The organism is Trichothermofontia sp. (assembly GCF_053493415.1).
Map to the genome: position 1 here is coordinate 57,672 of NZ_JBRCAD010000010.1, position 54,363 is coordinate 112,034.

Below are 54,363 nucleotides of genomic sequence, written 5' to 3' on the forward strand. Positions count from 1 at the left end.
CAATTTTCTTGAGTTTTTGTATGATGTTCTTCATGGCTTCACCCAGGCTCTAATTCTTAGGTAATTAATCAGGAGAATTAGAATCAGACAAGCGGTAAGTTGACTTAGGAAGGTAGCCGTAATAACTGTGCCGGTGAGATCAGGTAGTACAGGCCCCGCCTGCTGACGGTTTTGGACTTGTTTTTTGTAGGATAAATAGATTTTACTAGGGGATGGGCCGATAGTACGATCGACGGCTGCTTCAGGCAGGGATAATAGGTTTTGCAATAAGCCTAATCCGATTCGTTTGATAATGGCATTACCTAAAAATATAGCGAGATAAATCAAGACAAACATCACATGATTGATTAAAATAGGTTCTTGTAATTCCTTGTCAAAAAGGCTAAAACGCGTGAGGAGTTTTTGAACCTGATCTGATAAGAAAGGCTCGATCGAAAAGAATACTAACCAACCAATGGCAGTAGCAAATAAATTGCTGATGGTTCCATACTGCACGCTGGTCCGCTGACTCCACTTTTGTTTACGATGCAGCACCCAACTTTCGATCGTAATCGTGATCAACAACAAGAGGACCTGAATTAATAGCAAGCGTACCCACAATCCAATCGCGGTCACGCCATCTGCTCCTGTTAACCCGTTGTCCCTAGCCTAGCGGTTGACGGCTAAATTGGGTAGAGGGCAAGAGGAAATAAGGAAGTAGAAGAGGGGCAAGAGGCGCGTTTATGCACAGATAACAGATAGTGGGCAGCCGGGCTTGCCTAGGCCAATGGGTGACTGAGAATCGGGAAGGTCGAAATAGAACGATTGTTCTGTAATAAGAGCAAGGAGGATGAGAATGATGGACAACGCAGAACCCAAACTCAGGGACATTACCAGCAAGCGGGATCGGCTAGAGGCGGAGTCAACTCAGTTTACCAAGCGATTCAGCGTTGAGTATCCTCAAGAATCCATAGCTGGCGATCGATGATTCTCTGGGAGAGGCTAGGGATAAGGCCCTGTAGTCGTGAAATAGGGTGTTCTTTATCTTGTTGATTGGTTCGTAGGACAATCTTAAACTTCATACACGGGCTGTAGTTGAATGGGTTGCTTGGTTGCTTGATGGATGGTGGGGATGGGAAGGGTGAGGGCAACGATGTCGTAGGGTTTGATGGGCATGGTGCAGTTCCCTAATAAGGGTAGGGGCGGGTTCGCCGTTATGTTTGCCTACCTACGGACAATCTTAATAAACCCGCCCGGTGGTATCTGGGCATATTCAAGATCACGTATATCTACAGTAATTCTAATTTTTTCAGATGGGAGACTCATGGGTTCTATCTTGTTCTTAAGCAAACAATAACCGTCCCTTTGGCTCTGGAATTGAGCGTCCTAATAATTGGGCGGTTTCAATCCATTCTTGAATAATGATTTCAGCATTTTTGACGGCTTCTTGATAGGTCGCACCATCGGCGGCACAGCCAGGGAGTTCGGGAACTTCAACGATAAAGGCTTGATCGACTTCACTCCAGTAAATGATGAGGGCATAGCGGGGTGTCATGTTATTAGGCGTTGATTAGTTGGGGTTCATGGAGAAGCAGGAGCAGTTGGTGGGCGGGGATGGTTTCCATTGCGTAGGTATGGCCCTGGTTGTCGGCGAAGTCGATGAGGAAGGCTTGGCCGTCAAAGGGCATGGTGCAGTTCCATAATAATGGTAGGGGCGGGTTTGCCGTGATTTTTGACTGCCTACGGACAACCTTAATAAACCCGCCTGGTGGCATCTAAGCTGACTGCATGTCGTCTTCTCTTCATGCCAGTTGCAGGGATTGGCCAAAGAGTTGCGGTTTGGGTAGGGGATTACCCTCATCTAGGGTGGATTCGGTGAGCAGTTCGAGGACTTCTTGGGCGTTCTGGAGGGCTTCTTCGTAGGTGTCGCCGTGGGTGTGGCAATATTCACCCCATTCTGGCAGACTCACGACATAACACTGATCTGCTTCTGACCATTGGATGATAATGGTGTATTGGCTATTCATGATTTTCTTGCTCATCGGGTAAGGTTAGGATTTCGTCTTCGATCAGTTCTGGTAGGTTTTCTGTATGCACATGGAGATGGCAAACTGAACCCGTCAGTTCGGCAAGAATGTCACCTTTTTGGTCATCTGTCAGGTTGGTGAGTTTGAGTTGGCTGAGTAGGAAGACAACTTTTTCGCATTCCTCACCAAGTTCTGCCAGGAGGGTTGACAGTGTAGGGTTTACTTGTAGGGGTTTTTGAATACTGGAGATCATTGGCCTCGCCTCAGTCGTTTTTCTGCTCTAGCTAGACTTTTCTGTAAACCGGCAATTTCTTTTTGCCAATAGTGAATCAGGTTTTCATCGGGTATAGGCTTCTGTTGTTCGTTCGCAATTTTTTCATAGTGGATTTCAATTTGTCGTCGAATGCTGTCAACAGATTTACGAAACTGCTTCTTAGACAATCACACCTCCATTGAGATAGCTAATTGCCGATCCTTCGGGTTAAATAATTGACGTTTAGTGGCATTGAGAAATTCGATACTAAGCAACTCCTCGTTTTCATCATAGCTAACAATGATGCCGCCTGGTTCGGAGATGCCATTGACGGGAAATCCTTCACGGAGAATAAAAATCAGGATGTCGGCTTCAGCATTATATTTAACGTTCATCATTGTTTTAGGCGTTGGTTAGTTGGGGTTCATGGAGGAGCAGGAGCAGTTGGTGGGCAGGGACGGTTTCCATTGCGTAGGTGTGGCCCTGGTTGTCGGCGAAGTCAATGAGAAAGGCTTGGCCGTCAAAGTCCATGAGGACGGTGCCAACTTGACCGGGTTGTAGCTGGATGGGTTGCTTGGTTTCTTGATGGATGGTGGGGATGGGGAGGGTGAGGGCAACGATGTCGTAGGGTTTGATGGACATGGCACAGTTTCATAATAATGGTAGGGGCGGGTTTGCCGTGATTTTTGCCTGCCTACGGACAACCTTAATAAACCCGCCCGGTGATATCCATGCTGACTGCATGGCGTCTTCTCCTCATGCCGGTTGCAGGGATTGGCCAAAGAGTTGCGGGGTGGGTAGGGGCTTACCCTCATCTAGGGTGGATTCGGTGAGCAGTTCGAGGACTTCTTGGGCATTTTGGAGCGCTTCTTCGTAGGTGTCGCCGTGGGTATGACAATATTCACCCCATTCTGGCAGACTCACGACATAACACTAGTCTGCTTCTGACCATTGGATGATAATGGTGTATTTCATGGTAAGTCTCGATAGACATCGCGACGATGACGAATATAGTGAATCAAGATGCAGGCAGCATCAGTATCAACTTCGTAGATGATGCGATAGTCACCTACGCGAATGCGATAAAGCCCTTCCGTTCCTTTAAGTTTGATCGCTTGGACGGGGAATGGCTCATTAGCTAATGCCTCGATGCGAGTCAAGATCCTATCGCAGTTTTCGGCGGATAATTTGCGTAGGTCTTTCTCGATGGATGGCTGCAAGCTGATCTCATAGGGTGACATCGCGTTTTAGCCTCTGCTTTAGTTCAGCTAGACTAATGGGTTGTTCGCTGCGACGTTCGGCAACGATGGCGAGATCGTGCAGGTCTTCCAGGAGTTGCTCATATTGTTCGATGGGTAGGATGACGGCGGTTTTGGTGCCATCAGGGGTGACAATATACTGTTCTAGCGCTGGTTTCATGGTGTCTTGTCCTCAGAGGTAGTTCGGATTGATACCCAATTTTGAATTTTGAATTCTCAATTGTTATTGATTTTTTCCATTGCTCACGTTGAGATCGTTAATTGCAGGTCTTGAGGGTTAAATAGCTGGCGTTTGGAGGCGTTGAGAAATTCGATACTAATGGGTTCTTCGTTTTCGTCATAACTAACTATGACACCGCCCGGTTCGGAGATGGCATTAAAGGGAAAGCCCTCACGAAGAATGAAAATAAGGATGTCGGCTTCGGCATCATATTTAATGTTCATGAAAGTTTTTTTCGCTTGTTCTTAAGCAAACAATAACCGTCCCTTTGGCTCTGGAATTGAGCGTCCTAATAATTGGGCGGTTTCAATCCATTCTTGAATAATGATTTCAGCATTTTTGACGGCTTCTTGATAGGTCACACCATCGGCGACGCAGCCAGGGAGTTCGGGAACTTCAACGATAAAGGCTTGATCGACTTCACTCCAGTAAATGATTAATTCATATTTAATCTGCATCTTTCCCTCCGAGTTGATATTTCAGAATAAGGTTACGAATTTGTTTGACTTGGTAGGCTTTGGCTTTGCCTTGCTGGGGTTGAATGTTGAGAATTTCGGTGACTCCTTCTTTGTAGAAAATGTGGTGGCTGCTTTGTATCCGTTCGTCAAAACCGAGGGTTCTTAAGAGTTGACATAGTGACTCAAAGGGAATGTTGGCATCAGCACGCCCCAGTAAGATCTTGACTAGCAGTTTATCGCGCTGACTCATTGCCTTCACCCGGACGATCGCCGATTTCACTCTCGCGGATCATTGCAAAGACGAGGTTGAGTTCAGCTTGTGCGGCTTCTGGGGGGTTCCCCACGCGTGACAACCTGCGATCGCGGGAACGTAGGCAACGAAGGTCCCGTTGTCATCTGGACGCAGGCTAACCGTGTAGTCTTGGAGCGATCGCATGTTGATAGAAACCAGTAACGACGTGGTCATGCTATCTTAACAGGCTATCCATGTTAAAGACGGGTTGCATGACGGTTTTGAATTCGGGGAGGGAAACCACGAAACAGTTGTCATTTGGCTGCCAGCTAATCTCATAGGGTGGCATCGCGTTTTAGCCTCTACTTTAGCAGCTAGACTAAGGGGTTGCTCACTATGGCGTTCCGACCCCAGTCCGCGATTGTCCAGATATGTCAGCGATGCTAAAGCTATGGATGCCATATAGGACCCTCGCTTGTGGGGTAGGCATCCTGCCTGTCCCGATGTTCAAAGAAACTGCTTTTGGTAAACTGAAAGCAGGGATTGGGCTAAGTTCATCTATGGCGATCGCGATCGAACCCGCAATTCAACCGAAACCCCTTAGCGTTGACGAGTTTCTCGATCGTTATGGGGGGGATAACCGCTACGAACTGATCGATGGCGAGGTATTTGATTTGGAACCCACCGGGCTACATGAAGAAGTTGCCGCCTTCATTACCGCAAAAATCTGTGTCCAGATTGACGCAATGGGTTTACCTTGGTTTGTCCTCCAGCGGGGACTCTTGCGCCCTGCTAACAGTACGATGACCGCAATGCGACCCGATGTTGCTGTTGTCGATCGTGATGAACTCATTAAAGAACCCCTTTGGTCTGAGCAATCCATCCTAACTCTAGGCAGTTCGCTGAAATTTATTGCAGAAGTCGTTAGTAGCAATTGGCAAAATGATTATGCACGTAAAGTTGAAGACTATGCCGCTTTAGGCATTGTCGAATATTGGATCGCTGACTATGCGGGATTAGGGGGCATTCGACACATTGGCAAACCCAAACAACCTACCCTTTCTGTCTGTCAGCTAGTGGATGAAGAGTATACCATTCAGCAATTTCGCGGTGATCAGACGATTATTTCTGCAACCTTCCCACACTTAAAACTAACGGCAGCACAGGTGTTAAACGCTGGTCGATCGCAACCCCACGATACCGCCCAAGGTTAACCTGACCTTTTCGGCAGGATAGTTAGCGTGAGTCACGACCAGCTTATAGCCAGAGGCAGGATTGAAGATCCGACAGGTGCCGTCTCGATCGCCAACTAACATCAGCACCTTGGGAGGAAAAAACACGGGATCAACCCAGAGTTCAAGGAACTTCCAATGGCTAGCCTGTGCTGCGAGGGTCGGTACGTGGGATTGCATAATACTCACCAGCGTTCATACTCATTTATTCTGGTCGGCTTTCTGTAAATCCCTCAATCGCTAGAAGCATTCCTTGCGAAGCAGGTTCTAAAACTGTTGCAGCAACTTGCAAATCCGCTAAGGCTTGGCTAAATTCTTCTGAATCGGGATCGGTAGATTCAAGGATTTTGATCGCATTCTGAGCTTTCTCTAAATAGGGTAGATAGTCAGCAATGTGGCGTTTTAGACTCATTAATGCGCGATCGAATAATTCAGTAGTCATCGATTAAATGACCGGGGCTAGCCCCGGTGTTTGTACCATTGATTACAATGTGACTCTTCTGCCCTACCCAAAAATCTCGCCAAAAAAGTCGATCGCGTCTTTTAACGCCACAATAAAGCGATCGATTTCCTCATGGGTATTGTAGAAATAGAGACTCGCACGGGCGGTTGATTGAAGCCCCAGATACCGGTGCAAGGGTTGCGTGCAATGATGCCCTGCCCGAATCGCAATCCCGGCTTGATCCAAAATCGTCGAAAGGTCATGGGGATGCACTTCACCCGTCGTAAACGACGCCAACGCCGCCCGACCCGATCCATCCGCTGCTGGCAACGGACCATAGACTTTCACCGAAGGCAACGTTTGCAACTGGCGGAACAGATAGGCCGTCAACTCATGCTCATAGGCTTCAATCTGATCCATGCCAATTTGGGTGAGGTAATCCACCGCTGCACCGAGGGCGATCGCTTCCCCGATCGCGGGCGTCCCCGCCTCGAACTTGTGGGGCACATCAGCATAGGTGGCATGATCCAAAAACACGTCCGCAATCATTTCGCCCCCTCCCAAAAACGGTGGCATCGATCGCAATACCTCCCGCTTGCCATAGAGGAAACCAATTCCCGTTGGCGCACACATTTTATGACCTGATGCGACGAGCCAATCGCAATCCATCGCCTGCACATCGATCGCGAGATGGGGCATACTTTGGCAGGCATCAATCAACACCTTCGCCCCCACTGCATGGGCCAGCGTCGTAATTTCCGTCACTGGATTAATGCAACCCAAGGTATTCGACACATGGACCACTGCAACCAGCTTTGTGCGATCGTTCAACAGGGATTGATACTGCTCTAAATCAAACTCACCCGTCGGCGTCAATTCCACATAGCGCAATACGGCCCCCGTCTTCTGGGCCACCAACTGCCAGGGAATAATATTACTGTGGTGTTCCATCACCGACAGCACAATCTCATCGCCTGCTTGCAGCGTATTCAAGCCCCAGCTATAGGCCACCAAATTAATCGCCTCACTGGCATTGCGGGTAAAGACAATTTCCTGATGCGATCGCGCCTTCACAAATCGGGCTACCTTCTCCCGTGCCCCCTCATAGGCATCGGTAGCTTTGGCACTTAGGGTGTGTACCCCTCGATGCACATTCGAGTTGTATTGCTCATAGTAATCCCGCAGGACATTGAGGACGACTAATGGCTTTTGCGACGTGGCCGCATTATCCAAATAGGCCAAGGGTTGGCCGTGCACGTCCTGATGCAGGATGGGGAAATCAGCCCGAACTTTGGCCGCTAGTGTTTTTTCTTGGATGAGAGTCATGGGATTAGGAAGAAGGAAAAAGGAAAAAGGAAAAAGTTGGTTTGAAAGTTAGGCGTTGATTAGGCTAGGTTGGTAAAAGTCGAGGATCGTTTGTAAGCAGCCGAGGATTAGGGGGATTTCGTTGATGAAATAGAGGCGGTTGTCGATATGGAAGTTGCGATCGCGGAGGCGCAGAAATTGCCACATCTCACCTGTGGTTACGCAACCAAAGATCGTCTCTAGCTCAGGATGCCGCCGTTGATTAAACTGCTGAGCAGCCACCATTTGTGCAGAACACTGATTAATGCCGCTCTCTAGATCCTGTTTCTCAGCCTCAACCAGACAACAGATTGGCCGCACGATGATATCGGTCATCTCTCCTAGGGCCAGGATGAAGTCACATTCGCCAACCAAACCCCGATCGCGATCGACCTCTAGATTTTTGCCAGAGTAGATCGCTAGCTTACCGGGATTTCGATTCGCTATTTCCAGCAAAAGGGGCATGACCACTAACTCCGATCGGGCCTTCTCACTGGCGGAAGCCGACATAAATTGACGACTGATGGCAAGGGTCTGTTCTAACCAGTGACTCATGACCAAAGGTGTAACTTCTGGAAATAACGACGATCGTCGTATTTCCAGATCAAATTCGTTTGCCACCCGCTCTAGGGTAAAGTCACTGTAGGCCATTGCCGCTTACCCTCCTGCATCAGAGATTCACCTCAGCTTTCACCGCCCGCGTGAGTTGCTGTCGTAATGAGGCCACCGGTAATTGCTCAATGACTTCTGCTGCAAAAGCATCCACTAAGAGCTTTTGGGCCATGTTGCGATCGAGACCGCGACTTTGGAGATAAAAAATCTCATCGGCTTCTAGCTGACTGACCGTGGCCCCGTGGGTGCATTTCACGTTATCGGCAATAATCTCCAACTGGGGTTTGGTGTCCACCCGTGCCTTGGGCGATAACAACAGATTACGGCTCAACTGTCCGGCATCAGTTTGCTGGGCCTTTTGTCCGACAATGATGGCCCCATTGAACACTGCATGGGCGCGATCGGCGACGATACATTTCTGCAACTGCCGCACCCGACTGTAGGGGAATGCGAGATCGACTGCCGTATGGGTGTCTAAGCATTCTTCTCCTGCTGCGATCGTTAACCCGTTCAGTGTTGTTTCGGTTTGTTCCCCGGCTTGGGCAACTTCCAGGGTATGACGACCAATCTGGGCTTCTAGGTTAATCGCGTGGTTAATATAGCGACTATCCTTAGCCTGGGAAACCGCCGTTTTACCAATATGAAAAGCGGTCGTACCCTGCCACTGAATTCGGCTATGATTCACCTGGGCATTTTCCCCTAGCCAGATCTCGGTGACACTATTGGTTAAGGTAGGTATCTCACCAGCAACTTGCCGATAGGATTCCAGGAGGGTAAGTGAACTACCGGCTTCAGCAATCACTAAACACCGAGGTTGCATGAACTGCGGTTGGCTCTGGGGGGCAGTGACAAACAGCAAATGAATTGGGGTTGCTACAGCACAATTTTTCGGCACCCAAACGATCGCGGCTTCTGCCAATCCGATCGCATTCAACGCCGCAAATACGTCCCGTAACCCGGCCATGCCACCCAAATAGTTAGGAAGTTTTCCAGCTAATTCCGGTTGTGCCAAGGCTGCTGCGAGATTGCCCACAAAAATACCTGCCGGGAGACCCGTTAGGTTAGACAACTCTGCTTGATAGTGGCCGTTGACAAAGACCAATTGACTGGTTTGGGTTTCCGGTAGCACGAAAGGCGCGATCGCCTCAGCCGATAAGGGTTGGGTCAGTTCACCGGTCCCCGCGATCGTCACCTGAAGCAGGGCCGACAAATCCGTAAACCGCCAATCCTCATCGTGGGTCGTGGGAAAACTCAGTTCCGATAAATGGGCGGTGGCCTGTTCCCGTAATTGTTGTAGCCATTGTACCGTCGGGCCTTCGGTAGCTGCTGCTTCAGCTAACCGTTTCAGGTTCGCCAAGTAGGCAGCGCGATAGGTCGCTGGGGAGGTCACGCTATCATCCGGCGATCGCGATCCGCCTAAACCGGCCAAAGCTGGCGAGACTTGAATCGTCATCAGGCCACCCCCGCTGCTTCTGCTTCCAGCACCCAGTCGTACCCCTTGGCTTCCAATTCCAGGGCCAATTCCTTGGTGCCAGTTTTGATAATCCGTCCCGCACTCATCACGTGCACATAGTCTGGCACAATGTAATCCAGCAAGCGCTGATAGTGAGTGATCAACAAAATGGCATTATCAGGTCGGGTGAGTTGATTGACGCCATTAGCGACAATTTTGAGCGCATCAATATCGAGGCCAGAATCCGTTTCATCCAGGATCGCCAGCGTCGGTTCCAGGAGCGCCATTTGTAGGATTTCATTGCGCTTTTTCTCCCCCCCGGAGAAGCCCTCATTCACACTGCGGCTCAGGAAGTTAGGATTCATTTTCACCACTTCCAAGCGTTCCTGGATCAGGTCATCAAAATCCAGGGCATCTAGTTCTTCCAGCCCCTTGTGCTTGCGATGGGCATTGTAGGCCACCCGCAGGAAATCAAGATTGGTCACACCAGGAATTTCCAGGGGATATTGGAAGGCCAGAAACACCCCCTCTCGTGCCCGTTCTTCCGGTTCCAAGTCCAGGAGATTTTTGCCCTGGTAGAGGACCTCTCCACCCGTCACCTCGTAATCGGGATGGCCGGCAAGGATTTTCGAGAACGTACTTTTCCCCGATCCATTGGGTCCCATAATGGCGTGGATTTCCCCAGCGCGAATTTCCAAATTTAAGCCCTTGAGAATGGGGGTATCCTCTACGTTCGCGGTCAGATTGCGAACTGATAAAATGACCTCACCGTTTGCGTTAATCACACCTAAACCTCTTCAACCTCTTCACTATGTCTTGTCATCTAACCCCTCTAAGGGGCAACTGCGATCGCTGAAAACTAACGCTGTGCCAGCGCCTTCATAATGGCCAACACCGAATAGAGTTCATTCGTTTGGCTTTCCAGATCAAACTGGTCCGAAAGGGCATACTGGGGCGAGTTTCCCGGCAAGAGTTTAACGAACATAAAACTGGCTCCATTTGTGAGCATCCCAAAGCAGGGTTTATTGCCATTGGAATGGGCCAGCATATAGGAGAGTAATTGGGCCAATCCAGATTGCAACGAGTAGGAAATTTCCTTCGTTTCAATCACCAGCACCCAAAACCCTTCCTTCAACGCTATAGGACCTAGCCGACACTGCCCTCTAGTTTCAGACTCAGCAAGCGATCGGCTTCTACCGCAAACTCCATCGGCAGTTGATTAAAGACTTCCTTACAGAAGCCACTAATCATCATCGAGATCGCATCTTCGGCTGCAATCCCCCGCTGGGCAAAGTAGAACAATTGGTCCTCGCCAATCTTGGAAGTCGAAGCTTCATGTTCTACCCGTGCCGCCTGGTTTTGCACCTGAATATAGGGGAATGTATTCGCCTGGGCGCGATCGCCGATCAACATCGAGTCACACTGGGAATAATTCCGTGCCCCTTCCGCCTTGGGACCGACTTTGACCAACCCACGATAGCTATTCTTGGAATGGCCTGCCGAGATGCCCTTAGAGACGATCGTGCTGCGGGTATTGCGACCCACATGGACCATCTTGGTGCCCGTATCGGCTTGCTGATAGTTATTCGTCAGCGCCACAGAATAAAATTCGCCGACGGAATTATCGCCCACCAGCACACAACTGGGATACTTCCAGGTAATTGCTGAACCCGTTTCCACCTGCGTCCAGGAAATCTTGGAATTTACCCCCTGGCAGAGGCCCCGCTTGGTGACAAAGTTGTAAATGCCGCCCTTGCCGTTTTCATCCCCGGCGTACCAGTTTTGTACCGTTGAGTACTTGATTTCAGCATTGTCCAGTGCCACCAATTCCACTACTGCCGCATGGAGTTGATTGGTGTCGAACATGGGGGCCGTGCAGCCTTCTAGATAGCTAACGTAGCTCCCTTCTTCGGCAATGATCAGCGTCCGTTCAAACTGTCCCGATTCCCCATTGTTAATCCGGAAATAGGTAGACAGTTCCATCGGACAATGCACGCCCTTGGGAATATAGACAAAGGAGCCATCGCTGAATACGGCTGAGTTCAACGCTGCAAAGTAATTATCCCCGGTCGGTACAACACTGCCGAGGTATTTCTGCACCAGTTCCGGATACTCCCGCACCGCTTCCGCGATCGAGCAGAAAATCACCCCTTCCTTGGCCAATTTCTCCCGGAAGGTCGTCGCCACGGAAACACTGTCAAACACAGCATCCACCGCCACATTCGCCAGCCGCTTTTGCTCCGAGAGGGGAATCCCCAACTTCTCGAAGGTTTCCAACAGAACCGGATCGACTTCCTCCAGGCTTTGCTTTTTGGCCTGTACCTTGGGAGCCGAATAATAAATGATATTTTGATAATCGATCGCAGGATAACTCACCGCTGGCCAAGTCGGTTCTTTTAACTTCTGCCATTGGCGAAATGCCTTGAGCCGAAACGCCAGCATAAAGTCCGGTTCCTGTTTCTTTGCCGAAATCAGCCGCACTGTCTCTTCCGTTAGCCCACGGGGAATCGTGTCTGACTCAATCTCGGTGACAAAGCCATACTTGTAGGGTTGATTAACCAGATCCAAATTTTTAACTGCTGCTGTCATGGGGGTGCCTCCGACTAGTGGGCCGATACGCTGTTGGTGGTGCTGCGAATTTCTTCAAAGGTAATTTCCTGTTTGGTGCCGGCAAAGGGGTTATCCGGCATCAGGAACAACATGCAGTGACATTCCCGCCGCTCTCGCATGGGCACACAGGGACAGTTCCAATAGCTGGCATGGACCTCGGCTTCCTTGTCTTCGTAGTGGCGACAGGGGCACAGGGGCGACCCATACTCATCCTTGTGCTTCGCCAACCCCTCAATCACCACTGCCGTAACACTGGGGTCGCTACAAAAGTAGGTGCAGGTCCGCTTGGCATAGGTCTCAGAGAAATGCCGCATGGCTTCTAGGCTTTTGTCAGAGGCTTGTTGGGGCTGGGTGCTTTGCATAGTGGTTAATGTGACAGAACGAACCGAGACCAGTTAGTATGGATAAAACAACGACTGTGTTGCTTAACTCGTCTCTGAGGTTAGTTTAGCAACTTTTGTGTTGTTAAAGTCAACTGACTCAGATGAATCGGTCATTTATCTGGGACTACAACCTCGCCCCGCCTCTGTTGCCCTGTTGCGCCATGCCGTCGATCGCACTGCAAATGACGACTACCCAGCACACCTCCACCAAGCAAGATATCCTCCAGTTCTTGCTCAAACACGGGCAGGCCACGGCCCACACCCTGGCGGAAGCCCTCGACATCAGTCCCCAAGCGGTACGACGCCACCTGAAGGATTTGGAGGCTGATGACCTGATCCTGCACCATGCCGTTCAGGAGGGTCCCGGACGCCCCAACCATTTGTATGAACTCAGCCAGATGGGGCGGGCGCAGTTTCCCGCCAATTACGATCGCTTTGCCCTGTCGCTGCTGGATACGCTGGCGGAAACCGTGGGGGAAGAAGGGGTCGGATCTATTTTACGCAAACAATGGCAACGCAAAGCCCTGGAATACCGCCAACAGTTGGGCAAGGGCAGTCTGCGCGATCGCGTCGAACGCTTGGCCAACCTGCGACGGGCGGAGGGCTATATGGCCGAGTGGTATCCGGTGGAGGCCAGTCAGGTGGGCACAGGCCCGATCACCCAATTTATGTTGACGGAACACCACTGTGCGATTTCCAGTGTGGCAGAGTCGTTTCCCAGTGTTTGCGGCCATGAGTTGGAAATGTTTGCTGCGGCGCTGCCGGATTGCGTGGTAGAGCGCACCCATTGGATTAATGATGGGGAGCATCGCTGTGGGTATCTGATTCAAGCTAAGTTGGACGGGCGTGAGGCGGGCTGAGCCAATGCCTCTGGTTTGGGGGGTAAAAGGCACCACAGCACCCAGATCCCGCACCAAGATCCCTGGGAGAGCATCATCGCTAGTAACGCTCCTCACCCTGGGTAACCGCGAGGGCGACAATCCCCAGAACGTCAACTCCGGATTGTCGCAGGGTATCTGTCGCTGCTTGGGTGGTGGCTCCGGTCGTGTAGATGTCATCAAACAAAAGCACTAAGGGGGCTGATTTCCCTCGCAACCCCGATCCCACCGTAAACGCATTGGCGACATTTTGACTCCGGGCCGTGGGGGATAACCCAAACTGGGCTTTGGTAGCCCGAATCCGCTGTAGGCCCTGGGGACAGCAGGCTAGCCCCGTATAATCACAAAAACTGCGGGCGAGCAATTCAGCTTGATTAAAGCCTCGTTGTTTTAACTTACTGGCATGGAGTGGGATCGGTACCACGAGGGGCCGCGATCGCAACCGGGATATGCCCATTGGTCGGTTTTGCTGCCACGATTGGGCAATCCATTGGCCCAGGGGTCGGGCTAACTCTGGGTGATCGTCATACTTGAGTGCCGCGATCGCCCGTTTCAGCTTACCGCCATATACGCCCCAGCCAAAGAGGGGGAGTTCACCTCGCCAGTACTTGCCGGGTTGGGCCAACCGACAGGCTTGCAACTGACGCTCACAGTCGAGACAGAAATCCCCTGCGGTAGACCGTTGACACAGCGGACAGGTCGCTTCCAGAAACAGGTCAAGCAGAGGTTGAACAATGCCCCGTTGGAGACGCTGCGCGATCGCCGCCCATTTGACCATGACATCGCCTACCGGAACCCTGCTCCTCCATTATCGATCGTGGTTCCCTAAAAATCTTGTGGGGTAGGCATCTTGCCTGCCCCGATCATCAGATATCTCTACGAACAACCGGACAGCCGAGACGGCTATCCCACAAGATTCCTGGAGGCTGGCCTGCTACGTTAACAGTCCGACAGCCGAGACGGCCATCCCACAAGATTCCTGGATCTGGCCTGCTACGCTAACAACCTGACAGCCGAGACGGCCATCCCACAAGATTGCTGGATGTTGGCTTGCTATGTTAGCAGCCCTGACAGTCGAGACGGCTATCCCACAAGATTCCTGGATCTGGCCTGCTACGTTAACAGTCCGACAGCCGAGACGGCCATCCCACAAGATTGATGATCATTGGGGTTGGAATGCTGGACTTTAACCAAACCGACCGCTCACGTACTCCTGGGTTTTCTCGTTCGCGGGATTTTGGAAGATTTTCTCCGTGCGATCGTACTCTACTAGGTAGCCAATCTTACCGCCGCGATCGGTGGCTTCGGCGTTATAAAAAGCCGTGAAATCTGACACCCGTGACGCTTGCTGCATATTGTGGGTGACGATGATGATCGTGTACTGCTCCTTCAACTCCTGTAGCAGTTCCTCAATCCGTAGCGTCGAAATCGGGTCGAGGGCGGAACAGGGTTCGTCCATTAGGATCACTTCTGGCTGAATGGCGATCGCCCGCGCAATGCACAACCGCTGTTGTTGCCCCCCGGACAAAGCCAAACCGCTCTTCTTGAGCATGTCCTTCACCTCGTCCCAAAGTGCTGCCGCCCGCAGGGATTGTTCCACCAGATCATCCATATTGCCGCGATAGCCATTGATTCGCGCCCCAAAAGCAATATTTTCGTAGATCGATTTGGGGAAGGGGTTGGGCTTTTGGAATACCATCCCGATGCGGCGACGCAACTCCACCGGGTCAACTTTGGGGGAATAAATATCTTCACCGTGGAAGGTAATCCGACCCTTGACCCTGGCACTCTCCACCAGATCATTCATCCGGTTAAAGCAGCGCAGGATGGTACTTTTCCCACAGCCAGACGGGCCAATAAAGGCAATAACCTTATGCTTGGGGATATCTAGAAAAACATCACGGACGGCGAGATTGGAGCCATAGTAAACCGAAACATTTTCGGCCCGGAGGGCGGGTTCTGGCATCTGATGCGAGTTATTAGCGTTGGGCTGGGAGGGATCTTGCAGCATATATTTAGTCAGTATTGACAGTCAGTATTGACGGGGAACACAACAAGCAATGGCCATGCGGTGATAGCCATGAGTGCCTAGGAACCTAGCGGATCTTTTGCTGGAATTTGTTCCGCAGGAAGATAGCAGTGGCATTCATAAACAACAGCACCACCATCAGCACAATAATCCCAGCCGCCGCGTTGACATGGAAGGCGGGTTGGGGGCGGCTAACCCAGTTATAGATTTGAATCGGGAGAACCGTGAAGGGACTTTGGAGACTGTCGGGCAGGAAGGAAATAAAGGTCAACGCCCCGATCGTAATTAGGGGTGCGGTTTCCCCGATCGCCCGCGATAGGCCCAAAATCGTCCCGGTTAAAATCCCCGGCATGGCGACCGGGAGGACATGGCTCCAGATCACCTGCCAGCGGGTGGCCCCCAGGGCAAACCCCGCCTGTCGGAGACTATCGGGGACCGCCCGCAAGGCTTCCCGCGTCGCCACAATGATCACGGGCAAAATCAATAGGGACAGGGTGAGCGCCCCCGTGATCAGGCTTCTGCCCCCGGTAACGGGAGCCATAAATCTTACAAAGGCTGCTAAACCCAACAGCCCGTAGATGATCGAGGGCACCCCGGCGAGGTTACTGATATTGATTTCGATCGCCCGTGTCCACCAATTGTCGGTGGCAAACTCTTCCAGGAAAATACCGGCTCCCACGCCCACAGGGAACGCGATCGCGGCAATCAACAGCATCACATACACCGTCCCGATCAGGGCCGATAGCAGACCGGCTTCCTCCGGTCGCCGGGAGGGAAAGTCCATAATAAAGGGCCACTTCAGACAGGCCGCACCGGTAAATTCACTCGGATGGGTGACCAGGAACGGTGGGGTTAAGCGTAGACAAGGGGCATCCTTAACATCCGTGCCAATAAAGGGCCAACTGAAGCGCGGCAAACCATCGATCAATACATCGATCAGCAAGGCCGCCAACACCGCGATCGAGATAGCAACGGCTAACCAGGTCAAGGAGACAAAAATCTTGTCAATCAGGTAGCGGCGACTAATGTTTGGCTCAAAGTTATTGGCCGGTTCAATACTATCTTCCTGAACCGGCGGGGCGACGGGGTGGGTCATTCGTATTTCTCCCGGAAACGACGGACAAACCAATAACTAAAAATGTTGAGACCCAGCGTAATGACGAAGAGGGTCATCCCCACCGCGAAGATGGTCTTGTAGGCCAGAGAGCCAGCGGGGGTATCCCCCAAACTCACCTGGACGATGTAGGCCGTCATGGTCATCACGGGGACAAACGGATTCAGACCCAACCGGGGGTTTTGCCCTGCCGCCAGGGTCACGATCATCGTTTCCCCGATCGCCCGTGAAATCGCCAAAATTAACGAGGCCACAATCCCCGACAGGGCCGCCGGCAGGACTACCGAGATAATCGTTTCTCGCTTCGTTGCCCCCAGGGCATAGGAGCCATCCCGTAAACTTTGGGGCACGGCATAGATCGCGTCTTCACTCAGGGAGGCCACCAGTGGCGTAATCGAAACCCCCAGGATTAAACCCGCACTCAGGGCATTAAACCCCTGGAGGTTAGGGATGAATTTCTGTAAGAGCGGGGTCACAAACAGGAGGGCAAAGTACCCAAAGACCACCGTCGGCACCCCAGCCAGAATTTCCAGAATCGGCTTGAGGAAACTGCGCAGTTTGGACGGGGCATATTCGCTCAGGTAGACCGCTGATAATAAGCCCAAGGGCAAGGCCACGGTAATCGCGATCGCTGAGGTCATCACCGTGGCGCTGATCAGCACGAAAATCCCAAACTGGGCACTGGCAAACAGGGGTGTCCACTTGGTATCCGTGAGGAATTGCCAGAGGGAAACTTCCTGGAAAAACTCAAACGTTTCAAAGATCAGGGACAGAACAATCCCGATCGTTGTGGCCACGGAGACAAAGGCAAACAGGGCAAAAAGCGACTTAACCCCCAGTTCGATCCATCGGTTAAGTTGACGATTGGGTCGCCATAGGTCCGTCAGGGGTGGCGGTGAAGGAGAGATCTCTGAAGTCATTACGACAAAGTCATTACGGTAAGTTAAATAAATCTATAGACTCAAATCAATAGTTGCTGTCGATGCCAGAACCCAGCCCAATTCTTGCGGCTAGCGTCAGATGAGCGGCGGGATTTCCCAGGGGGTGACATCACGCAGCGAGGGTTGTATCGTTACAGTTCTGTGATCGACTCTTGGGCGTTACGTTACCCCTAAGGATCGCGAAGGGACCCAGGAGCGGGAGCAACCCAGATGTCCCGGCCCCAGGGAACCCCTCCGCAATCGGTCAAGTGGATTTAGAAATGGAAATGGCGGGATGGGCATGTTGGCAGAAGCCTGTACCCTGCTACGCAGGGGGGAAACCCCACCTTGTTGGCTAATTTACATCTTATCAGCCAGCTTCGTACCCACAGCAGATCCCCCCTCAAAGATCGTGCCTGTCTTGGCATTTGCAATCCGTGCTTGGGCCTTAGGCACCAGATCTTGGGGCAGGGGCACATAGCCCACTTCTTCAATCAAGCCTTGGTTAGCCGGATCAATCTGGAAGTCAGCAAACGCCCGCACGGCTGGATTTTCCAGCGAGGTCTTCTTGACGTAGAAAAATTCCGGACGCGAGAGGGGCACATAGGTTCCGTCAGCGATCGTTTCTGCACTGGGGGACACACAACCATTACCCCCATCGATCGCGACTAGATTCAGCCGAGCAGAGTTTTCCGCATAGTAGGCAAAGCCAAAGAAACCTAACCCGCCTTCGTCCGCTTCTACCCCTTGCACGATCACGTTATCGTCTTCACTTGCCGTAAAGTCACCCCGGCTTTCATCTGCTCCGACGATCGCTTCCATGAAGTAATCATAGGTCCCGGAGTCGGTCCCCGCACCATACAATCCCAGAGCCTTGTCGGGGAAACCATCACGGATTTGGTTCCAGTTGGTGATCTTGCCTTCCGCTGCTGGTTCCCAGATGGTCTTGAGTTCAGCCACGGTCAGACAGGCGGCAAAGTCGTTCGCCTTGTTCACCACCACTGAGAGACCATCAAAGGCGACCGGCACTTCCACGTACTCAATGCCATTCTTCTCGCAGAGTTCCATTTCTTCTTTCTTGATCGGGCGCGATGCATTGGAGATATCCGTTTCACCCGCGCAGAATTTCTTGAAGCCACCGCCCGTGCCAGAGACACCCACGGTAACCCGCACGCCAGGGTTGACTTTCATAAACTCTTCCGCCATTGCTTCCGAGATGGGGAAAACGGTACTGGAACCATCCACCAGAACATTGCCGCTCAGGGTGGAGCCGCTTCCCCCCGTGCTGGCGGTTTCGGTAGCACCATTGCCACCAGCGGCTGGAGAACTAGTGGTCGTTGTACCACCGCCACAGGCAGCCACACCTAGGGAAAGCACACCTAGGATCGCCAGCAGTTTCAAACTGGCAGGACGCATCTGCACACGCATAAGCTGTTTTAATTATTCCGATAGGGTCCTCAGCAGGATACCGCCTCTGCGTAAAGGCCAGGTTAAGAAGCGTTGTTGCTTTCATTAAAGTTAACCCCTAACACTGAACTGGCGAAGTGTAGTGTGCGAGTAGCGTTAGGGTTGATAAGAATTGGGAATAGCTAATCTAGATTAGGCGATCGTCCCCGAAAGGGGTGTGTCGCACAATACCGTTTGGGGAGTAGGGAGTAGGGAGTGGGGAGTGGGGAGTGGGGAGAAAGATCGAGTTAGGGGTTGGGGTAAAGGGCGCACTGTTGGACAAATTGGTGGGCGAGGTGGGGGCGGGTTCCCCAGTGGATATGGAGGTAGGAGGCGTGGAGGTTATGGCAATGCCAGCCTTCGGTTTGGGCGATCGCGGGAGCGCTCAGGGAATAGAGGTGCCAGAGGGGGGAGGCTTGCGGGTGTCTCCCGTCCGTTGGACCAATCGCGTCGTTTTCCGGCCCCATATTCATCCCTTTACTCTCGACATGATCAATCCCAACAATCCACGAGCGATGAAATTCATGGCCCCAAACCTGAGTCCCCGCTGCCATAAAGGCCGTGTCGTGTAATGCCTCCGCCCGTCGGTAGCCCAAGACGAGGCGATCGCCCATTTGGACCGTCAAGGGCAATACCCCAACCATTTCCCAGGACCGTTGGTCAAAATCGACCAATTGCTCGCCTAAATACATGAGACCGCCACATTCGGCATAGGTCGGCATCCCCGCCGTGATCGCCGCCTTGACAGCTAGTCGCACTGCCCGATTCGCTGCCAGTTCCCCCGCAAACATCTCCGGAAAACCACCACCGAAGTAGAGTCCTTGAATACCCGCAGGTAGGGCCAAGTCTTGCAGCGGACTCCAAAAGCAGAGGTCGGCCCCCAGTTGCCGGAGCCGATCGAAATTGTCGGCGTAATAAAAACTGAAGGCCCGATCATAGGCGACGGCGATCGCCACAGAACGGATGGCGGGGTAGGCGACTGGAGAGTCGGCAGTTGTAGGGGCGGGTTGCTCTAGCAAACGATGGGCATAGACATTACGCTCTCGAAACCCGTCCGTGTGGAAGTCGGGGTTGCAGCATAGGTGTTCGAGTGCGGGGTTCGCGTTGCTAGGTTTTCGTTCCTCACCGGGAGCAGCCTCCACTTTGAAGAGGGGTAGAAGGGCATCCCAGTCAAAACACTGCTCGGCTAAATCGGCGAGGCGATCGCAGAATTGGGGTAGGTCATCCAGTTCAGCGGTGGGAACGAGGCCCAAGTGGCGATCGGGAATGGTTAGGTCAGCTTGGCGATGGATCACACCTAAAATCGGCGGTGCATCGTGATGACGGGTTTGTAGATGTTCTAAGGCTTGGGTGAGCAGTTGCCGGTGGCGATCGCTGCCTACCCGATTTAACACCACCCCAGCGATTCGGATCTGGGGATCAAAGTGTTGGTAACCGTGGACAATAGCGGCGATCGATCCTGAAATATGGCGACAATCCAGAACTAATAGAACTGGCAGATTAAGCAATTGGGCAATGTGGGCTGTGCTTGCAAAGGCAACGGTTGGCAAGGGCAAGTCAGGAATGCTTTGCCGGTTGAATTTTGAATTTTGAATTTTGAATTTTGAATTTTGAACGCCGTGGGGAACTTCAACCCCATCAAAGAGACCCATCACCCCTTCGATGAGGGCATAGTCTACGGATTGGGTGTGGCTCTGGAAGCACTGTTGAACATAGGTCGGGGAGGTGAGGACCGGATCAAGGTTGCGGCAGGGCCGCCCCGTTGCCGCTTGGTGGAACATGGGGTCGATGTAGTCGGGGCCAACCTTGAAGGATTGCACGGTTAGTCCCCGCCGCCGTAGGGCCGCCAGGAGGGCTAGGGTAATCGTGGTTTTGCCGACGCCGCTGCGTTCTCCGGCAATCACTAAGGACATGGGCGCTAGTTATTGTTAAAGTTTGGGGTCAAGGGCTGCTTTGGATATCTGTTCTACTTCTGCCTGTTCTGCTTTTACAGTATGCGCTGACGTAGGCGCGATCGTTGGCTATGACCTTCCTTTCCTTAATTTATGGTGTTTTTCTCCTGAGTGTGCTGGGGATTTACTGGTCTGCCCAGACCCAGCACCAGCGCTTGTGGGCCTTAGTGGTTACCAGTTTGATTTTTTATGCGGCATTGCCCACCCCAGGAGGCCCTAGCCCGGTCTATAGCCTACTGCTGCCAATTTTTTCGATTTTCCTACTCATGACCAGTGCCGTCATCAATTTCTGGTTAGGCCGAGCGCTTAGTCCACGATCGGCCCTGGCCCTCCACGGTGATCCCAACCTTTCTGATGAGGAGTGGCAGTTTGCCCAGGAGGAGTGGAACTATCGCCGTACCTGGATTTTGGCCTCTGGCATTGTGTTTAACGTTGCCCTGCTGCTGAGTTTTAAGTACACACCCTTTTTCCTCCGCACGATCGGCACCTTAATGGGGTCCAGTGTGGTGCTGACCACGGCGGACGCGATCGCGGCCACGATTATCCCGCCCCTGGGGTTAAGCTTCTTCAGCTTTGAGTGCATCGCCTACTTGATCGATATCTATCGCGGTGCCCCAGCGACCCCCCATTTCTTGAAATTCGCCGCCTATAAGTTTTTCTTCCCCAAGCTCATTTCCGGCCCGATTACCCGCTATCACCATCTGGCGATTCAGTTTAAGTCGGTGACCATGCCCACGCCCGATCGGGTTGCCGAAGGACTCTGGTTAATCGCCTGCGGGGCGCTGAAAAAGGGACTGGTGGCTGATAACTTGGGACGGTACGTGGATTTAGTCTTTAACCCCGATACGGGTAACTTAATGCGGGCGGGCAGTGAGGATTTGTGGTTGGCTACCGCTGCCTATGGGTTGCAACTGTATCTCGACTTCAGTGGCTATGTGGATGTCGCCCTAGGGAGTGCCATTCTCTTAGGGTTAAACCTGCCGCCAAACTTTGATTTTCCCTACTGCACCACTAGCATTGCCGACTTCTGGCGGCGTTGGCACATAACGTTAGGCGACTGGCTCCGGAACTATCTTTACTTTCCCCTGGGTGGCTCCCGCCAGGGTCTCTGGCGCACGTGCCTAAACCTGATGATTGTGATGCTCATTGCTGGAATTTGGCACGGGGCTAACTGGGGCTTTATTGTCTGGGGTACCCTCCACGGGCTAGCCCTAGTGGCGCATCGCCTTACGGATAGTCAAAGTCGCCGCCACGCCTGGTTAAGTACCTGGTGGCTCAGTTTCCCCGGCATGGCGATCGCCTGGTTGATCACCCAACTCATGGTCTTCCTGGCCTGGATTTTCTTCCGCTTGCCTAATCTCAAGGATTCCCTCTGGGTTGTGGGCCACCTCTGGGGACACGCTGCTGATGCCCAATTTGCCCAGAAAATCTATGTAGAGACCTTACAACTGGGCCGCCCCACGATCGCCCTTGTGTTGTTAACCATTATGGTCATCATGGGACTGCTTTACCAAGGTCGCCAAATTTTGCAACTGCAATTGAACTGGCCCATTAAGCTCTTTCTCGTCCCCCTCTGTCTCTACGCTGTCTGGCAACTTGGCCCCGAAGGAACCCTCCCTTACATTTACTTTGATTTCTAAACCAGCACCTAGCCCATAACTTAACTTGATGTTCTAGGTGATTCCCAATATGTACGATAACGTTTGCAAATTCCTCGCCGAAACCTACAGCCAAGACTTTGCCCAGTGGTTGCTGGGGGAGACGATCGGATTGGCCCAGCTCAGCCCTTCGGAATTATCAACTGAACCCATGCGGGCGGATGCCCTGATGTTGCTGGCGACCGATCAGCTCTTGCTGCACCTGGAGTTCCAAACCCAGCCCACCACCAACATTCCCTATCGTATGGCCGAGTATCGACTGCGGAGCTACCGCCGCTTTCCCGATCAACCCATGCGTCAAGTCGTGATTTATCTCAAACCCACAGGTTCAGAACTGGCCTACCAAAGGGTATTTGAGATTTCGGGGCTGCGTCATGAGTTTGAAGTCATCCGGTTATGGGAATGTTCCCCAGATGATCTATTGCCCTTTCCGGGTTTACTCCCACTGGCCGTGTTGAGTAAGGCTACTGACAAAGCCCAAATCCTCCAGCAAGTCGCCCGCCGGATTGACACTTTGCCAGCGCTAGACACCCGAAGCAATGTCATCGCTGCCACCGCAGTGCTGGCCGGATTAGTATTGGAGAAGGCCGTTATTCAGCAAATTTTACGGGAGGAGATGGTGAAAGAATCCGTTATCTATCAAGATATCTTGTCCCAAGGGGTACGACAAGGCATACAACAAGGCTTAGAACAGGGTTTGCAACAGGGCTTGCAACAGGGTTTGCAACAGGGCTTGCAACAGGGCTTGCAACAGGGTTTGCAACAGGGTTTGCAACAGGGTTTGCAACAGGGTTTGCAACACGAAATTATGCTGATACAACGGTTGCTCAAGCGCCGTGTCGGCGATGTGGAGCCAGGGTTAGCAGCCCGCGTGCGATCGCTCTCAGCGGATCAACTAGACGCCCTAGGGGAAGCCCTTCTGGACTTTACGCAACCGGAAGACCTGGCCAATTGGCTAGCCCGAAATGCACCCTAGATTCCTGCCTAAATTTGTGACACCCCCCTGCTTGGGGGCAGCACAAACCCTTCCGGGAGGATGGCACTGGTGAGGTCCGCTCCGGCTAAATCCGTCCCGGTGAGGTCCGCATCCGTGAGATCAGCCTGGCGTAGGATGGCTCCGCGCAGGTTGGCATAGCTTAAATCGGCTCCTCGGAGACTGGCCGCCGTTAGATCCGTGACTAGTGATCCCCATTGCACCCGTTGGCTAAGGTTAGCTCGACACAAGGTTGCCCCATCCAAATTGGCGTGGTGCAAAATGGCGGCCCCCAGATCGGCATAACTCAAATCGGCTCCCTGGAGATTGGCGTAGGCCAGATTAGTACATTGATCCGAACTAGGCCGTAGATCGCTTTCATATAAAATGGCCTTCACTAAGACCGCTTCACTGAGATTGGCACCACATAGACTCGCTTTGATCAAATTTGCCTGTAGCAGTGTGGCTCGACACAAATTTGCCCCGCTGAGGTCAGCCTCCCGCAGGATGGCGGTGCTTAAATCGGCTTCCCCTAAGTTGGTGCCCCAGAGAATCGCCTCGCTGAGATTCGCTCCGCATAGGCAGGCTTGGGTTAGGGCGGCTTTACCCAACCGGGTTTGACGTAAATCAGCGGCTTGTAAGTCGGCGGCGGTCAGATCTATTCCCATCAGATCTTGCTCCTGGAGATTCACCCGTTGGAAATGGCGCTCTCCGGCTGCATACCGTTGCAGCAAGGCTGCTTTATCCATAAATCCGATCTCAACTTAGGGCAACGTCCCACTCGTCTATACGCTTACGCACGCGACTGGAGCTTGGCAAAACTCGCAGCCTGTTGCAGAACCCGATCGCTGATGCGATCGCAGGCCAAATCACAAAACTTGAAGATTACCGGGTCCACGATTTCATAGTAGGCGCTGGTGCCCTTGGGGCTACGGGATAAAATCCCTGCCTGAGTTAACACCTTCAAGTGCTTAGAGAGGTTAGCTTGGCCCAACCCGGTGGCGTCGGACAGTTCCATGACATTCATCGGCCCCGATCGCAGATGGGTGAGAATCTGCAAGCGGCTCACCTCAGACAGTACCTTAAAGTAGTCGGCGACGGCAGCTAAAATCGTAGGGTCAGCATTAGAGAGCTTAGTTTTGGGCATGAATCGCGTCTATGGGGCCAACAGGGAGGAGAATAGACTGACCAGTCATCCAGTTCTACCCGGCCATGCACGGTTAGATAACTACATAGTTAGGGACAAGTAGTCCTGCATTTCAGTATACCGACTCCGGGTGACCGAAATCAGTGGATTGTAGCAGCGATCGCAATTGCGCCGCCAATACGCGTGCGGAAGGGAAGCGCTTTTCCGGCTGGGGATGGGTCACCTGCTGGATGATCTGGGCAAGGGCTGGTGACACGCCGGCCACGGCTCCAGTGGTAAATTGCCAGCCCGTCTCCTCATATTCATAAAGCGGTAATGGTTTTGCTCCCGTCAGCAGATAGGTGAGGGTATAGCCCAGGGAATAGAGATCGGATTGAATCACGGCTTTACCCGCCCGCTGTTCTGGTGCCATAAATCCCTTGGGGGTAAACCAGGTATCACGGGCCGGGACCAGATTTTGGATAATGCCAAAGTCCACCAAGGCAATTTCATAACCCTGTTTCGGGACAGCCCGCCGGATCAGGTTTTTGGGCTTGACATCCCCGTGTAGGATGGGTGGCGAGTGGCTGTGCATATAGTCCAAAATATCGCACACTTGCAGCATCCACGCGATCACCTGAGATTGCGAGATTCTTCCATACTGCTGTAACCACTCCGCCAGGTTCATACCGTAGATCATTTCATTGACCAGGTACGGTTGACCAGCCACGGGGAAGAGATCCACAAAGCGGGGCAGACCGGGATGGCGCAGTTGTCGCCGCCGCTTCGCTTCCTTTTCAAATCCTGCCATCACTTCAGGATGACGTAGCCAGTAGTTAGAGTTCAGGGTTTTGAGGACATAGCTTTGGCCATTACGCCACCCTTGGTAGGTAATCCCCACATTATCCTGACTGACAATCCGAATAATCTGATAGTTACCCACGGTTTGCAAAATATGCAGCGGTTGCCCACAGTCCAAACAAAAGAGGCGATCGGGGGTCGAGCGCTCGTGGGTACAGGCCAAAGGCGGGTTCGTAGCCTGACTATCCAGGGTCAGGGTCCCCACTTCAAGCGGAGACAAGGGTTGGACGGCAGAGCCACTGTCAGCCGCCGCCTCCACCAATTGCAACGGGGTCGGCGGCGCATGGGCAAAGGGATCGGGGGGCATTTCCGTTGGGGGCAGATGGGTAGGACCTGGACGGGTTTGATCCACCTCGCCCGCCATCATCGCCGGGGTGACCTCCCCTTTCATCGCCGCTACCTCGGCTTTCCCGGCCTGCCCCTTGGGTGGCGAGCCATCTAAATGAATTTGGATATGGGGACCCGATCGGGCAAGCCGGATGACCATCCCATCGGTGACGGGAATTTGGGACACGCGCTGCCCGTCGATGTACGTGCCATTACTCCCCAAATTAACCAGCTCCCACTGCTTGCCTACCTGGCGTAGTTCAACGTGGTTCCGGGAAACAACCGCACTGTATAGGACGACCTGATTATCCGTCGATCGGCCAATCCGAATGACCGACTCATGCTCAAACGACCAGACCTGAATCGGGGTTGACTGGAGCGGGTGTAGCAGCTTCAGGGTAATCACGTGTTTAGAGGATATAAAATGACAGGACCTGAAGGAGCAGATGTAACACGAACAGGGGCAAATTTAGCCATGAGTGTATCAACTTCTCCGGGGAACTCGGCACAACGCCATTGTTAGCTGGCCCAGGTTAGGCCAACTGGAACAGGAAGGTCACTAAATCCCCTTTCCCCAATGCAATGCGATCACCCGGACGCAGACGGTGGCGGTTCCCAGGGGATAGGGGCAGATTATTAACATAGGTGCCATTGGCACTACCCACATCCTCCAGGTAATAATCATCCCCTTCCACGCGAATGTCGGCATGGACCCGTGACACAATATCAGAATTCGGGAACCCCGACACGTCCACATCGGGGGGGATGCGATCATTGGGTTTGCCCAGATGAATGACGGTTAATCCCTGGGGTAACTCCAGGGTACTATTCGTCTGAAGGTGCAGTAGGCGCGCCGATTGGTGTTGCAGTTGGGTATGTTGTCCTGCGATCGGGGCGGCGGGGGTAGGCAGCGGGGTTGGCGCAGCCGACACCTCTGGTAGGGTGGCAAAGGTGGCCTCCCCTGGCGTCATGGGCGCAGCCGCCATACTTCCCGCACTGGCCACGGGCAGTTCCGCCAGATCGGGGATCGGGGGAATTTCCAGCGGATCGGGCATCACGAGCGGATCAAGGTTGCCTAGAGCGGCTTCCCCGGCTGCCGTGATCGGGCCGCTGGTCATGACCTCAGTGGCCGGTAAAGGAGCAGCACTTTTCAGATTAAAACCACACTGGCCGCAGAAGTGAGCATCCGCCTGGATCGTTGAGCCACAACTGGGACACGCAAGGGTGGCGGGTAGCGGCGTGTAACAAGACTCACACTGAACCGCCCCATCGGGATTTTGATGACTACAGTTTGGGCAAATGATCATACGCTAAACTCCCCCTATCACACTCCACCGTTTGCTTTAACCACGATCGTGGCTGCTGATCAGCAAAGATGCTGGGCAATCAGCCGAAATCCGTCTCGATCCACCTCAATCAACCGATTGGGGGCTGGTCGCTCTGTTCCTCGTTAACTGGATGTTCACCCAGGTTACCCAATCTTTGCAGCAACTTTATCGAAACCTTTCCTTTTAGTCTAGCCAAGGAGTGAGCTTCCTTCTAGGCTAAGGAAAAGGTTACCTGATTCCCTAGTTATACAGTCCCCCCAATGATGCCATTAAATCCTGTTACTTCCCCCTGCCCCCCCGCCTCTGAGCATGACTGGGCTAGTCATCATCCGACTGCCGATTCTGATTGGGATCTCGATCAGGTGTTGGGCGGACTCTACCCGGACGATCGCCAGCGGGGAGCCATTGTTGCCGAACTGGAAACCTTGACCTTGCTCCACCACTCCCTGGTGCAACGCGCGGCAGCCCCCGATCGGTTAGCCTGCCTGGAACAACGCATTTTTCAACTGTTAGGGGTTGCTTAACCCACGCGCTGATTGGCCAATTGGCCCTAGCCTCCGCCCAATCCAGAGACAGCCGCTGGGGCAGTAATAGGCAAATGCACACGGAAGGTTGTCCCTTCGCCCGGTTGGCTTTTAACTGAGATCGTCCCATTGGAGCGTTGCACTAAGTGATGCACGATCGTTAAACCAAGGCCAGCCCCTTCCGCTTCCGAGTGGGGTTGCTCCTGACGTAGCCGGTAAAATGGTTCAAAGATATGGCGGTGTTCGTCGGGTGGAATGCCAATCCCCGTATCCCGGACCTCTAGCACAAGGGTGTCGCCCTGTTGACTGACCTGCACCCAAACTTGGCCCCCAGCAGGGGTATATTTGAGGCTGTTGTGTAATAGGTGAATGACGATCTGGCGTATCCAGGTGGACAACCCCGAAATGGTGGGTAAGGTATCGGGAACCGTGTAAAACAGGCCAATACCGCGCTCCTGGGCTAGGGGTTGATAGGTACTCACAATACCGGGCACAATTTCACTAAGGTGTAGGGGCTGGGTTTCCTGGGTGGCGTCGTGTTCAAGTTGCAGTAAATCTAGCACGCTGTTGATCAACGCGGTTTGGCGATCGCAGGCCGTGCGCAACAAGTCCATATAACGTTGCCGCTGAGCTACCTTCAGATTGGGGGAATCTAACAGGGTAAGGGCCGTTTTCATATTAGTCAGGGGTGTGCGGAGTTCCTGACCGACCATGTGCAAGAGTTCGTCTTTGAGGCGAATTTCACTTTGGGCATTCTCATGCTGGCGCTGAAGGTGCTCTACCGTCTCGGCCTGCCTGCGGTTGCTCACCAACTGGCGCCATACCTCTTCCTGCCGTTGGGTTTGGCGGGTAAAGAGGCGGCTGATGAGGCTGGGGTCTGGCTCCTGGGGGCGCTGTTGGGCTAAAAAGGCATCCCAGTGAGAGCTAGGCGCAGGGGGATTGGGGGGCGCTGGGCTACAGGCGATCGCCTGCCGGAGGCCCACCAGCACTTCCTGAATCACGATCGGGTCGCAGGTAATAAACCCTAGGAGCGGATGACGCCGCTGGCTGGCCAAGTTGGCTGGGGGAGTTGTAAACAATTGGGGTTCGCTGAACTCTTCCCCCGGTAAGCGCACCGATCGCGGCTGGTGGGCCAAGATCAAAACCGATAGGCCCTCGGTAATGGCCAACAGAAAATATTCACGTTTGAGGTGGCTGTCGGCATCTAGGACGATGGTCACGGTTGCCGTGGCCTCATCATCAGGCAGGATGGGGGTCGTGGCAGCGGGGGTAAACACACAGAGCTTGGCCGTCCCGCCTAGTCTGGTCCGATAGCGATCGAGATCCTCCTGCCAAACCGGGGCTTGGGGCAGCTTCACCCATAGGTTAGCCACCAATTCCTGGTCTACCAATACATCAATCAGGGAGGCCATTGCTGACTTTAAGGTGGCGGGACTCAGTTGCAAGGGTACTGGCGGCGATTGACAGTGGCAAGCCAGTTCATATAGGGAAATATCCTGACAGGAAAACGCGGTCATAGTGGCTTCAGGATGGGCGGATCAGACGAATCAGCAGACAAACAACACACACTCAGATATAAACACATTATCGGTGATAGACAGTGCCCCTACCTGCAATCGAGAAGGGGTACTGTCATCAGACTCTACTTAAGGTGACATTTTCCTTTGCCCGTCTTCCGGACGTTTAGGCTGATGCCTCAAAAAGCATCGATTGAACCAGCGGGAGCGAAGTGGCCCGATCCCGCGAATACGCGGCGTGATGTGCTCCCAATCCATAAAGATATGAACGAATGAGAGCCATTGCCGCCAGGAACCGATGGGCCGTTGCTGCCGGAGATACCGCCGTTCCCTCCCTAATGAAATACTGTCAAGTCTTGTAAACAAGGGGCTTAAGCCCCTGGTCTGTACCTCACTAAATAGGGAAGTGCTGTAAGTTGAAACTGAGATGCCCTCAGAAATCCTAGTAGACTGTCATGCTTAACAACGATGGATTGCAAGGGGGTGTGGAGCCTGCGCGGCCCAACACGTTGACGATCCCTGTTGGGCCGCACTGCGTTTAACCCAATCTACCCCTATTAAGTTTGACAGTACACTAACCTTAGAGTCTGCCTTTAGTCTGACTTAGCTGTTAGGATTTGTCGATCTGAGCCGTCAGGTACAAAGAGGCGCGATCGCTATGCTAGCTTGGAGATGCTCATCTTCAGGGCATTGTCTATGGCTCTGGGGGGAATGTCCTGTCGGTATTTGTTATAGTTCCACGCCATGACCGATCCGCGATCGCCCAGTGCTGGCACGGTGATTGCTAGCCGTTACCGTATCTTGTCATTGCTGGGACAGGGGGGGTTTGGTCGTTCCTACCTGGCCGAAGATCAGAACCGCTTTAATGAACCTTGTGTTCTTAAGGAATTTGCGCCCCAACTGCAGGGATCGCAGGCCCTCCAAAAGGCCAAGGCGCTTTTCCAACGGGAGGCAGGCATCCTCTACCAATTGCACCATCCCCAAATCCCGGCCTTCCGCGAGTTACTTCAGACGGAGGTTCAGGGGCAGGAATGCCTATTCCTGGTTCAACAATATATTCCCGGACCAACCTATCTGGAGCAGCTTCAGCAGGGCTGCCGGTGGCAAGAAACTGAGGCAATTCAATTTTTGCAGCAAATCCTACCCGTGCTGGACTACCTGCATGGTCAGGGCATTATCCACCGCGATCTGGCCCCGGATAATTTAATCCGGGAGGCCCAGCAAAACCGACCCGTTCTCATCGATTTTGGGGCCGTCAAGCAGGTGGCAATCAGCGCCATTCAACAGTTCAGTCCGGCGGGACAGGCGGTGGCAACGGTGGTGGCGAAGTCAGGCTATACCCCACCCGAACAGCAGTATGGTCGGCCTGTAGCCGCGAGTGATCTCTATGCCCTGGGGGTGACTACCCTGGTGTTGTTAACGGGGCAGAGTCCGGCGGCACTACGCGATCCCACGACGGGGGTATGGCACTGGCAACCGTGGGTGTCCCTGACGCCTGCTTTTAGGACCTTGCTGATGCGCATGCTAGCGGAACGGGTGGGCGATCGCTACCCTTCGGCCCAGGCTGTTCTGAGGGATCTGGTCGATCTGGCACCGGGGAATCACTCGGTTACACCTGCGACGGCTGGGGGCTGGGGGCGATCGCCCCGTCTTACTCCCTCACCCCCGCCGATGGGGCCGTCCCTCTCCCAATTGCAGACGTTAGTGGCGGCTCCCCGGCGTCCGCTCCCCCTATCCCCAGGGCTACCCTCACCCCCATTGGCTGCCCACACACCGACGACTCCGGTGTCGCGTCGCTCTGCTGGCTTAGGTCGGTTAGGTGGGTTATTGTGGCGGCTTGTGCTGACCATTGGTCGAGTCGTTTTGGCCCTGCTCAAATGGGGGGTACGGGGCCTACTGGCGTTACTAGGCCTGGTGATCCGCACGGTCATCGCGAAGCTGGTTTTGGGGGGAATGTTGTTGGTGTTGCTGCTCGGCTTCGTGAGTGGCTTCCCGTCCCAGTGGCCAGACTGGCTAGGGCATTTCCGGGCGATCGAGACCTGGTTGCCAGGGCGATCGGAATCGGCCACAAATTGTCAAGAACGGATTATTAAAGAGATGCAAGCCCAAAATATTCCCGCCAGTGAACGCAGCCGCCTGTATGCGATCGTCGATGCCCAGTTCTATGCCACCTATCCCCATCTGGAGGGGCGTGCCTTAACTGATACCCCCGCCGATGCCCAACTGCGTCGTGCCTGGTGTCGTTTAGCGACAACGGCGATCGCGGGCGATTAGATCCGCTCTCTAAAACTTACTCTGCGTTCAAATCACGGTCTAAGATTATGCCACAGCTATTACAGACAAACAGCCGATCGCTTAAAGATAGATGCTCCTTTTTATTGCCACAACAGGAGCAAAGCTTGCTGCTGGGGTAAAATCGATTAACTGTCGTTACCACCGCACCATACCACGCGGCTTTATACGTCAATTGACGTTGGAACTCGTAGAAGCCAGCATCCGCAATCGCACCCGCTAGTTTGTGGTTTTTTAACATGCCCTTCACCCTTAAGTCTTCAACGACAATCTCACCGTGGTTCTGGGTCAGATAAGTCGTCAGTTTGTGCAGGGCATCCCTGCGGATATTGGCTATCCGAGCGTGGAGTTTAGCTAGCTTTAACTTGGTCTTTTGTCAATTTTGACTCCCTTTCACTTGACGACAAAGCTTCCTTCCCCAGGTTAGGACAAGGGGCTTGGCAGTCCATTGCCCGCCAGCGCCCGATGATTGGGGGGACCAGGGCAGGTTGGCCGTAGCCTGACCAAATTAACGCTAGTGCCAATCGGGCTAGGTAACGGCAGTATCCTCAAACTTATACCCTACCCCAATCACGGTTTTCACAAAGGTTGGATTAGCGGGATCGGGTTCAATCTTTTTGCGCAGGCGAGCAATATGGGTATCGACCACCCGTTCATCCCCGTAGAAATCCCCCCCCCAGAGTTTATCGATCAGTTGGGTGCGGCTCCAGGCCCGACCGGGATAACTCATAAAGGTGGCCAGGAGTTCAAATTCCAATGCGGTCAGATCAAGGGATTCCAACTGATCTGGGGTTAGGTGGCGTTGGGCAACACGTTGCTCTAGATCGAGGGTAAAATGCTGGGTGCGTTGCAGATTTTGTGGACCCGTTTGACGTAAAGACCGACGCAGGAGGGCGCGCACGCGGGCTACCAGTTCTCTGGGGCTGAAGGGTTTGACGAGGTAATCATCGGCTCCCGTTGAAAGGCCAATAATGCGATCGATTTCTTCGCCCTTAGCCGTTAGCATCAGGATGTAGGGATCTTTGGCACCGGGCCGCTGACGAATGCGGGCACAGACTTCGAGGCCATCCAGACCGGGTAGCATCAGATCCAGGATAATTAAATCCGGTTGGTGGATTTGGACGTACTCTAGGGCCAAATCTCCCCGATGGCAGACATGGCAGGTGAAGCCATCCTTCTCCAGGTAAAGTTGGATAAGATCCGCGATCGCGACCTCATCTTCAACAATTAGGATCTCCATCCCTGCTCCTTGTGACGAAGCCCATGTCTAGTCTTGTTTGAGGTTTCGCAATTGCTCTTGTAGGAAATCGACCTGCTGGCGAAGGGCGGCAATTTCTTCAGGATTGTCGATCGCCCCCTCTTCCTCGTCATCATCCATAATTTCAATGCGGCGCGGTTCCTTCGGTGTGTCGGGTTCGGGTGCCGCCGCTTTGGGTTGCTGGGCCTGCTGCATCAGGTCTTCCACCATCTTGCGGGCCTCTTCGGTGGTCATCTCACCGCGTGCAACCAGTTCATCTGCGAGCTTTTGTACCTGGCCTCGCAGTTCAACCACGGTGCTGCCCGCTTTCTCCCCCGCATAGGATGCCAGCCCTACGCCTAGATAGAAGGCTTTTTGTACGAGATCACCAAACCCAGCCATCGCTTCGCAGACTCCGACAACGGGAAGACCCGGAGTCTACGCCTATCGCAAGCATCCCGTATTGCTGCTACTTTCCAGTCCTGACAAGGTTTGGGCGTTACGATCGCGTAGGTCCGGATCATTCCTAGCATAACACTGCCTACCCCCGTTTGAGCAGTTTGGCCGTGTAGGCTCGGCTTGGGGCGTTTAGACAACCAAGGGATAAAGCCCTGTCTGACTCTATCCCTCCTTCGCTGATACGCAAAAAACAATGGTTGGGGTTTAGCCCTTACGGGAGTAGTATTCAACCACAAGTAGTTCGTTAATTGCCAAGGCGACCCATTCCCGCTCAATGACACTGTTGACCTTACCCACTAGCGTATTCTTGTCAAACTCTAGGTGGCTGGGAATATTGGATAAGCCAGGGTATTCCAAATTCTGTTGGACCAGCTTGCGAGAGGCATCGCGATCGCGCACGGTAATCACGTCACCGGGTTTACAGTTGTAGCTGGGGATATCGACCACGCGCCCGTTGACACAGACATGGCCGTGGTTCACCAGTTGGCGAGCCGAAGGAATAGTGGGAGCCATGCCCATGCGGAATACCGTATTGTCCAGCCGCATTTCCAGTAATTGCAGCAATACCAAACCGGTGGAACCAGTTGCCCGCCGTGCCTTCCGCACATAACGCAGCAATTGACGCTCAGACAAGCCGTAGTTGTAGCGCAGCTTTTGCTTTTCTTCCAGACGGATGGCGTATTCCGACTTTTTCTTGCGCGTTTGGCCGTGTTGACCGGGGGGATAGGCACGCCGAGGGGACTTACGGGTGAGACCGGGTAGTTCTCCGAGACGGCGCACGATGCGGAGGCGGGGACCTCGGTAGCGTGACATGCGGATTCCTCTTTAAATATACCAACTGCAATATCTACACAGACGTTCTAGTATACACTACGAATCGCCCAGACTTGACAATAAATCCGGTTGATGTCCGGTTGAGGCGTCGGGTTGAGGGGGCCGATCGCCGCAGCTACAAGTGCCTGAGGTTTGCGGTAACCTAGAAACTCCGGTGACGGTTTAGCGGGGGTTAACTCGGCTCAACGCACCGTCAACTTATACTCATATCTATAACCCAATCAACGCGCCATCCTTCAACTAACAATGCGGACTTATTACTGTGGTCAACTCCGGAGCAACCAGGTCGGTGAGACCGTTACCCTCTATGGCTGGGTCGATCGCCGCCGTGACCACGGGGGGGTGATTTTCCTGGACCTGCGCGATCGCAGTGGGATTGCCCAGATCGTCGCGAATCCGGATCAACCGACGGCCTATGCCCAGGCTGATGCCCTCCGCAATGAGTACGTCGTGCGCGTTGTTGGCCAAGTGCGGCAGCGGCCCGCAGAATCCCTCAACCCCAACCTGCCCACGGGGGAAGTGGAAGTCTACGCCGACACGATCGACCTCCTGAACCCCGTCTATAAACAATTGCCCTTCCAAGTCTCCGCCACCGAAGCGGAAAGTGTGCGGGAAGACCTGCGGCTGAAGTATCGCTATCTGGACCTGCGGCGATCGCGCATGAGCCGCAACCTCACCCTACGCCATCAAGTTGTCCAGGCCATCCGCCGCTACCTGGAAGACCAAGAGGGCTTTATTGAAGTGGAGACCCCGATTTTGACCCGCTCCACTCCCGAAGGCGCACGGGATTACCTCGTCCCCAGCCGCGTGAATCCAGGAGAATGGTTCGCCCTGCCCCAGTCGCCCCAACTGTTTAAGCAATTGCTCATGGTGTCGGGCCTCGATCGCTATTACCAAATTGCTCGCTGTTTCCGGGATGAAGACCTGCGGGCCGATCGCCAGCCGGAGTTTACCCAACTGGATATGGAGATGAGTTTTCTCTCTCAGGAAGAAATTCTCCAGCTAAACGAAGGCTTAGTCTGTCATATTTTCCAAGCCGTGAAGGGGATTGACCTACCCCGGCCCTTCCCCCGGTTGACCTATGCTGAGGCGATGGCCCGCTTTGGCACCGATCGCCCTGATACTCGCTTTGGCTTGGAGTTGGTGGATGTGTCGGACCTGCTCCAGGATTCAGGTTTTAAGGTGTTTTCCGGCGCGATCGCCAGTGGCGGTTGCGTCAAAGTCCTGCCGATTCCCAATGGGAATGATCAGGTATCCAACGTGCGGATTAAACCGGGGGGGGATCTGTTCCAGGAGGCGACGATCGCCGGGGCCAAGGGGCTGGCCTATATTCGGGTGCGGGAAAATGGCGAGATTGATACGATCGGGGCGATTAAGGACAACCTGAGTCCGGACCAGAAGCAGGCATTGCTCGATCGCACCCAAGCCCAGGCGGGTCACCTGCTGCTCTTCGGAGCCGGTCCCACGGATATTGTCAACAAAACCCTCGATCGCCTGCGCCAGTGTTTGGGCCAAGAATTGGGCCTGATCGATCCGAATCAGATCAATCTACTCTGGGTGACTGACTTCCCCATGTTCGAGTGGAATCCTGATGAGAAGCGGCTGGAAGCCCTGCACCACCCCTTCACGGCTCCCCATCCCGATGATCTGGGGGACCTGAAAACTGCCCGTGCCCAAGCCTATGACCTCGTGTTAAATGGGCTGGAGATTGGGGGTGGCTCCCTGCGGATTTATCAGCGATCGGTTCAGGAACAAGTCTTTGAGACAATCGGTCTGTCATTGGAGGAGGCGTATAGCAAATTTGGCTTCCTGCTGGAGGCGTTTGAGTATGGCACGCCGCCCCACGGGGGGATCGCCTACGGGTTGGATCGGCTGGTGATGCTCTTGGCAGGGGAAGACTCAATCCGGGATGTGATTGCCTTTCCGAAGACGCAACAGGCCCGCTGCCTGCTGACCGATGCCCCGGCCCCAGTCGAGCGCAAGCAATTGCAGGAACTCCAGGTGGCCTCCACCTATAAGCCTAAGGCGGCTGCGCCAGAGGTAGCCAAATCCGAGGTAGCCAAATCCGTCTAAGTTTCCACCTGACTGACCAGCGGCAGTTCTGGCCGGAGCAGAGTATAGTGATGTCAACAAAGATGCCTTCTAATCAACCCCCAGAGAAACCTGCTGCGATCATGACACCTGCCCCCGACAAAGAGAACCATCTGGAGCCGGAAATACAAGAGAATCCGTGGGTCGAGGGGATTAAGACGATCGTGGTCGCCTTGTTGCTGGCCTTTGGGATTCGCACCTTTATCGCCGAGGCGCGGTTTATCCCATCCGGGTCAATGGAGCCGACGCTGCAAGGGTCACCCAACCGTTGGTATGCTGATCAAATTCTGGTAGATAAGGTGGGCTATAAATTCAGCCAACCCCAGGCCAAGGATATTATTGTCTTTCAGCCAACGGATGAGCTAAAGCGCCAGCGCTTCAATGATGCCTTTATTAAACGGATTATTGGCGTACCCGGCGATCGCGTGGAATTGCGGCAAGGGCAGGTTTATCTCAATGGTGCCCCCTTATCGGAACCCTACGTCTATCCAGGTGCAGAAACAACCTTGGCTACTTGCCAGGGCAGTCCCTCGGAATTAAGCCCCTTTCTGCAAAACCCAGTCACCATCCCAGACAAGCATTATCTGGTGCTGGGGGATAACCGCGAGAGTAGCTATGATGGCCGCTGTTGGGGGCTAGTCCCCCAGGACCGCATCATTGGACGGGCGGTGTTCCGCTTCTGGCCTCCGACCCGGATGGGGGGACTGAATTAGGGGTGGGATAGCCATAGATCTATAGCCATAAATCTACGGGAAGTTCAATCCAACTGACGCGGATCGGTTGCTGGGGGATGCCAGCCTTGTTTTGCCGCTGCGTTCAGGGTCATTGCTGCGCTACTAGCAAAGAATTAAAATAGGTAAACAGACGATCTAGTTCCATGATGGCGTCGAGTTCCGCTGCTTCTTCAGGGGGGAGCGCCCCCAGCTTATTTTTGTCTAACAGCACTTCCAATCGGGACTGCAACTCATCGGTAAATTTGAACAGTCGCAGGTTGTCAACGGTTTCGACGGTAATGCCTCTTTCTAGGAAGGATTGGGGGCTAATGACCACTTGTATCATTAGACTTTAGGTAGAACTTAATTAGCGTTAAGGACACACGATATTTATCCGTAGATATTTATCTACCTTAAAGCAAGCGGGGCTTCGGGCAAAAAGGCAAGGACGATCTGCTCTGAGGGCACGCCTCGATCGATCAAGTCCTGGGTAATGCCCTGTTCCATGCCGTCATATTCCAGATAAATCCGGTTATCGTGCAGGGTAATGTAGATCAGGTTGCCCCGCACTCTGCGCCCCTGACTCCAACCTGTCTGCATGAGGGCATAGCGATCTTGGGTGTCGTCGAAGACCGTATCCAGCCGAATTTGCCCGTGGGATGGGGTTAAGCGGGCGTACTCGCTGAGCACCTGTTTCACGATCTCCCTCAGAGTGGCGGTATCCATTGTTTCACCTCAAGCGTTTCGACATCCACAACCAACAGATTCAGGGGCAAATCTCGGATCACCAGTTCCCCGATCGGCTCACGAAATAACTCGTCATACACCGGGGTGCTCACCGCCAGATAGAGCCGTCGTTCTGGGTCAACCTGTGCCAGGAGCAGCCGGTAGAGCATATATTGCCCGATCGCTTGTTCTAGCTCGGCGATGGGTGATTTGCCGCGCAGGTCTTTAATCTCAATGGCAATGCGATAGTTGCCGCGCTCCGCTCCAATAAACCATCCGGTTATGCCCAAGTCTACAAACAAAAAGCGCTCCCCATCAATGGCGATCGCGGTCAATACCGAAAAAGCGCGATCGGAATTTCTAATCGCCTAAGTGTCAGGCAACGGTTTTGCAGTCAACCTAGATATCGTCTGGATTGACCCCCATCTGTCTGAGTCGTTCGGCTAATCGCTCTGCCCGTTGCCGCTCCGCCTCCGCCCGTTGCCGCTCCGCCTCCGCCCGCTGCCGCTCCGCCTCCGCCCGCTGCCGCTCAAGCTCTCTGCCTTCGGCTCCAGTCGGAATCACGTCACCATTCTGGTCGCACCAGCGTAACCAGACCCGTGTGACCTCTTCTTCAAACTGCCCTGACCATAGTGTCAGTCCTAAACCAACTTGCTCTAGCCACACCATCTGCCCGACTTCTCTAATACCCTCGGCAGAAGTCATCTCGATGTACTGGCCAACGGAGTTCGCCCACACACGCAATAGTGCGCCGTTCATCTCGCTGGCCGATTGAATCTGCCGCAACGGGTCAAACACCACATAGTAGGGAATGTGGATTTGGGCGTAGAGGTCTTTTTTCGCCGTCGTTTTCCCCTTTTGCAATGACTTGCGGCTCACGGTCAGTTCGTCCCCTTCGTCATTGGAAACGATCTCAATGCACACGTCTGGCAGTTTGCCAAATTCCCAGACAAAATAGGTGCGGTTCTCTTTGAGTGAAAAGTCTTCGGCACACTGCACGCCCAAACTCAGCATCATGTCTGGGACGACCGGATCTCCCTTGCGTTTGTAAAACAACCCGACGTTGGCGGCTGCTAGAAACGGTGACGGGATAGGCTTGGAACTGTACAGGGGTTCTACCAATAGCCGCTGCTGTTTCTCGGATTGCAAATTGTCCACGGGGGTATCATCCTCGATCGCCAACTGACTGATATCTAGGTCATTGACGATTTCGTCTGGATTGAGCAGTTGCTGAGTCATGGGCAGTGACCAAACTCGATACTTCATTATGGTCAAATCTTGGCGCAGGCACGAAGCATGGGTTAGGGGGAGCAAGAAATCGGACTTGAACTCACCGCTGCTGCACAAACGTTTGTTGGTCTCTTCTGGGTTTTTGGTGTATACAGCGGTTTCTGCTCCAGTGAGGTACAGCCATGCCTTACTGCGTAAGGATTCTAGCCGCAATCTTGACCCTCAGTATACTGGGAGCCGCTGTAGTATTAGGCGAGGAAGCAGAAGTCAAGTGTTGGTTTCAAAAGTGTTAGCCTGTCTTACATTAATGCACTTATCCCATCCGTCTAACGTCACCGTCCTGCGCTCGCTATCCTGACTCATGGGTCATCGGTGCCCAAGTTTTGATCACTCGCCCCGTAAGGGTTTGGCCTAGCCAGGGAGTATTGGTCGCCTGGGACGCTAGGGTGGTGGGACTCACAACCCAAGTTTGTTGCGGATCGAAAAGGGTTAACTCGGCAGCTTGACCAGGGGCCAGCATCGGGGGAGCTTGCTGTAAACACTGGGCGGGAGCCGTACTGAGGCAGCGCCAGAGGGTTGTCGCGGGCACCAAACCGGGCATCACCAGGGCTTGCCAGAGTAGGGGCAGGGCCAACTCCAGCCCGATCGCCCCTGGGGGGGATTCACTAAAGGCCACGGTTTTCTCTTCATAGGTGTAGGGCGCATGATCAATGGCGATCGCGTCCAAGACCCCAGTGTTAATGGCCTCAATCAGAGCTGCACGATCGCGGGGGGTGCCCAATGGCGGCATCAGGTGCAAGCTGGGATCATAGGGCTGGAAGCCAGTGGTCCCGTCAATATCGGCGCTACTGAGCAAGAGGTGCATCCAGGTCGTACTCGCGGTGATCGGCAAGTCCCGTGCCTTGGCATCAGCGATCAGGTCTACCCCGCGTGCGGTTGAGATGCGCATCAGATGCACAGGAGTTCCAGTTGCGGCCACGCATTCGAGAATCGCCGCGATCGCGATCGTTTCCGCAATCGCAGGCACTCTGGGTAAACCCAAACGGATGGCATCGGTGCCCTCACGCACCCCCCCCTGGCGATGCAGTTGTGGTTGACAGGGCCAGAGGGCGATCGGTTTACCTAAGGGTTGGGCGTAGTCCAGGATGCGCCACAGCAACAGGGGGTCTGCCAAGGGCTGTCCATCCGCCAAACCCACCACCCCAGCAGCGACCAGATCGGCAAATTCCGTCATTTGTTGCCCCTGGGCCGCGATCGTCAAGGCTCCCCAACTATCCAGGCGCAAGGGTAGATCAAGCTGGGCAAAGGTGGATTGCAGCCAACGCCAGCCAGCGGGTTGGTCTAAAACGGGTTGGGTGTCGGGTAACAGGGTTAACCGGGTAAAACCGCCCGCGATCGCCGCTCGCCCCAAGGACGCCAAGGTTTCCCGTGATTCAAACCCTGGCTCCCCACTGTGGCTATACAGATCCACCAACCCCGGCCCCAAGACTAAGCCCTGACCATGCTGCCGGGGAATGTCCGGGTCTGCCGTAAGATCCTCACCGATCTGGATAAGGGTATTGTCCACGATCAGGACATCCGTCACGCGATCGCGGGGAGCCATCGGATCAATCAATCGCACCTGTTGCAATAAAACCGCAGCCATAGACAATTCAATTCGCACCAGCGGAGAGCATCCACACTTTACCGGAAATGGCTCAACGGATTAGGCAATGGGCATAAAAAATCGCTCGCTTATTTCTCGGTTAAGATCCAGGCCCCATCCCAATCCTCTGGGGGAGGGTTTTGCAGGTAGTGCTGGCAGCGCTCTAGGTGCAAGGTCGCTGACTTATCCTGCTTATCAATACCCAAGACCATGCCAAACTGGGCCATTGCCATTGGGAAATTGCGCTCTAGATAGTATTTCCGTCCTTGATGATAGAGGTCAATGATTTGCTTTTTCGCATCCGAAATCGGTTCCGTGGCTAAGCCAATGAGTTCATAAACGGCGACCGGTTGGGTTTTCCCTTTAACGGTAATATAGTCCAACTCCCTCGCCCAAACGCGATCGGCACAGGGGCGATAGGTCATTTCACTAATCACAATATCTGTCCCATAGATCTTACTGGCCGACTCCAAACGCGATCCTAGGTTGACCCCATCTCCGATCGCGGTAAATTCCATACGCTTACTGGAGCCAATATTGCCGCTAATCACCACATCGGAGTTGATGCCAATCCCAATCCGAATCGGTAAGTAATTATGGGCGACTCGTTCCTCGTTAAATGCTGCTAGCCGATGGCGCATTTCGATCGCTGTTTGTACGGCCATCCATTCATGATCTTCGAGGGGCAGCGGGGACCCAAACACGGCCATAATCGCATCACCGATATACTTATCCAGCGTCCCCTTGTAGGTGAAAACGGCATCTACCATCGCCTCAAAGTACTTGTTCAGCATTTCCACCACTTCTTCGGCACTGAGGCTCTCGGTCAGGGTGGTGTAGCTACGAATATCGGAGAAGAGTACGGTGACTTCCTTGCGATCGCCGCCCATTTTGGCCGCGTCGGGATTTTCCAACAATTGCTCGGCTAACTCCTGGGTCATGTAGCGGTACATGGTACTCTTGAGCCGCTTTTCATCGCTGATATCATCCATAACGACCAGCGCCCCGGAAACCTGTTCGCCTTCACGGGCATCGGCAATTGTGATCGTGTTAATCGACAGGTTAATACTGTGGTGATCGCCTCCTTCCAGCGGTTGCAGCGTTTGATCGGGATAATACTGTTGGCGACTTTTTTCATCCTTAGCTGCGATCGCAGCGGTAAACCACCGACAGAAATCACCCTTTTCCAAGTGAATCAGATCAAGAACCGAACGGCCTTCCAGTACGGCATCGGGTTCTAACCCCAGCAACTGCTTAGCACTTTCATTAGCAGCAATAATTTGCCCCTCTTTATTCGTTGAAATCACGCCATTAGAGAGCGATCGCAACATATCGCGTTGGAGTTGTTCCTGTTGTTTCACCGTGGCGAATAATTTGGCATTCTTCAGGGCAACCCCTGCCTGAATATTGAACGCCTCCATGAATTCCTGATCACTACGATTAAAACTGGATTTCCAGCATTCAGGTGGCGTCGGCCAGTCATCCGGATTATAGGCAGGAAATTCACCTTGCTTTTTCTTATTGACCAGTTGGGTCACCCCAATCAATTCCCCGTCGGCAAATACGGGCATACATAACAGGCTACAGGTGCGATAGCCACTGGATTGGTCCGTTTTTTTCGCTGTCTCCGCCCCCTCCATATCGTAGAGATCAAAGGGAATATTCAACACCTCCCCCGTGGCCGCCACCTGGCCCGCAAACCCCACCCCGATCGGAATGCGGAGTTCCCGCAGACTGCCATCAGCAATCAGGATTTTGGTCCAAATTTCACCGCGATCGCGATCGATGAGCCACAGGGTACTGCGATCGGCATTCATCAGTGACTTGGCCTCATCCATCACACGTCGCAGAGTGTCGTCCAGATCCAAGCTACTCTGGCTGAGGGATTGGGTCGCCTTAATCAAGGCATTCGCCGCCCGTTGCCGCTGGGTCGCCACATAGAACGAGCGTGACGATTGCAAAATTAAACGAATCGAGGGGGCAAATTCCCGAAAGACTTCCTCGTCCGTCGCCGTAAATCCCGCCAAATCGATCTTTTGATCGAGGGGGGCACTGGGATCGGGGGTTGGCTTCAGTTTATTGATCAGTTGCACCACCGCCACGAGGTTCCCCTCCTCGTCCAGGAGCGGCAGAGCCAGCATCGTATAAGTCCGGTAGCCGTTCTTTTGATCCTGAATTTTGGCAAAGGTCGATCGGGGATCGTCATAAAAGTCGTAGGGAATATTCACCAACCGCTTAAAGGTGGCCACTTCCCCCGCAATCCCCTTATCGGCAGGAATGCGAATTTCAACCGTGCCCTGCTGCCCCTCGCCCTTGGCAATGATCGAATAGAGTTCGTTTTTCTCTTCGTCTAATAGAAAAATACTGGTGCGATCGGCGTTGAGCAGTTCCCCGGTTTTGAAGGTGATTGAACTGAGCATTTCCTCCAGGATTGAGTCGAACCCCTGGAGTTCCAGCATGGACAGGGTTTGGTTAACGACCTTCAGCTTTTCTTCAACATCAGTCACCACCTGCCGGAAAGTGTCTTGGGTCAGGGGGGCCAGGAAAGCGGAAAAACTGCCGCGAGTGGTGGTTAGGGCACTAGAGGTGGCCCCCACGCCCCCCTCACTGCCTTGGGGCGTTACGTCGATAATGGGGGAGCTATCCGTTGAGGCAGTAACAGTATCAATGACTACCACGGTTGCATCGACGGTGGGGATCTGCGGCGATGGGGCTGACATGGTGTTGGTAAAACCTGGCTAATATTATGGGGGGCAAGGCAGTGAGGCAGCAACGCAACCCTTCGGAATTGTACCTGGGGAGACGCTGCGCAAAGCGCAAGCTGTCAACCTGTTCCGGGACTTAATGGCTCCCTAGGACCATTGCCAAGTTGCAAGAAGGACCTCAAGCATATCTTAAACTCTACCCCCCGTTATCCTAAGCGTTGGCCGCAATTTCAGCTAAAATTACCCAGCCATAGAATCCTGTTTGTCCCAGTCTAGGGGAAAAGTTAGCCTTGGGAATGAATCTGACATTACACTTTAGCGATCGCAGCGGGCGGCGGCAGGCCGGTTGACGACTCATGCCGCCAGTTTTTGGGCCGATCTCGATGAGGGGGTGCCCTCGGCACACGGTGTGGCAGTCATCCCGCCTACGATTGGCCGCAGCAGCGATCGATCCCCAAACTATCCAGCAGTAAATCACTCACCGCATTGGCAACGGCAAACTCGCTGTAAAAGCTTTGGGAGAAGTCAAATCCCTGCATTTCCGTGACGATCGCGATTACCAGGGACCCCACATCATTTTCCCCCTCTAGGCGTTGGCGCACAAACACTTGGGCGGCGCGGCGGGCAATGTCCTGGTTGACGGGTTCCGGCAAAAACTCCTCGTTGAGCCAGCGGTGCAGTGCCGCAAAGAGCCACTCGCCCTCTTGCGGGGCATCTTGGGCAGGGGGCAGCGTTAGGGGCGGGATCGGCTCAGTCATGACAAATCGGGCATTCTGTCGGGGCGTGGGCGATTTCAGAGCGTGGGCGATCGGGGCTGGGGGATGTAAGGATTAAGAATTGCCAACGAGGCGCAGCGTTATCCCGGAAATTGTCTAGGGTTAAGATTGGTCGCTATTGTCGCATATTCTTTCCCCGGCTGAGACAGCATTATGACCCAAGCAGTGTCCCCCGTCATGTCCCTCGGTGGTTGGCAACGCCTACAGAATGGTTCCGATATCCGGGGCGTAGCCCTAGAGGGCGTGCCCCAGGAGGCGGTTAACCTGACGCCTGCCGTAGCACAGCAGTTGGGACAGGCTTTCGTGGCGTGGTTAGGGGAAAAGCTGGGGAAAGCGGCCACAGACCTGACGATCGCGGTGGGGCGGGATAGTCGTCTTTCCGGACCTAGCTTGATGTCAGCATTCATGACCGGTGTCACCCGCATGGGCAGCCGGGTCTATGACTTTGGTCTGGCTTCAACGCCAGCGATGTTCATGAGCACAGTTAACCCCGATCGGCCCTGTGACGGGGCGGTGATGCTTACGGCCAGCCATTTACCCTTTAACCGCAATGGCTTTAAGTTTTTCACGGCCCAGGGGGGATTGGATAAGCCTGATATTGCCGATATTTTGGCGCGATCGGCCCAGGGGGTAACCGCCGAGGCAACCGTGACGCCAGGGACCCTTACCAATTGCGACTTTATGGCCGTATACGCTGCTGGCTTGGTGCAGTGGATGCGAGCGGCGGTGAATCATCCTCAGGATTTTGATCACCCCCTCAAGGGCTTAAAGATCATCGTCGATGCGGGGAATGGAGCGGGTGGCTTTTATGCCAGTCAGGTGTTGCAACCCCTTGGAGCCGACATAACGGGTAGTCAGTTTCTCGATCCGGATGGCACCTTCCCCAATCACATTCCCAACCCCGAAAATAAGGCAGCGATGGCCTCCATTCGGGCGGCAGTTTTGGCCAATCAGGCCGACTTAGGGATCATTTTTGATACGGATGTCGATCGCAGTGCGGCGGTTGATGCCCAGGGAAATGAACTGAATCGCAATCGGCTAATTGCCCTCGTGGCCGCGATCGTGTTGCGTGAACATCCCGGTTCGACGATCGTCACCGACTCAATTACCTCGGAGGGATTGACCCAGTTTATTGCAGACCTGGGTGGGGTGCATCACCGCTTTAAGCGCGGTTACAAAAACGTCATCAATGAGGCGGTGCGCTTAAACGCCGTTGGCCAGGAAGCGTGGCTAGCGATCGAAACATCAGGTCATGCAGCCATGCGGGAAAATTACTTTCTGGACGATGGCGCTTATTTAATCAGTAAATTACTCATTGAACTCGCCCGATTACGCCTTGAGGGTAAACATCTAGCAGATTTAATCGCAACGCTCCAGGAACCCGCAGAAAGTGAAGAGTTCCGGATCACAATCCAAACCGAGGATTTCCAAGCCTATGGGCAGGAAGTCATTGCCAAACTTATGGCGTTTGCGGCAGCTCAGCCCGATTGGGAAAGGGTTCCCAATAATTATGAAGGGATTCGGATTCGTTGCCAATCGCCGACGGAGGCCGGATGGTTCCTCCTGCGTCTTTCACTCCATGATCCGGTTTTGCCCTTGAATGTGGAATCGAATGTTACGGGAGGGGTGGCGGCCATCGTCGATCGCCTATTGGCCTTTTTCCAAACCTTACCCTCCCTGGATCTTTCAGCCCTATCTAAAACGGTGCTCTAATCACCTTTAAAGGTCCCCTTAACCTGCAAATCCTGGCAAGGAATGGTTTCCTGAGCCAAGGCGGCGATCGGGGTACGGCTATAAACCTGTAGCTGCGAGGTAGAGGACGCTCGGAACATCAAGCGTTGTCCCGGAAAAATCACCCGCTCAAAGCTTAAATCGGACCTGTCAGTGATTTTGATCACTTGCAATTGCTGCGTTTGATTGGCGTAATAGCACAATAACAATTCCGATTCGTGAAAAGACGAATTTATCCGATTTTGAGCTAAATTGACCATGTTTTTATTTCTTTCCCCAGAGTTTTATCAAAACAGTGCACGATAGTTCCACGGTAGCGCATTCAGGTAGGAAATTTCAGAGTGTCTTCAAGATTTTAAAGAACCCTCAACCTGTTCTTAACTTGCCAACGATCGTGATCCCTTGTCAGGGCAAGTTTCCTCGCCTTTTTAGGGGCGAGATTGCGGAAAAAGGTCAATTATTCGGGTCCTGTGGCCAGGATAGCGGGTCACGTTATGGATAATCCGGCTGGTTAATGGCCCGGATAAAATAGAGTTTTTGGTGAAGTATCCCCCCCTTATCCAAAACCGGTTCAACTTCGCCTAAGGTATTCACCATCTCCTCATAGAGTGGTAAAAACTCCCAATAGTAATCGGCTAGGGGTAAATCCAGGCGATGGACCACCACCCAATTGGCGTCCCCCCGTACTGACCACGGATGGCAATAATCCAGCGGATCAGACCGATCGCTGATCATGCCTGGACCCCAATACTGATCCATTAATTGGCGGGTTTTACGTGCCCCTTGCTTGCTGGTCGTCACAAACAGGATCTCACCCCCTGGGTTTAACAGGTTTCTCCCCTCGGTAATGAGGGCATCGGTCACAAACCGTCCCCAGCGGCCATTATGGTTCCAGTCGGCGGCAGGATGTTGGGCGCGATCGTTCAAGAGTTTCTGGAAAAATTCGCGGGTACCTGGAAACGTGGGGGGGTTCGAGTAAATGCGATCGACTTTACCCATTTTTTCAATATAGGGATAAACCGCGTCAAAACAATTGGATTGGAGAAAGATACCGGCTTGAGCAGGGAGTTGATTTAAGTGCCAATTTCGCTCTGCCATTACCATTGCTTGAGGATTGAGATCGGTAAACATCACCTGCTCGGCCCCCCTTATCCCCGCCACAATCCCTAAAATGCCTGAGCCTGCCGCAAAGTCAATTACCTTTTTACCCCGACAAGCATCGCCGAGGATGAGCTGGCACATTTCAGTGGTGAACGCCGTCGGTGCCCAAACGCTAGGATTACTTTCCAGTAAGATCTCAATGGTGGCTTGTTCCAGCGCAAATTCCAGCCTTAGAAGTTGACCCGGCTCTAGGTTTTGATAATGGTGTGACTGGCTCGGATCATAGGTAACAATCTCGCGGTGGTCTAAGTCAATCCCTACGTTAAGCGAATCCGCAGTTCCCGGTAATGGCTTCATGACAAAATTCCTTAATATTCCAATCTTGCGGGCTACAGAGGTACGGGCCAATTAATCATCCAGTTAACGATCCAGTTAACAATGCCCTTAATCTCACAGAAGTGAGCATTTTGACACCGACTCTCTGTGGGTAGCATACCGTATCAGCCGCCAGCCAACCGTTCGGACGATGGAACCGCAACCGCCCAGGACAACCCAGCTCCCCAACCCAGCTTCCTAGTACAATCCAGCAGGCTATCCCACGGGCGCTAGGCGCGATCGCAAAAATTTCCGATCTTCTCTCCGCATACTCCCTATTTTTCCCGATCGAAAGCGATATAATAAAAAGTTCGTGCTCATAGCTGCGTGGCGATACGCCGTCGGCGTTGCAACGCAACGCTATTCTTGTCGAGGGGGACCCCCCTAGGCAAATTGAGCGATAATGGGCAACGGTTCACCATTGGTTAGCGGGAGGGCCTATCCTGCTGCCCCTTTTGCTGTGATCGTGCCGTGGCTGTGATCGTGCTGTGATAGTAACCCGCAAGCGTTTATGAATAAGACTTACGTTCCCCCCCAAACCACTTCGCAGACGTGGTATGTCGTGGATGCCGAGAATCAGCGGCTCGGACGATTGGCCTCGGAAGTTGCCAAGGTCCTGCGCGGCAAAAACAAACCCGAATACACCCCCCACATGGATACGGGCGACTTCGTGATCATTGTCAACGCCGAAAAAATTGCCGTTACCGGTCGCAAGCGCACCCAAAAGCTCTACCGCCGCCACTCCGGTCGTCCCGGTGGTATGAAGGTGGAACCCTTTGCCAAGCTGCAAGCGCGTTTGCCAGAGCGCATTGTCGAGCAAGCCGTGCGGGGGATGCTGCCCAAAAATAGCCTGGGTCGCAAGCTCTTCACTAAGCTGAAGGTTTACGCTGGTCCCGACCATCCCCACCAAGCCCAAAAACCCGAACCGCTTCAACTTCAAACGATTCCAGGAGGTAACTAATGCAGGCTATCGATCGCAATCCGGCCCAAGGGGGTCGCGTTATGTACTGGGGCACGGGTCGCCGCAAGTCTTCTGTGGCGCGGGTACGCCTAGTGCCGGGGAACGGCCAGATCATCATTAACGGTAAGCCGGGGGATCTCTATCTCCAGTTCAACCCCGCCTACCTCAACAGTGTCAAGGCACCCTTGGAAACCCTGGGCTTGGATGCGGAGTATGACATCTTGGTGAATGCCTCCGGCGGGGGTCTAACTGGACAGGCCGATTCCATTCGGTTGGGTGTGGCCCGTGCCCTGTGCCAACTCGACCCAGAAAACCGCAAGCCCCTCAAGATCGAGGGCTACCTGACCCGCGATCCCCGTGCCAAGGAACGTCGCAAGTACGGTCTGCGCAAGGCCCGCAAGGCTCCGCAATACTCGAAGCGCTAAGCTCACGGCACGAAGCTGTATACCCCGATGCGGGTGGGAGCGCTGGCGCAACAGCCCCATTATTGGCCGGAGCGGGAGCGCTAAAATCGAGATAAGCCCCGCGATCGCGATTCAGCTTAGGCGTTGGGACCCTGCTCTGGCGGGTGACGGCCTTGGTTACTCGATGGGGCCGACAGTATTGACCGCAATATTCATTGACCGCAATATTCACCTGGGAATCACCCACAGCAATCATTCTCTGACGGTAAGGAACACTGAGATCATGCCTAAAGCTGACATTCACCCCACCTGGTACCCCGACGCCAAAGTTTACTGCAATGGCGAGGTGGTCATGACGGTAGGTTCAACGAAACCCGAAATTCATGTCGATGTGTGGTCAGGTAACCACCCTTTCTTCACCGGTACGCAGAAGATTATTGACACGGAAGGTCGTGTGGAACGCTTCCTGCGTAAATACGGTATGGGCGCCGATCAAGGAGCCGCCCAGTAAGGGGGCTTTGACGATCGATCGGCAACCAGGTAAAAAAGCTTTGGGGTAGGCAGCTTGCCTGCCAACGATCGGTCGCGCAAGCAGGGGGGCAGTTGGTGTTGAGCCTGCGAGGCCCAACATACCTATGGCCCCTAACACGCGGGTTGATTTTAGGGGGTCGCACCGTGTTTGACCCAACCTACTCAAATTTTTTTAAATCCCTTTCGGAATGCTGAGTCAGACGCGCAATGGCTGAGTCTTATCTACTGGAAAAACTGCAATCGGTTGAGCAAACCTTTGCGGAGTTGACCCGACGCTTGGCCGATCCGGACGTGGCGACTGATCCGGATGAACTTCAGCGGCTGGCAAAGGCGCGATCGTCCCTGGAAACTGTGGTCACCACCTATGATGCCTGGAAAGCCTCCCAAGCCGAGTTAGCCGGGGCGAAGCAGGTGCTCAAGGAGGCCGTCGGTGACCCGGAAATGTACACGATGGCGAGTCAGGAAGTCGAAGACTTGGAGCACAAGCTGACGGACCTGGAACGTCGCCTGAAGGTGCTGCTGCTCCCCCGCGATCCTAATGATGATAAGAACATCATGCTGGAAATTCGGGCTGGTACTGGGGGGGATGAGGCCAGCATTTGGGCCGGGGATTTGCTGCGTATGTACACCCGCTATGCTGAACAGCAAAACTGGCGGGTCAAGCTGGTGAGCGAGTCCCTGGGTGATATGGGGGGCTTCAAGGAGGCGATCCTAGAGATTCAGGGCGAACAGGTCTACAGTAAACTCAAGTACGAGGCCGGGGTCCATCGGGTCCAGCGGGTTCCCGTCACGGAAGCAGGCGGGCGGGTCCATACCTCGACGGCAACGGTGGCGGTGATGCCGGAAGTGGACGATGTTGAAGTGGAGATTGACCCCAAGGATATTGAAATCAGCACGGCGCGATCGGGCGGTGCGGGCGGTCAAAATGTCAACAAGGTGGAAACAGCGGTAGACCTAGTCCACAAGCCGACGGGGATTCGTGTCTTCTGTACCCAGGAGCGATCGCAATTGCAAAACCGGGAGCGAGCCATGCAAATTCTGCGGGCGAAGCTGTATGAACTTAAGCTTCAGGAACAGCAGGCGGCGGTTACGTCCATGCGGCGATCGCAGGTGGGTACCGGATCGCGATCGGAGAAAATTCGCACCTATAACTATAAGGACAACCGGGCGACCGATCACCGCTTGGGGCAGAATTTCCCGCTCAACTCGGTTCTGGAAGGGGATTTAGAAACCATCATTCAATCCTGCATTAGCCAGGATCAGCAGGAACAATTGGAGGCCCTCGCCGAGTCCAGCCCCCCCCCCACCGAGCAGTTGGTTTAGCCAAGGTTTCCCCCAGCCTAGCCAAAACCCGGTACGACCTCCCGTATTGTTAGTGAGTAAGGGCATGGCCTTATTAACCCTGCGCTCGATCCACAAAGACTTTGGGATCAAGGAAATCCTCCGAGAGGCTAGCCTGAGCCTGGAAGCGGGCGATCGTGTGGGCCTGATCGGGGTGAATGGCTCCGGTAAATCCACCTTGCTCAAAATCATTGCAGGTCTAGAGCCGATTGATGGCGGCGATCGCTGGGTGAATACGGCAGCCAGGGTCATCTATTTGCCGCAACAGCCTGCCCTGGATGAGGAGCGCACCGTATTAGAACAGGTATTTGCCGACAGTGGGGAACAGATGACCCTGGTGCGGGAGTATGAGGCGGTTTCTCACCAGTTGGCCTACGGGCAGGGAAATACCGAGGTGCTGATGGCCCAGTTGACCCAGCTATCGCAACGGCTGGACGCGACCGGGGGCTGGGACCTGGAAACCAATGCCAAGGTCATTCTGACGAAGTTAGGGATTGAAGACTTTACCGCCCGGGTTGGCACCCTGTCAGGCGGGTATCGCAAACGGATTGCGATCGCGGCTGCCTTACTGGCGGAACCGGATGTGTTGCTGATGGATGAACCGACTAACCACCTGGATGCCCTTTCCGTAGAATGGCTACAAAGCTATCTCCAGCGGTATCGTGGGGCACTCTTATTGATTACCCACGATCGCTACTTTTTGGATCAGGTGACGAACCGCATCTTGGAAATCGATCGGGGGGATTTGTCTGCCTATGCGGGTAACTATGCGTACTATCTAGAGAAAAAGGCAGAACAGGCGGAAACTGCTGTCAGCCAGCAACATAAACACGCCGGGATTCTACGACGGGAGTTAGAGTGGCTGAAACGGGGTCCCAAGGCCCGCAGTACGAAACAGAAAGCCCGCATCGATCGCATCCACGCCATGCAGGCAACAGAATTTAAGCAAGCCCAGGGCAAGGTCAATATTTCCACCGTCGGACGACGGATTGGGAAAAAGGTGATTGAACTAGAGGCTATTACCAAAGTCTATGGCGATCGTCCCCTAATTCAGAACTTTACCTATACCTTTAATCCTGAAGATCGGGTGGGCATCATTGGTCCCAATGGGATTGGGAAATCAACCCTGATGGATATCATTACGGGACGACTAGAACCCGATTCCGGACGGCGCGAGATTGGGGTTACGGTTAAATTTGGCTATTTTGATCAGCATTCCGATGACCTGACTATCCATGAAAATCAGCGCGTGCTTGATTATCTTAAGGGAGTCGCTGAATTGGTGAAGACGGTAGACGGGAGCGTGATCACCGCCTCACAAATGCTAGAGCGGTTTTTGTTCCCACCTAACCAGCAATATGCCCCCATTCATAAACTATCCGGGGGGGAGCGACGCCGCCTATTCCTCCTGCGGGTATTGATGGCTGCGCCCAATGTCCTGATCCTGGATGAACCGACTAATGATCTCGATGTGCAGACCCTATCGGTTCTAGAAGAGTATTTAGAAGATTTTAATGGCTGTGTAATTGTGGTTTCCCACGATCGTTATTTCCTCGATCGCACGGTGGATAAAATCTTTGCCTTTGAAGGCGAGGGGCAAATCCGAGAGTATCCAGGCAACTATTCGATTTATTTAGACTATAAACAAGCTGCGGTCCTAGAAACAACGCAACCCGTAGCAAAAGCAACGGTCCCAAAGGCTAAATCTGTATCTGAAACTAATCTTAATGCCCTGATCCCAGACTCTCCCCTCAAAACCCGTAAATTGTCCTATAAGGAACGCCAGGAATATGAACGCCTGGAGATCGAAATTCCCGATTTAGAAGCCGAGAAGGCATCCCTGGAGAAACGCCTCTATACTGATCCGCCCAGTAATTTTACAGAATTGCAAACCCTAGCAGCCCAGTTGGCCGACTTAGCAGAAACCATCGATCGGGCAACTGAACGATGGCTAGAACTCGCAGAACGCGCCTAAAAGCTGATCATCACCCTTGTCACTCAGTCGGTTGAGCTAAATTAATTCGAGGTGGAGCACCGATACAGCCGTTCCCTCTCTAATGAAGTCCTGCCAAGCCTTGCGAACAAGAGGCTGAAGCCCCTTGTCTGTACCTCACCGGGTATAGCAGTGCTGTAGGACAGTCCGCAAAATACCCATCCTGCGCTCCCAAGTAACACTATCCCGTTGGTTGGGACTGTTCAACTGCTCCGCTCGCAAAGTATATCGAGGTGCCGTTTAGACGTAACACCTTTAGTCGTTACGGGCTAGGGCCAGCACTACAATCGTGGCGTCATTTAATGATGGGCTGCACTAGCGGTCGCGATCGGGGAGCAGAGTGCAGACATGGTATTCTAAAAGTAACTTACATCAGTTCACAACTTAGAGGGTGTTTGAAAAGTCCAGAAACAGACCGTTTGGGCAACTAAAGTTGCCACTACAAACGCAATGCTGAAGTTCGTAGTGACGGTTTTAACCGCGATCCTCCTTTCAAAACCTCCTCTTAGGCCAAAATGGTTCCTTTCCTAACCTACTTTGTGCCTCTCCTCGGTCCTATCTCCGTGTATTTCCTACGGGGCGTCCCGGTTTTTGGATGCCGGGTTGCGCCGGGTTGGCTAATGGCTGCTTGATACCTTCCCCTGCCTGTTGCACCCCCCATGCTGCGATCGCCTGTGCCCGATCTACTGTTATTTCGCCGATTCTCGCCGTTGCAATTTGCCCCGGCTCTGGCAACGAAGGTCTCTCTGCCGCAAATGTTAGGTATTCTCCTGGTCTGTGGCTTGCCCCTTAGTTGTCCCCAATTAGCCCGATCGCAGGTGAAATTTGCCCCCTATCAACTGTCGGCAGTCTCCTCATCCCCCGTGCGCACCACCCTGGGGGATGCTCTCCCCTGGGTCAGTTTTAACCTGGGGACCTATACCCCTTCCGGGCGTGCCCTTACCCTATGGGCTAGCTATTACAATATGCGCCTCTCCCGGCAGGTCAAAAATGGGTATGCCCTGCTCGATCCGGAGGGGAAACCCTTAGGACCACAGCTTTCCCATGAGGATTGGTGTCATGCGGCGATGCAGGGCAGCGTGCAAGTGCTGGAAAATGGCAAACCCCAAACCTATGGCTATGCGGGACTGGGGACGGGTGCGCAGGTGAATTGTGCGCCCTACTTTCCAGGGTTGCCCGCCCAGATTCTGCGGGGGACAAACCGGGTCCGTTTTGCCCCCCGTGAAGGTCCCTATGGTTATGGCTCCTATCCTTTTCAGGTGGTTCCCTATCGTACGATCGCCGTCGATCGGCGGGTGATTCCGATCGGCTCGGTGGTCTTTATCCCAGCCGCACGGGGACAGGCTATTACCCTACCCTCTGGGTATCAGGCCGTACACGATGGTTTCTTCTTTGCAGCCGATACCGGGGGGGCGGTGCGGGGGAATCATATTGATATTTTTGTGGGGAATGCGGAACGCAACCCGTTCTCCTTTGTGCAAAGTACCCCTAGCAAGACCTTTCGTGCCTACGTTATCCAGGACGATCGGATTGCCCAAACCCTCAATTCCTTGCATCAGCGAACGACGAGCGCATCCAATCCTTAGCGGATGTTTTAAAAGGGGGAGCGCGGTTAAAACCGCGACTCCGAACCTCGACGTTTGGCTGTCCTAAGGGTTGCTTTGCCTTTGTCGTGGCGACTTCAGTCGCCAAAACGACTGGTTTCTGGACCTTTCAAACACTCTCTTAGCCAGTTAGCAAGTGGAGTGTATATTGATGACTGCAATGACTCAGGTCGTTACTACTAAACTGGTGAAACTTGATGTTTATTGTACTCACCCGATCGTCAATGGCTACTGGCAACCGTTGCTTTTAGATTAAGGAGTAACGCAGCCACTTCGTGGAGACGATTGCGATGGGATAGTAGAGAAAAGGGTTCCGAGAAGTCATACACCGTTTCGACTAATTTGCAAAAGACAAAATCACTGCCATTGGTCACTAAGCCAAAGCTCGGATTAGTAGCGGCGGCGGTCATATAGGCGAGACATTGGGGAAGTGCTATGTCCACGGCAAATCGCGATC

Annotated in this window: 63 protein-coding genes, 1 other RNA gene and 1 pseudogene (2 of these 65 running past the window's edge); 15 read left to right on the top strand and 50 right to left on the bottom strand. The window is 53.5% G+C overall.

Going from position 1 to position 54,363, the window contains the following annotated elements; genetic code table 11:
- From ACWIUF_RS01075 to ACWIUF_RS01145, 15 genes are all read right to left on the bottom strand, one after another.
- On the bottom strand, window positions 1–34 hold the 5' end (the start) of the coding sequence (locus tag ACWIUF_RS01075; RefSeq protein ID WP_448570323.1) for a DUF5357 family protein. The gene continues 542 nt to the left of window position 1, outside the view; 34 of the gene's 576 nt are visible here — the first part of the coding sequence; the start codon lies at window positions 32–34; its stop codon lies off the left edge, out of view.
- On the bottom strand, window positions 31–615 hold the full coding sequence (gene fraC / locus ACWIUF_RS01080; RefSeq protein WP_448570324.1) for a filament integrity protein FraC: 585 nt from the start codon (window positions 613–615) through the stop codon (window positions 31–33). Before fraC ends, ACWIUF_RS01075 begins: the two co-directional genes overlap by 4 nt.
- Before the next feature lie 706 nt (window positions 616–1,321).
- Window positions 1,322–1,534, bottom strand: coding sequence for a type II toxin-antitoxin system HicB family antitoxin (locus ACWIUF_RS01085; RefSeq protein ID WP_448570325.1), 213 nt, complete (start codon window positions 1,532–1,534; stop codon window positions 1,322–1,324).
- Between the two features lie 4 nt (window positions 1,535–1,538).
- Complete coding sequence (locus ACWIUF_RS01090; protein WP_448570326.1) at window positions 1,539–1,667, bottom strand: DUF4926 domain-containing protein; 129 nt, start codon at window positions 1,665–1,667, stop codon at window positions 1,539–1,541.
- A gap of 114 nt (window positions 1,668–1,781) precedes the next feature.
- Window positions 1,782–2,006 (bottom strand): type II toxin-antitoxin system HicB family antitoxin, encoded by a 225-nt coding sequence (locus tag ACWIUF_RS01095; RefSeq protein ID WP_448570327.1) that lies wholly within the window; start codon window positions 2,004–2,006, stop codon window positions 1,782–1,784.
- Entirely contained in the window at window positions 1,999–2,259 is a 261-nt protein-coding gene (locus ACWIUF_RS01100; RefSeq protein ID WP_448570328.1) for a hypothetical protein, read from the bottom strand. Before ACWIUF_RS01100 ends, ACWIUF_RS01095 begins: the two co-directional genes overlap by 8 nt.
- Window positions 2,256–2,447, bottom strand: a complete 192-nt coding sequence (locus ACWIUF_RS01105) for a hypothetical protein (RefSeq protein WP_448570329.1) — start codon at window positions 2,445–2,447, stop codon at window positions 2,256–2,258. Before ACWIUF_RS01105 ends, ACWIUF_RS01100 begins: the two co-directional genes overlap by 4 nt.
- Window positions 2,448–2,657, bottom strand: coding sequence for a DUF2283 domain-containing protein (locus ACWIUF_RS01110; protein WP_448570330.1), 210 nt, complete (start codon window positions 2,655–2,657; stop codon window positions 2,448–2,450).
- A gap of 4 nt (window positions 2,658–2,661) precedes the next feature.
- The gene (locus ACWIUF_RS01115; RefSeq protein WP_448570331.1) at window positions 2,662–2,901 is read right to left on the bottom strand and encodes a DUF4926 domain-containing protein; all 240 of its coding nucleotides are present in this window, start codon (window positions 2,899–2,901) and stop codon (window positions 2,662–2,664) included.
- Between the two features lie 114 nt (window positions 2,902–3,015).
- A complete protein-coding gene (locus ACWIUF_RS01120; RefSeq protein WP_448570332.1) occupies window positions 3,016–3,183 on the bottom strand; it encodes a type II toxin-antitoxin system HicB family antitoxin in 168 nt (55 codons plus the stop codon).
- A gap of 47 nt (window positions 3,184–3,230) precedes the next feature.
- A complete protein-coding gene (locus ACWIUF_RS01125; protein ID WP_448570333.1) occupies window positions 3,231–3,500 on the bottom strand; it encodes a type II toxin-antitoxin system RelE family toxin in 270 nt (89 codons plus the stop codon).
- A complete protein-coding gene (locus tag ACWIUF_RS01130) occupies window positions 3,487–3,678 on the bottom strand; it encodes a hypothetical protein (RefSeq protein WP_448570334.1) in 192 nt (63 codons plus the stop codon). Before ACWIUF_RS01130 ends, ACWIUF_RS01125 begins: the two co-directional genes overlap by 14 nt.
- A gap of 83 nt (window positions 3,679–3,761) precedes the next feature.
- Window positions 3,762–3,962, bottom strand: a complete 201-nt coding sequence (locus tag ACWIUF_RS01135; RefSeq protein WP_448570335.1) for a DUF2283 domain-containing protein — start codon at window positions 3,960–3,962, stop codon at window positions 3,762–3,764.
- Between the two features lie 21 nt (window positions 3,963–3,983).
- Window positions 3,984–4,196: a type II toxin-antitoxin system HicB family antitoxin gene (locus ACWIUF_RS01140; RefSeq protein WP_448570336.1), complete on the bottom strand. Its 213-nt coding sequence runs from the start codon at window positions 4,194–4,196 to the stop codon at window positions 3,984–3,986.
- Complete coding sequence (locus tag ACWIUF_RS01145; protein WP_448570337.1) at window positions 4,186–4,446, bottom strand: type II toxin-antitoxin system HicA family toxin; 261 nt, start codon at window positions 4,444–4,446, stop codon at window positions 4,186–4,188. The genes ACWIUF_RS01140 and ACWIUF_RS01145 overlap by 11 nt, the downstream gene beginning before the upstream one ends.
- A 485-nt stretch (window positions 4,447–4,931) precedes the next feature.
- Here ACWIUF_RS01145 and ACWIUF_RS01150 point away from each other — a divergent pair, with 485 nt between their 5' ends.
- Window positions 4,932–5,642 (top strand): Uma2 family endonuclease, encoded by a 711-nt coding sequence (locus tag ACWIUF_RS01150; protein ID WP_448570338.1) that lies wholly within the window; start codon window positions 4,932–4,934, stop codon window positions 5,640–5,642.
- Here ACWIUF_RS01150 and ACWIUF_RS01155 read toward each other — a convergent pair.
- The 9 genes from ACWIUF_RS01155 to ACWIUF_RS01195 form a co-directional block, all read right to left on the bottom strand.
- Entirely contained in the window at window positions 5,598–5,840 is a 243-nt protein-coding gene (locus ACWIUF_RS01155; RefSeq protein ID WP_448570339.1) for a hypothetical protein, read from the bottom strand. The two genes, ACWIUF_RS01150 and ACWIUF_RS01155, sit on opposite strands and share 45 nt — an antisense overlap.
- A gap of 25 nt (window positions 5,841–5,865) precedes the next feature.
- The gene (locus ACWIUF_RS01160) at window positions 5,866–6,102 is read right to left on the bottom strand and encodes a hypothetical protein (RefSeq protein WP_448570340.1); all 237 of its coding nucleotides are present in this window, start codon (window positions 6,100–6,102) and stop codon (window positions 5,866–5,868) included.
- A gap of 63 nt (window positions 6,103–6,165) precedes the next feature.
- Window positions 6,166–7,428, bottom strand: a complete 1,263-nt coding sequence (locus ACWIUF_RS01165) for a SufS family cysteine desulfurase (RefSeq protein ID WP_448570341.1) — start codon at window positions 7,426–7,428, stop codon at window positions 6,166–6,168.
- Window positions 7,429–7,476: 48 nt separating this feature from the next.
- On the bottom strand, window positions 7,477–8,097 hold the full coding sequence (locus ACWIUF_RS01170; protein WP_448570342.1) for a hypothetical protein: 621 nt from the start codon (window positions 8,095–8,097) through the stop codon (window positions 7,477–7,479).
- A gap of 19 nt (window positions 8,098–8,116) precedes the next feature.
- Window positions 8,117–9,511 carry a Fe-S cluster assembly protein SufD gene (sufD, locus tag ACWIUF_RS01175; protein ID WP_448570343.1) on the bottom strand — a complete coding sequence of 465 codons (1,395 nt, stop codon included), beginning with the start codon at window positions 9,509–9,511 and terminating at the stop codon, window positions 8,117–8,119.
- On the bottom strand, window positions 9,511–10,296 hold the full coding sequence (sufC, locus tag ACWIUF_RS01180; protein WP_448570344.1) for a Fe-S cluster assembly ATPase SufC: 786 nt from the start codon (window positions 10,294–10,296) through the stop codon (window positions 9,511–9,513). Before sufC ends, sufD begins: the two co-directional genes overlap by 1 nt.
- A gap of 74 nt (window positions 10,297–10,370) precedes the next feature.
- Complete coding sequence (locus tag ACWIUF_RS01185; protein WP_448570345.1) at window positions 10,371–10,628, bottom strand: hypothetical protein; 258 nt, start codon at window positions 10,626–10,628, stop codon at window positions 10,371–10,373.
- Window positions 10,629–10,657: 29 nt separating this feature from the next.
- A complete protein-coding gene (gene sufB / locus ACWIUF_RS01190) occupies window positions 10,658–12,100 on the bottom strand; it encodes a Fe-S cluster assembly protein SufB (protein WP_448570346.1) in 1,443 nt (480 codons plus the stop codon).
- A 14-nt stretch (window positions 12,101–12,114) separates the two neighbouring features.
- Window positions 12,115–12,483, bottom strand: coding sequence for a ferredoxin-thioredoxin reductase catalytic domain-containing protein (locus tag ACWIUF_RS01195; protein ID WP_448570347.1), 369 nt, complete (start codon window positions 12,481–12,483; stop codon window positions 12,115–12,117).
- A gap of 122 nt (window positions 12,484–12,605) precedes the next feature.
- Here ACWIUF_RS01195 and sufR point away from each other — a divergent pair, with 122 nt between their 5' ends.
- A complete protein-coding gene (gene sufR, locus ACWIUF_RS01200; RefSeq protein WP_448570348.1) occupies window positions 12,606–13,364 on the top strand; it encodes an iron-sulfur cluster biosynthesis transcriptional regulator SufR in 759 nt (252 codons plus the stop codon).
- Window positions 13,365–13,443: 79 nt separating this feature from the next.
- On the opposite strand, the gene ACWIUF_RS01205 is transcribed toward sufR, so the two are convergent.
- From ACWIUF_RS01205 to ACWIUF_RS01230, 6 genes are all read right to left on the bottom strand, one after another.
- Window positions 13,444–14,160, bottom strand: a complete 717-nt coding sequence (locus tag ACWIUF_RS01205) for a ComF family protein (RefSeq protein WP_448570349.1) — start codon at window positions 14,158–14,160, stop codon at window positions 13,444–13,446.
- A 408-nt stretch (window positions 14,161–14,568) separates the two neighbouring features.
- Complete coding sequence (pstB, locus tag ACWIUF_RS01210; protein ID WP_448570350.1) at window positions 14,569–15,393, bottom strand: phosphate ABC transporter ATP-binding protein PstB; 825 nt, start codon at window positions 15,391–15,393, stop codon at window positions 14,569–14,571.
- Window positions 15,394–15,478: 85 nt separating this feature from the next.
- Window positions 15,479–16,507: a phosphate ABC transporter permease PstA gene (gene pstA, locus ACWIUF_RS01215; protein ID WP_448570351.1), complete on the bottom strand. Its 1,029-nt coding sequence runs from the start codon at window positions 16,505–16,507 to the stop codon at window positions 15,479–15,481.
- Entirely contained in the window at window positions 16,504–17,445 is a 942-nt protein-coding gene (gene pstC, locus ACWIUF_RS01220; protein ID WP_448570352.1) for a phosphate ABC transporter permease subunit PstC, read from the bottom strand. The genes pstA and pstC overlap by 4 nt, the downstream gene beginning before the upstream one ends.
- Window positions 17,446–17,805: 360 nt before the next feature.
- Window positions 17,806–18,873, bottom strand: a complete 1,068-nt coding sequence (locus tag ACWIUF_RS01225) for a PstS family phosphate ABC transporter substrate-binding protein (protein WP_448570353.1) — start codon at window positions 18,871–18,873, stop codon at window positions 17,806–17,808.
- Window positions 18,874–19,139: 266 nt separating this feature from the next.
- Window positions 19,140–20,804, bottom strand: a complete 1,665-nt coding sequence (locus tag ACWIUF_RS01230) for a cobyrinate a,c-diamide synthase (RefSeq protein WP_448570354.1) — start codon at window positions 20,802–20,804, stop codon at window positions 19,140–19,142.
- Between the two features lie 110 nt (window positions 20,805–20,914).
- On the opposite strand from ACWIUF_RS01230, the gene ACWIUF_RS01235 reads away from it, so the two are divergent.
- Both ACWIUF_RS01235 and ACWIUF_RS01240 read left to right on the top strand, forming a co-directional pair.
- Window positions 20,915–22,483: an MBOAT family O-acyltransferase gene (locus ACWIUF_RS01235; protein ID WP_448570355.1), complete on the top strand. Its 1,569-nt coding sequence runs from the start codon at window positions 20,915–20,917 to the stop codon at window positions 22,481–22,483.
- 49 nt (window positions 22,484–22,532) lie between these two features.
- Window positions 22,533–23,477, top strand: coding sequence for an Rpn family recombination-promoting nuclease/putative transposase (locus tag ACWIUF_RS01240; RefSeq protein WP_448570356.1), 945 nt, complete (start codon window positions 22,533–22,535; stop codon window positions 23,475–23,477).
- A gap of 8 nt (window positions 23,478–23,485) precedes the next feature.
- On the opposite strand, the gene hetL is transcribed toward ACWIUF_RS01240, so the two are convergent.
- From hetL to ACWIUF_RS01260, 4 genes are all read right to left on the bottom strand, one after another.
- Window positions 23,486–24,223, bottom strand: coding sequence for a heterocyst differentiation pentapeptide repeat protein HetL (gene hetL / locus ACWIUF_RS01245; protein WP_448570357.1), 738 nt, complete (start codon window positions 24,221–24,223; stop codon window positions 23,486–23,488).
- A 44-nt stretch (window positions 24,224–24,267) separates the two neighbouring features.
- Window positions 24,268–24,621 (bottom strand): ArsR/SmtB family transcription factor, encoded by a 354-nt coding sequence (locus ACWIUF_RS01250; RefSeq protein ID WP_448570358.1) that lies wholly within the window; start codon window positions 24,619–24,621, stop codon window positions 24,268–24,270.
- A gap of 112 nt (window positions 24,622–24,733) precedes the next feature.
- Complete coding sequence (locus tag ACWIUF_RS01255; protein WP_448570359.1) at window positions 24,734–26,194, bottom strand: protein kinase domain-containing protein; 1,461 nt, start codon at window positions 26,192–26,194, stop codon at window positions 24,734–24,736.
- Window positions 26,195–26,321: 127 nt separating this feature from the next.
- On the bottom strand, window positions 26,322–27,095 hold the full coding sequence (locus ACWIUF_RS01260) for an FHA domain-containing protein (RefSeq protein WP_448570360.1): 774 nt from the start codon (window positions 27,093–27,095) through the stop codon (window positions 26,322–26,324).
- 281 nt (window positions 27,096–27,376) lie between these two features.
- Between ACWIUF_RS01260 and ACWIUF_RS01265 the strand changes: the two genes are divergently transcribed.
- Window positions 27,377–27,640 carry a hypothetical protein gene (locus ACWIUF_RS01265; RefSeq protein ID WP_448570361.1) on the top strand — a complete coding sequence of 88 codons (264 nt, stop codon included), beginning with the start codon at window positions 27,377–27,379 and terminating at the stop codon, window positions 27,638–27,640.
- A 26-nt stretch (window positions 27,641–27,666) separates the two neighbouring features.
- On the opposite strand, the gene ACWIUF_RS01270 is transcribed toward ACWIUF_RS01265, so the two are convergent.
- Window positions 27,667–29,157: an ATP-binding protein gene (locus ACWIUF_RS01270; RefSeq protein ID WP_448570362.1), complete on the bottom strand. Its 1,491-nt coding sequence runs from the start codon at window positions 29,155–29,157 to the stop codon at window positions 27,667–27,669.
- A 744-nt stretch (window positions 29,158–29,901) separates the two neighbouring features.
- On the opposite strand from ACWIUF_RS01270, the gene ACWIUF_RS01275 reads away from it, so the two are divergent.
- Window positions 29,902–31,431, top strand: coding sequence for a protein kinase domain-containing protein (locus ACWIUF_RS01275; protein WP_448570363.1), 1,530 nt, complete (start codon window positions 29,902–29,904; stop codon window positions 31,429–31,431).
- 16 nt (window positions 31,432–31,447) lie between these two features.
- Here the strand turns inward: ACWIUF_RS01275 and ACWIUF_RS01280 are convergent.
- The 5 genes and pseudogenes from ACWIUF_RS01280 to rpsD form a co-directional block, all read right to left on the bottom strand.
- Window positions 31,448–31,813: pseudogene (locus ACWIUF_RS01280) on the bottom strand (RNA-guided endonuclease InsQ/TnpB family protein); the annotation flags it as partial.
- A 165-nt stretch (window positions 31,814–31,978) separates the two neighbouring features.
- Complete coding sequence (locus ACWIUF_RS01285; protein WP_448570364.1) at window positions 31,979–32,689, bottom strand: response regulator; 711 nt, start codon at window positions 32,687–32,689, stop codon at window positions 31,979–31,981.
- Between the two features lie 27 nt (window positions 32,690–32,716).
- Window positions 32,717–33,088, bottom strand: coding sequence for a phasin family protein (locus tag ACWIUF_RS01290; protein WP_448570365.1), 372 nt, complete (start codon window positions 33,086–33,088; stop codon window positions 32,717–32,719).
- Window positions 33,089–33,111: 23 nt separating this feature from the next.
- An RNA gene (gene ffs, locus ACWIUF_RS01295) (signal recognition particle sRNA small type) lies at window positions 33,112–33,208 on the bottom strand.
- Window positions 33,209–33,349: 141 nt separating this feature from the next.
- A complete protein-coding gene (rpsD, locus tag ACWIUF_RS01300; RefSeq protein WP_448570366.1) occupies window positions 33,350–33,958 on the bottom strand; it encodes a 30S ribosomal protein S4 in 609 nt (202 codons plus the stop codon).
- 267 nt (window positions 33,959–34,225) lie between these two features.
- Between rpsD and aspS the strand changes: the two genes are divergently transcribed.
- Together aspS and lepB are read left to right on the top strand one after the other, a co-directional pair.
- Entirely contained in the window at window positions 34,226–36,052 is a 1,827-nt protein-coding gene (gene aspS, locus ACWIUF_RS01305; RefSeq protein ID WP_448570367.1) for an aspartate--tRNA ligase, read from the top strand.
- Window positions 36,053–36,153: 101 nt separating this feature from the next.
- Window positions 36,154–36,783, top strand: coding sequence for a signal peptidase I (gene lepB, locus ACWIUF_RS01310; protein ID WP_448570368.1), 630 nt, complete (start codon window positions 36,154–36,156; stop codon window positions 36,781–36,783).
- Window positions 36,784–36,892: 109 nt separating this feature from the next.
- On the opposite strand, the gene ACWIUF_RS01315 is transcribed toward lepB, so the two are convergent.
- The 7 genes from ACWIUF_RS01315 to ACWIUF_RS01345 all read right to left on the bottom strand — a co-directional run bounded on the left by ACWIUF_RS01315 (window position 36,893) and on the right by ACWIUF_RS01345 (window position 43,847).
- Window positions 36,893–37,129: a hypothetical protein gene (locus tag ACWIUF_RS01315; RefSeq protein WP_448570369.1), complete on the bottom strand. Its 237-nt coding sequence runs from the start codon at window positions 37,127–37,129 to the stop codon at window positions 36,893–36,895.
- 62 nt (window positions 37,130–37,191) lie between these two features.
- Window positions 37,192–37,509: an element excision factor XisI family protein gene (locus tag ACWIUF_RS01320; protein WP_448570370.1), complete on the bottom strand. Its 318-nt coding sequence runs from the start codon at window positions 37,507–37,509 to the stop codon at window positions 37,192–37,194.
- Window positions 37,491–37,844: an element excision factor XisH family protein gene (locus ACWIUF_RS01325; protein WP_448570371.1), complete on the bottom strand. Its 354-nt coding sequence runs from the start codon at window positions 37,842–37,844 to the stop codon at window positions 37,491–37,493. Before ACWIUF_RS01325 ends, ACWIUF_RS01320 begins: the two co-directional genes overlap by 19 nt.
- A 64-nt stretch (window positions 37,845–37,908) precedes the next feature.
- A complete protein-coding gene (locus ACWIUF_RS01330; protein WP_448570372.1) occupies window positions 37,909–38,748 on the bottom strand; it encodes a Uma2 family endonuclease in 840 nt (279 codons plus the stop codon).
- A gap of 340 nt (window positions 38,749–39,088) precedes the next feature.
- Entirely contained in the window at window positions 39,089–40,384 is a 1,296-nt protein-coding gene (locus tag ACWIUF_RS01335) for a dihydroorotase (protein ID WP_448570373.1), read from the bottom strand.
- Window positions 40,385–40,473: 89 nt separating this feature from the next.
- Window positions 40,474–43,104, bottom strand: coding sequence for a GAF domain-containing protein (locus tag ACWIUF_RS01340; protein ID WP_448570374.1), 2,631 nt, complete (start codon window positions 43,102–43,104; stop codon window positions 40,474–40,476).
- A gap of 410 nt (window positions 43,105–43,514) precedes the next feature.
- Complete coding sequence (locus tag ACWIUF_RS01345; protein ID WP_448570375.1) at window positions 43,515–43,847, bottom strand: hypothetical protein; 333 nt, start codon at window positions 43,845–43,847, stop codon at window positions 43,515–43,517.
- Window positions 43,848–44,018: 171 nt separating this feature from the next.
- Between ACWIUF_RS01345 and ACWIUF_RS01350 the strand changes: the two genes are divergently transcribed.
- A complete protein-coding gene (locus ACWIUF_RS01350) occupies window positions 44,019–45,578 on the top strand; it encodes a phosphomannomutase/phosphoglucomutase (protein WP_448570376.1) in 1,560 nt (519 codons plus the stop codon).
- Here ACWIUF_RS01350 and ACWIUF_RS01355 read toward each other — a convergent pair.
- Window positions 45,575–45,856, bottom strand: a complete 282-nt coding sequence (locus ACWIUF_RS01355; RefSeq protein WP_448570377.1) for a DUF1830 domain-containing protein — start codon at window positions 45,854–45,856, stop codon at window positions 45,575–45,577. The two genes, ACWIUF_RS01350 and ACWIUF_RS01355, sit on opposite strands and share 4 nt — an antisense overlap.
- Window positions 45,857–46,088: 232 nt before the next feature.
- Window positions 46,089–47,054 (bottom strand): methyltransferase, encoded by a 966-nt coding sequence (locus ACWIUF_RS01360; protein WP_448570378.1) that lies wholly within the window; start codon window positions 47,052–47,054, stop codon window positions 46,089–46,091.
- Window positions 47,055–47,583: 529 nt separating this feature from the next.
- Between ACWIUF_RS01360 and rplM the strand changes: the two genes are divergently transcribed.
- The 6 genes from rplM (at window position 47,584) to ACWIUF_RS01390 (ending at window position 53,888) form a co-directional block, all read left to right on the top strand.
- Window positions 47,584–48,033, top strand: coding sequence for a 50S ribosomal protein L13 (gene rplM / locus ACWIUF_RS01365; RefSeq protein ID WP_448570379.1), 450 nt, complete (start codon window positions 47,584–47,586; stop codon window positions 48,031–48,033).
- Window positions 48,033–48,458, top strand: a complete 426-nt coding sequence (rpsI, locus tag ACWIUF_RS01370) for a 30S ribosomal protein S9 (protein ID WP_448570380.1) — start codon at window positions 48,033–48,035, stop codon at window positions 48,456–48,458. The genes rplM and rpsI overlap by 1 nt, the downstream gene beginning before the upstream one ends.
- 262 nt (window positions 48,459–48,720) lie before the next feature.
- On the top strand, window positions 48,721–48,948 hold the full coding sequence (gene rpmE, locus ACWIUF_RS01375; protein WP_448560689.1) for a 50S ribosomal protein L31: 228 nt from the start codon (window positions 48,721–48,723) through the stop codon (window positions 48,946–48,948).
- A gap of 227 nt (window positions 48,949–49,175) precedes the next feature.
- Complete coding sequence (gene prfA, locus ACWIUF_RS01380) at window positions 49,176–50,291, top strand: peptide chain release factor 1 (RefSeq protein ID WP_448570381.1); 1,116 nt, start codon at window positions 49,176–49,178, stop codon at window positions 50,289–50,291.
- Window positions 50,292–50,355: 64 nt separating this feature from the next.
- A complete protein-coding gene (locus ACWIUF_RS01385; RefSeq protein ID WP_448570382.1) occupies window positions 50,356–52,284 on the top strand; it encodes an ABC-F family ATP-binding cassette domain-containing protein in 1,929 nt (642 codons plus the stop codon).
- 677 nt (window positions 52,285–52,961) lie between these two features.
- Window positions 52,962–53,888: a 3D domain-containing protein gene (locus ACWIUF_RS01390; protein ID WP_448570383.1), complete on the top strand. Its 927-nt coding sequence runs from the start codon at window positions 52,962–52,964 to the stop codon at window positions 53,886–53,888.
- A gap of 239 nt (window positions 53,889–54,127) precedes the next feature.
- Here ACWIUF_RS01390 and ACWIUF_RS01395 read toward each other — a convergent pair whose 3' ends face one another.
- Window positions 54,128–54,363, bottom strand: partial view of a type I restriction endonuclease subunit R gene (locus ACWIUF_RS01395; protein WP_448570384.1) — the end only. Its footprint extends 391 nt past the window's final position; 236 of the gene's 627 nt are visible here — the last part of the coding sequence; the start codon falls outside the window, past its right edge; its stop codon occupies window positions 54,128–54,130.

What these genes read in the sequence shown, in the direction of transcription:
- ACWIUF_RS01085 (WP_448570325.1), bottom strand. Translation starts at nt 1,534, where the DNA reads ATGACACCCCGCTATGCCCTCATCATTTACTGGAGTGAAGTCGATCAA.
- ACWIUF_RS01090 (WP_448570326.1), bottom strand. Translation starts at nt 1,667, where the DNA reads ATGCCCTTTGACGGCCAAGCCTTCCTCATCGACTTCGCCGACAACCAG.
- ACWIUF_RS01095 (WP_448570327.1), bottom strand. Translation starts at nt 2,006, where the DNA reads ATGAATAGCCAATACACCATTATCATCCAATGGTCAGAAGCAGATCAG.
- ACWIUF_RS01100 (WP_448570328.1), bottom strand. Translation starts at nt 2,259, where the DNA reads ATGATCTCCAGTATTCAAAAACCCCTACAAGTAAACCCTACACTGTCA.
- ACWIUF_RS01110 (WP_448570330.1), bottom strand. Translation starts at nt 2,657, where the DNA reads ATGATGAACGTTAAATATAATGCTGAAGCCGACATCCTGATTTTTATT.
- ACWIUF_RS01115 (WP_448570331.1), bottom strand. Translation starts at nt 2,901, where the DNA reads ATGTCCATCAAACCCTACGACATCGTTGCCCTCACCCTCCCCATCCCC.
- ACWIUF_RS01125 (WP_448570333.1), bottom strand. Translation starts at nt 3,500, where the DNA reads ATGTCACCCTATGAGATCAGCTTGCAGCCATCCATCGAGAAAGACCTA.
- ACWIUF_RS01130 (WP_448570334.1), bottom strand. Translation starts at nt 3,678, where the DNA reads ATGAAACCAGCGCTAGAACAGTATATTGTCACCCCTGATGGCACCAAA.
- ACWIUF_RS01135 (WP_448570335.1), bottom strand. Translation starts at nt 3,962, where the DNA reads ATGAACATTAAATATGATGCCGAAGCCGACATCCTTATTTTCATTCTT.
- ACWIUF_RS01140 (WP_448570336.1), bottom strand. Translation starts at nt 4,196, where the DNA reads ATGCAGATTAAATATGAATTAATCATTTACTGGAGTGAAGTCGATCAA.
- ACWIUF_RS01145 (WP_448570337.1), bottom strand. Translation starts at nt 4,446, where the DNA reads ATGAGTCAGCGCGATAAACTGCTAGTCAAGATCTTACTGGGGCGTGCT.
- ACWIUF_RS01150 (WP_448570338.1), top strand. Translation starts at nt 4,932, where the DNA reads ATGTTCAAAGAAACTGCTTTTGGTAAACTGAAAGCAGGGATTGGGCTA.
- ACWIUF_RS01155 (WP_448570339.1), bottom strand. Translation starts at nt 5,840, where the DNA reads ATGCAATCCCACGTACCGACCCTCGCAGCACAGGCTAGCCATTGGAAG.
- ACWIUF_RS01160 (WP_448570340.1), bottom strand. Translation starts at nt 6,102, where the DNA reads ATGACTACTGAATTATTCGATCGCGCATTAATGAGTCTAAAACGCCAC.
- ACWIUF_RS01165 (WP_448570341.1), bottom strand. Translation starts at nt 7,428, where the DNA reads ATGACTCTCATCCAAGAAAAAACACTAGCGGCCAAAGTTCGGGCTGAT.
- ACWIUF_RS01170 (WP_448570342.1), bottom strand. Translation starts at nt 8,097, where the DNA reads ATGGCCTACAGTGACTTTACCCTAGAGCGGGTGGCAAACGAATTTGAT.
- sufD (WP_448570343.1), bottom strand. Translation starts at nt 9,511, where the DNA reads ATGACGATTCAAGTCTCGCCAGCTTTGGCCGGTTTAGGCGGATCGCGA.
- sufB (WP_448570346.1), bottom strand. Translation starts at nt 12,100, where the DNA reads ATGACAGCAGCAGTTAAAAATTTGGATCTGGTTAATCAACCCTACAAG.
- ACWIUF_RS01195 (WP_448570347.1), bottom strand. Translation starts at nt 12,483, where the DNA reads ATGCAAAGCACCCAGCCCCAACAAGCCTCTGACAAAAGCCTAGAAGCC.
- sufR (WP_448570348.1), top strand. Translation starts at nt 12,606, where the DNA reads ATGAATCGGTCATTTATCTGGGACTACAACCTCGCCCCGCCTCTGTTG.
- ACWIUF_RS01205 (WP_448570349.1), bottom strand. Translation starts at nt 14,160, where the DNA reads ATGGTCAAATGGGCGGCGATCGCGCAGCGTCTCCAACGGGGCATTGTT.
- pstB (WP_448570350.1), bottom strand. Translation starts at nt 15,393, where the DNA reads ATGCTGCAAGATCCCTCCCAGCCCAACGCTAATAACTCGCATCAGATG.
- pstA (WP_448570351.1), bottom strand. Translation starts at nt 16,507, where the DNA reads ATGACCCACCCCGTCGCCCCGCCGGTTCAGGAAGATAGTATTGAACCG.
- pstC (WP_448570352.1), bottom strand. Translation starts at nt 17,445, where the DNA reads ATGACTTCAGAGATCTCTCCTTCACCGCCACCCCTGACGGACCTATGG.
- ACWIUF_RS01225 (WP_448570353.1), bottom strand. Translation starts at nt 18,873, where the DNA reads ATGCGTGTGCAGATGCGTCCTGCCAGTTTGAAACTGCTGGCGATCCTA.
- ACWIUF_RS01230 (WP_448570354.1), bottom strand. Translation starts at nt 20,804, where the DNA reads ATGTCCTTAGTGATTGCCGGAGAACGCAGCGGCGTCGGCAAAACCACG.
- ACWIUF_RS01235 (WP_448570355.1), top strand. Translation starts at nt 20,915, where the DNA reads ATGACCTTCCTTTCCTTAATTTATGGTGTTTTTCTCCTGAGTGTGCTG.
- ACWIUF_RS01240 (WP_448570356.1), top strand. Translation starts at nt 22,533, where the DNA reads ATGTACGATAACGTTTGCAAATTCCTCGCCGAAACCTACAGCCAAGAC.
- hetL (WP_448570357.1), bottom strand. Translation starts at nt 24,223, where the DNA reads ATGGATAAAGCAGCCTTGCTGCAACGGTATGCAGCCGGAGAGCGCCAT.
- ACWIUF_RS01250 (WP_448570358.1), bottom strand. Translation starts at nt 24,621, where the DNA reads ATGCCCAAAACTAAGCTCTCTAATGCTGACCCTACGATTTTAGCTGCC.
- ACWIUF_RS01260 (WP_448570360.1), bottom strand. Translation starts at nt 27,095, where the DNA reads ATGATCATTTGCCCAAACTGTAGTCATCAAAATCCCGATGGGGCGGTT.
- ACWIUF_RS01265 (WP_448570361.1), top strand. Translation starts at nt 27,377, where the DNA reads ATGATGCCATTAAATCCTGTTACTTCCCCCTGCCCCCCCGCCTCTGAG.
- ACWIUF_RS01270 (WP_448570362.1), bottom strand. Translation starts at nt 29,157, where the DNA reads ATGACCGCGTTTTCCTGTCAGGATATTTCCCTATATGAACTGGCTTGC.
- ACWIUF_RS01275 (WP_448570363.1), top strand. Translation starts at nt 29,902, where the DNA reads ATGACCGATCCGCGATCGCCCAGTGCTGGCACGGTGATTGCTAGCCGT.
- ACWIUF_RS01285 (WP_448570364.1), bottom strand. Translation starts at nt 32,689, where the DNA reads ATGGAGATCCTAATTGTTGAAGATGAGGTCGCGATCGCGGATCTTATC.
- ACWIUF_RS01290 (WP_448570365.1), bottom strand. Translation starts at nt 33,088, where the DNA reads ATGGCTGGGTTTGGTGATCTCGTACAAAAAGCCTTCTATCTAGGCGTA.
- rpsD (WP_448570366.1), bottom strand. Translation starts at nt 33,958, where the DNA reads ATGTCACGCTACCGAGGTCCCCGCCTCCGCATCGTGCGCCGTCTCGGA.
- aspS (WP_448570367.1), top strand. Translation starts at nt 34,226, where the DNA reads ATGCGGACTTATTACTGTGGTCAACTCCGGAGCAACCAGGTCGGTGAG.
- lepB (WP_448570368.1), top strand. Translation starts at nt 36,154, where the DNA reads ATGACACCTGCCCCCGACAAAGAGAACCATCTGGAGCCGGAAATACAA.
- ACWIUF_RS01315 (WP_448570369.1), bottom strand. Translation starts at nt 37,129, where the DNA reads ATGATACAAGTGGTCATTAGCCCCCAATCCTTCCTAGAAAGAGGCATT.
- ACWIUF_RS01320 (WP_448570370.1), bottom strand. Translation starts at nt 37,509, where the DNA reads ATGGATACCGCCACTCTGAGGGAGATCGTGAAACAGGTGCTCAGCGAG.
- ACWIUF_RS01330 (WP_448570372.1), bottom strand. Translation starts at nt 38,748, where the DNA reads ATGACTCAGCAACTGCTCAATCCAGACGAAATCGTCAATGACCTAGAT.
- ACWIUF_RS01335 (WP_448570373.1), bottom strand. Translation starts at nt 40,384, where the DNA reads ATGGCTGCGGTTTTATTGCAACAGGTGCGATTGATTGATCCGATGGCT.
- ACWIUF_RS01340 (WP_448570374.1), bottom strand. Translation starts at nt 43,104, where the DNA reads ATGTCAGCCCCATCGCCGCAGATCCCCACCGTCGATGCAACCGTGGTA.
- ACWIUF_RS01345 (WP_448570375.1), bottom strand. Translation starts at nt 43,847, where the DNA reads ATGACTGAGCCGATCCCGCCCCTAACGCTGCCCCCTGCCCAAGATGCC.
- ACWIUF_RS01350 (WP_448570376.1), top strand. Translation starts at nt 44,019, where the DNA reads ATGACCCAAGCAGTGTCCCCCGTCATGTCCCTCGGTGGTTGGCAACGC.
- ACWIUF_RS01355 (WP_448570377.1), bottom strand. Translation starts at nt 45,856, where the DNA reads ATGGTCAATTTAGCTCAAAATCGGATAAATTCGTCTTTTCACGAATCG.
- ACWIUF_RS01360 (WP_448570378.1), bottom strand. Translation starts at nt 47,054, where the DNA reads ATGAAGCCATTACCGGGAACTGCGGATTCGCTTAACGTAGGGATTGAC.
- rplM (WP_448570379.1), top strand. Translation starts at nt 47,584, where the DNA reads ATGAATAAGACTTACGTTCCCCCCCAAACCACTTCGCAGACGTGGTAT.
- rpsI (WP_448570380.1), top strand. Translation starts at nt 48,033, where the DNA reads ATGCAGGCTATCGATCGCAATCCGGCCCAAGGGGGTCGCGTTATGTAC.
- rpmE (WP_448560689.1), top strand. Translation starts at nt 48,721, where the DNA reads ATGCCTAAAGCTGACATTCACCCCACCTGGTACCCCGACGCCAAAGTT.
- prfA (WP_448570381.1), top strand. Translation starts at nt 49,176, where the DNA reads ATGGCTGAGTCTTATCTACTGGAAAAACTGCAATCGGTTGAGCAAACC.
- ACWIUF_RS01385 (WP_448570382.1), top strand. Translation starts at nt 50,356, where the DNA reads ATGGCCTTATTAACCCTGCGCTCGATCCACAAAGACTTTGGGATCAAG.
- ACWIUF_RS01390 (WP_448570383.1), top strand. Translation starts at nt 52,962, where the DNA reads ATGCTGCGATCGCCTGTGCCCGATCTACTGTTATTTCGCCGATTCTCG.